Annotated in this window: 41 protein-coding genes, 2 tRNA genes and 1 pseudogene (2 of these 44 cut by a window edge); 33 read left to right on the top strand and 11 right to left on the bottom strand. The window is 58.4% G+C overall.

Annotated features, from left to right (window positions below; all coding sequences use genetic code 11):
• A protein-coding gene (locus AC3RCG_RS06595; protein ID WP_492404479.1) for a TonB-dependent receptor crosses the window boundary here: on the bottom strand, window positions 1–1,706 show its 5' portion. 973 nt of this gene lie to the left of the window's left edge; 1,706 of the gene's 2,679 nt are visible here — the first part of the coding sequence; the start codon lies at window positions 1,704–1,706; its stop codon lies off the left edge, out of view.
• Window positions 1,707–1,885: 179 nt separating this feature from the next.
• A complete protein-coding gene (locus tag AC3RCG_RS06600) occupies window positions 1,886–4,666 on the bottom strand; it encodes a TonB-dependent receptor (protein WP_492404477.1) in 2,781 nt (926 codons plus the stop codon).
• A 624-nt stretch (window positions 4,667–5,290) separates the two neighbouring features.
• On the opposite strand from AC3RCG_RS06600, the gene AC3RCG_RS06605 reads away from it, so the two are divergent.
• The 20 genes from AC3RCG_RS06605 (at window position 5,291) to AC3RCG_RS06700 (ending at window position 31,005) form a co-directional block, all read left to right on the top strand.
• Window positions 5,291–7,129 carry an ABC transporter substrate-binding protein gene (locus tag AC3RCG_RS06605; protein ID WP_492404475.1) on the top strand — a complete coding sequence of 613 codons (1,839 nt, stop codon included), beginning with the start codon at window positions 5,291–5,293 and terminating at the stop codon, window positions 7,127–7,129.
• A gap of 28 nt (window positions 7,130–7,157) precedes the next feature.
• Entirely contained in the window at window positions 7,158–8,096 is a 939-nt protein-coding gene (locus AC3RCG_RS06610; protein WP_070219240.1) for an ABC transporter permease, read from the top strand.
• Between the two features lie 9 nt (window positions 8,097–8,105).
• Entirely contained in the window at window positions 8,106–9,221 is a 1,116-nt protein-coding gene (locus AC3RCG_RS06615) for an ABC transporter permease (RefSeq protein WP_070219239.1), read from the top strand.
• A gap of 9 nt (window positions 9,222–9,230) precedes the next feature.
• Entirely contained in the window at window positions 9,231–10,922 is a 1,692-nt protein-coding gene (locus tag AC3RCG_RS06620) for an ABC transporter ATP-binding protein (protein WP_492404472.1), read from the top strand.
• 27 nt (window positions 10,923–10,949) lie between these two features.
• On the top strand, window positions 10,950–11,912 hold the full coding sequence (locus tag AC3RCG_RS06625; RefSeq protein WP_070291155.1) for a VTT domain-containing protein: 963 nt from the start codon (window positions 10,950–10,952) through the stop codon (window positions 11,910–11,912).
• Window positions 11,913–12,289: 377 nt separating this feature from the next.
• On the top strand, window positions 12,290–13,309 hold the full coding sequence (locus AC3RCG_RS06630) for a glucokinase (RefSeq protein WP_070219236.1): 1,020 nt from the start codon (window positions 12,290–12,292) through the stop codon (window positions 13,307–13,309).
• Between the two features lie 414 nt (window positions 13,310–13,723).
• Window positions 13,724–14,518 carry an SMC-Scp complex subunit ScpB gene (scpB, locus tag AC3RCG_RS06635; RefSeq protein WP_070219235.1) on the top strand — a complete coding sequence of 265 codons (795 nt, stop codon included), beginning with the start codon at window positions 13,724–13,726 and terminating at the stop codon, window positions 14,516–14,518.
• Window positions 14,511–16,583: a 23S rRNA pseudouridine(2605) synthase RluB gene (gene rluB / locus AC3RCG_RS06640; RefSeq protein ID WP_492404470.1), complete on the top strand. Its 2,073-nt coding sequence runs from the start codon at window positions 14,511–14,513 to the stop codon at window positions 16,581–16,583. The genes scpB and rluB overlap by 8 nt, the downstream gene beginning before the upstream one ends.
• A 344-nt stretch (window positions 16,584–16,927) precedes the next feature.
• Window positions 16,928–17,416 (top strand): ribosome maturation factor RimP, encoded by a 489-nt coding sequence (gene rimP / locus AC3RCG_RS06645; RefSeq protein ID WP_035828693.1) that lies wholly within the window; start codon window positions 16,928–16,930, stop codon window positions 17,414–17,416.
• Window positions 17,413–18,978 carry a transcription termination factor NusA gene (gene nusA, locus AC3RCG_RS06650; RefSeq protein WP_070222358.1) on the top strand — a complete coding sequence of 522 codons (1,566 nt, stop codon included), beginning with the start codon at window positions 17,413–17,415 and terminating at the stop codon, window positions 18,976–18,978. The genes rimP and nusA overlap by 4 nt, the downstream gene beginning before the upstream one ends.
• A 46-nt stretch (window positions 18,979–19,024) precedes the next feature.
• The gene (gene infB / locus AC3RCG_RS06655) at window positions 19,025–21,883 is read left to right on the top strand and encodes a translation initiation factor IF-2 (RefSeq protein WP_034760145.1); all 2,859 of its coding nucleotides are present in this window, start codon (window positions 19,025–19,027) and stop codon (window positions 21,881–21,883) included.
• Between the two features lie 120 nt (window positions 21,884–22,003).
• Window positions 22,004–22,420 (top strand): 30S ribosome-binding factor RbfA, encoded by a 417-nt coding sequence (gene rbfA, locus AC3RCG_RS06660; RefSeq protein WP_035825200.1) that lies wholly within the window; start codon window positions 22,004–22,006, stop codon window positions 22,418–22,420.
• A 2-nt stretch (window positions 22,421–22,422) separates the two neighbouring features.
• Window positions 22,423–23,358 (top strand): tRNA pseudouridine(55) synthase TruB, encoded by a 936-nt coding sequence (truB, locus tag AC3RCG_RS06665; protein ID WP_409027124.1) that lies wholly within the window; start codon window positions 22,423–22,425, stop codon window positions 23,356–23,358.
• Between the two features lie 254 nt (window positions 23,359–23,612).
• The gene (typA, locus tag AC3RCG_RS06670) at window positions 23,613–25,445 is read left to right on the top strand and encodes a translational GTPase TypA (protein WP_070223676.1); all 1,833 of its coding nucleotides are present in this window, start codon (window positions 23,613–23,615) and stop codon (window positions 25,443–25,445) included.
• A 177-nt stretch (window positions 25,446–25,622) separates the two neighbouring features.
• Window positions 25,623–26,573, top strand: a complete 951-nt coding sequence (dusA, locus tag AC3RCG_RS06675; protein WP_492404608.1) for a tRNA dihydrouridine(20/20a) synthase DusA — start codon at window positions 25,623–25,625, stop codon at window positions 26,571–26,573.
• On the top strand, window positions 26,573–27,037 hold the full coding sequence (locus AC3RCG_RS06680; RefSeq protein ID WP_492404466.1) for a hypothetical protein: 465 nt from the start codon (window positions 26,573–26,575) through the stop codon (window positions 27,035–27,037). Before dusA ends, AC3RCG_RS06680 begins: the two co-directional genes overlap by 1 nt.
• A 521-nt stretch (window positions 27,038–27,558) precedes the next feature.
• Entirely contained in the window at window positions 27,559–29,322 is a 1,764-nt protein-coding gene (locus tag AC3RCG_RS06685; RefSeq protein ID WP_254679555.1) for a methyl-accepting chemotaxis protein, read from the top strand.
• Window positions 29,323–29,382: 60 nt separating this feature from the next.
• A complete protein-coding gene (locus AC3RCG_RS06690; RefSeq protein WP_070218202.1) occupies window positions 29,383–29,730 on the top strand; it encodes an energy transducer TonB in 348 nt (115 codons plus the stop codon).
• Between the two features lie 168 nt (window positions 29,731–29,898).
• Window positions 29,899–30,471: a hypothetical protein gene (locus tag AC3RCG_RS06695; protein WP_492404463.1), complete on the top strand. Its 573-nt coding sequence runs from the start codon at window positions 29,899–29,901 to the stop codon at window positions 30,469–30,471.
• A 150-nt stretch (window positions 30,472–30,621) separates the two neighbouring features.
• Entirely contained in the window at window positions 30,622–31,005 is a 384-nt protein-coding gene (locus AC3RCG_RS06700; RefSeq protein WP_070218195.1) for a hypothetical protein, read from the top strand.
• A 517-nt stretch (window positions 31,006–31,522) separates the two neighbouring features.
• Here the strand turns inward: AC3RCG_RS06700 and AC3RCG_RS06705 are convergent.
• From AC3RCG_RS06705 to AC3RCG_RS06715, 3 genes are all read right to left on the bottom strand, one after another.
• Window positions 31,523–31,972, bottom strand: a complete 450-nt coding sequence (locus AC3RCG_RS06705) for a hypothetical protein (RefSeq protein ID WP_070218194.1) — start codon at window positions 31,970–31,972, stop codon at window positions 31,523–31,525.
• A 259-nt stretch (window positions 31,973–32,231) separates the two neighbouring features.
• On the bottom strand, window positions 32,232–32,891 hold the full coding sequence (locus tag AC3RCG_RS06710) for an FxDxF family PEP-CTERM protein (RefSeq protein ID WP_070218193.1): 660 nt from the start codon (window positions 32,889–32,891) through the stop codon (window positions 32,232–32,234).
• A 330-nt stretch (window positions 32,892–33,221) separates the two neighbouring features.
• Complete coding sequence (locus tag AC3RCG_RS06715) at window positions 33,222–35,327, bottom strand: TonB-dependent receptor family protein (RefSeq protein WP_492404460.1); 2,106 nt, start codon at window positions 35,325–35,327, stop codon at window positions 33,222–33,224.
• A gap of 287 nt (window positions 35,328–35,614) precedes the next feature.
• Here AC3RCG_RS06715 and AC3RCG_RS06720 point away from each other — a divergent pair, with 287 nt between their 5' ends.
• Window positions 35,615–36,061, top strand: a complete 447-nt coding sequence (locus AC3RCG_RS06720; protein WP_162995554.1) for a response regulator — start codon at window positions 35,615–35,617, stop codon at window positions 36,059–36,061.
• A gap of 83 nt (window positions 36,062–36,144) precedes the next feature.
• Here AC3RCG_RS06720 and AC3RCG_RS06725 read toward each other — a convergent pair.
• A pseudogene (locus AC3RCG_RS06725) lies at window positions 36,145–37,505 on the bottom strand (IS3 family transposase); the annotation flags it as partial.
• Window positions 37,506–37,667: 162 nt separating this feature from the next.
• Between AC3RCG_RS06725 and AC3RCG_RS06730 the strand changes: the two are divergent.
• Both AC3RCG_RS06730 and AC3RCG_RS06735 read left to right on the top strand, forming a co-directional pair.
• The gene (locus AC3RCG_RS06730) at window positions 37,668–38,054 is read left to right on the top strand and encodes a BPSL0067 family protein (protein WP_070218191.1); all 387 of its coding nucleotides are present in this window, start codon (window positions 37,668–37,670) and stop codon (window positions 38,052–38,054) included.
• Window positions 38,055–38,083: 29 nt separating this feature from the next.
• Entirely contained in the window at window positions 38,084–38,518 is a 435-nt protein-coding gene (locus AC3RCG_RS06735; protein ID WP_492490445.1) for an STY0301 family protein, read from the top strand.
• A gap of 82 nt (window positions 38,519–38,600) precedes the next feature.
• Here AC3RCG_RS06735 and AC3RCG_RS06740 read toward each other — a convergent pair.
• The 4 genes from AC3RCG_RS06740 to AC3RCG_RS06755 form a co-directional block, all read right to left on the bottom strand.
• A tRNA-His gene (locus tag AC3RCG_RS06740) sits at window positions 38,601–38,676 on the bottom strand.
• Between the two features lie 133 nt (window positions 38,677–38,809).
• Complete coding sequence (gene murI, locus AC3RCG_RS06745) at window positions 38,810–39,655, bottom strand: glutamate racemase (protein ID WP_492405302.1); 846 nt, start codon at window positions 39,653–39,655, stop codon at window positions 38,810–38,812.
• 66 nt (window positions 39,656–39,721) lie between these two features.
• On the bottom strand, window positions 39,722–41,263 hold the full coding sequence (locus AC3RCG_RS06750; RefSeq protein ID WP_070218188.1) for a fumarate hydratase: 1,542 nt from the start codon (window positions 41,261–41,263) through the stop codon (window positions 39,722–39,724).
• A 174-nt stretch (window positions 41,264–41,437) separates the two neighbouring features.
• Window positions 41,438–42,052, bottom strand: coding sequence for a YqhA family protein (locus AC3RCG_RS06755; protein WP_070291168.1), 615 nt, complete (start codon window positions 42,050–42,052; stop codon window positions 41,438–41,440).
• 294 nt (window positions 42,053–42,346) lie between these two features.
• On the opposite strand from AC3RCG_RS06755, the gene acs reads away from it, so the two are divergent.
• The 4 genes from acs to AC3RCG_RS06775 all read left to right on the top strand — a co-directional run bounded on the left by acs (window position 42,347) and on the right by AC3RCG_RS06775 (window position 46,801).
• Complete coding sequence (gene acs / locus AC3RCG_RS06760; protein WP_121668593.1) at window positions 42,347–44,353, top strand: acetate--CoA ligase; 2,007 nt, start codon at window positions 42,347–42,349, stop codon at window positions 44,351–44,353.
• Between the two features lie 213 nt (window positions 44,354–44,566).
• A tRNA-Ser gene (locus AC3RCG_RS06765) sits at window positions 44,567–44,657 on the top strand.
• Window positions 44,658–44,877: 220 nt separating this feature from the next.
• A complete protein-coding gene (locus AC3RCG_RS06770) occupies window positions 44,878–46,167 on the top strand; it encodes a tyrosine-type recombinase/integrase (protein WP_492405299.1) in 1,290 nt (429 codons plus the stop codon).
• Between the two features lie 10 nt (window positions 46,168–46,177).
• A complete protein-coding gene (locus AC3RCG_RS06775) occupies window positions 46,178–46,801 on the top strand; it encodes a DUF4102 domain-containing protein (protein ID WP_492490416.1) in 624 nt (207 codons plus the stop codon).
• A gap of 48 nt (window positions 46,802–46,849) precedes the next feature.
• Here AC3RCG_RS06775 and AC3RCG_RS06780 read toward each other — a convergent pair whose 3' ends face one another.
• Window positions 46,850–47,158 carry a helix-turn-helix transcriptional regulator gene (locus tag AC3RCG_RS06780; protein ID WP_492405295.1) on the bottom strand — a complete coding sequence of 103 codons (309 nt, stop codon included), beginning with the start codon at window positions 47,156–47,158 and terminating at the stop codon, window positions 46,850–46,852.
• A 2,324-nt stretch (window positions 47,159–49,482) separates the two neighbouring features.
• On the opposite strand from AC3RCG_RS06780, the gene AC3RCG_RS06785 reads away from it, so the two are divergent.
• From AC3RCG_RS06785 to AC3RCG_RS06810, 6 genes are all read left to right on the top strand, one after another.
• Window positions 49,483–50,439 carry a hypothetical protein gene (locus tag AC3RCG_RS06785; protein ID WP_492405293.1) on the top strand — a complete coding sequence of 319 codons (957 nt, stop codon included), beginning with the start codon at window positions 49,483–49,485 and terminating at the stop codon, window positions 50,437–50,439.
• A complete protein-coding gene (locus tag AC3RCG_RS06790) occupies window positions 50,440–53,742 on the top strand; it encodes a DEAD/DEAH box helicase (protein ID WP_492405291.1) in 3,303 nt (1,100 codons plus the stop codon).
• A 1,063-nt stretch (window positions 53,743–54,805) separates the two neighbouring features.
• Window positions 54,806–55,189, top strand: a complete 384-nt coding sequence (locus AC3RCG_RS06795) for a phage integrase N-terminal domain-containing protein (protein ID WP_492405289.1) — start codon at window positions 54,806–54,808, stop codon at window positions 55,187–55,189.
• A 140-nt stretch (window positions 55,190–55,329) separates the two neighbouring features.
• Complete coding sequence (locus tag AC3RCG_RS06800; RefSeq protein ID WP_230503548.1) at window positions 55,330–55,968, top strand: hypothetical protein; 639 nt, start codon at window positions 55,330–55,332, stop codon at window positions 55,966–55,968.
• A gap of 3 nt (window positions 55,969–55,971) precedes the next feature.
• The gene (locus AC3RCG_RS06805; RefSeq protein ID WP_230503550.1) at window positions 55,972–57,087 is read left to right on the top strand and encodes a helix-turn-helix domain-containing protein; all 1,116 of its coding nucleotides are present in this window, start codon (window positions 55,972–55,974) and stop codon (window positions 57,085–57,087) included.
• Window positions 57,088–57,263: 176 nt separating this feature from the next.
• Window positions 57,264–57,671 carry the 5' portion of a DarT ssDNA thymidine ADP-ribosyltransferase family protein gene (locus AC3RCG_RS06810; protein ID WP_492405286.1) on the top strand. The gene runs 231 nt beyond the window's last position, so the window shows 408 of its 639 coding nt (coding positions 1–408); its start codon is at window positions 57,264–57,266; its stop codon lies beyond the right edge, outside the window.

Here is a 57,671-nt window from a genome sequence, read left to right on the forward strand (position 1 = left end):
CTGTAATGGTCGAAGCGGGCGGCCAGCTGTACTTCCAGGTCCTTGATCAGCGGCAAGTTGACTTCGCCGAAGACAGCTTCGATGGTACGCGAACCGCTCTTCGACAGCGAGCCCGACAGACCGGAACTGGCAGCCTGGCCGGCGATGTCGCGGTTGACGTTGAAGTCGGCCTTTTCGCGTCGCGCCTCGCCACCCAGCGCGATTGCCAGCGGGCCGCCGGCCAGCTGCATCAGTTCGCGGCTGCCCTTGATGTCGAAGCCCGTGGTGGTGACCTTGGCGCTTTGCACTTCGCCGCGCAGTGCCGTGCTGGCCAGGTAAGCCTTGCCGGCCGCATCCTGCTCGCCGAAGGGATTGAGGATACCGTTCAGCACGCCGGCGGCAAAACCCGCATCCTGCACATAGCCGTTCGTGAATTTTTCCGACGACTTGCTGATGGCATGGCTCAGGCCCGTCTTGTAGTCCCAGCCGGCCAGCTCGCCTTCGAGGGCCAGCACCAGGCGGTCCGCCTTGCCGTCCGAATCGATCTGCCGCTGGCCCGCCTCGACGGGGCGCCAGTTGACGCTCAGCGGCTGGCCCGACAAGCCCGGCTGGGCCGGTACGCCGCCCGCATTGCCCGGATAATATTTGCTGCTGATGGGCAGAATCAGGCCCGTTTGCGGTGGCGGCGCCGTGCGTGCCTTCACCTTGTTTTCCGAATGCAGGTATTCCACCGTGGCCAGGTGGCCGCCGCCCAGCTTGAAGGCGCCCTTGCCGAAGAAGGCTATTTGCTGCTGTGCGGGCAAGTCGTCGATCTGGCGCGTGTAATCCTGGCGGCAGGTGCCGTTCGCCGGCACGGCCGGCACCGACAGCGGCGGCAGGCAGCCGCTGGCCGCGTAGGGGTTGCCGGCCAGGCCATTGCCGCCGTTGGCCGCCGCATCGAAGTAGTTGCCAGGAAACGTCGTGCCGCTGGTAATGGACAGGCCGCGCGAGGGGACGATGCCGGTGGCTGAAAAAGCACGGTCCTGCGACGTGAGCACGTTTTGCTTGTGGTAGTCGAGCACGCCGAAGATATTGTAGCCGTCCGTGTCGAGCTTGCCGAAACCCGTCGACAGGTTGATGCGGTGCTCGCCGCCGCCCTTGTGTTCGGGGGCGACCACTTCGGCCGTGATGTTCGTGACGTTGACCGAGCGCTTGGTGATGAAGTTGATGACGCCGCCGATGGCGTCCGTGCCATAGATGGCCGAGGCGCCGTCGCGCAGCACTTCGACGCGCTCGAGGGCGGCAATCGGAATGATGTTCAGGTCGACGCTGGCGCCGTCATACGGATGGTTGGCGATGCGCCGGCCGTTGAGCAGCACGAGGGTCTTGTCGCCGCCCAGGCCGCGCAAGTCGGCGCTGGCCTGACCGCCCGTGGGCAAGCCGCTGGTATTGCCGCCGACGGCATTGCCGCTGCCCATGCTGGACGCATTCGAGGGTATCTTGCTGAGCACTTCCTGGGCTGTCGTCAGGCCCTGTTTGGCGAAATCCTCGGCCTTGAAGATGGACAGGGGCGTCGCCGTTTCCGACACGAGGCGCTTGATCGAGGAACCGGTGACTTCGACGCGCTGCATGGCGGCAGGCTCGCCGGCGGCGCCGGTGTCCTGCGCCATGGCCGCATGGCCATACGCGCCGAGCAGGGCTGCGCACAACAGGCGCAAGGTAGGGGAGGGACTGCGGGTTTGCGTCATCTGACACTCCTGTGGCTTGGTCATGGGCCAAGTGGCCTGCAAGGGAGTTTTACAGGCGCACAGCAGGTCAGGTTTGCGCTGGCGCAATAGGCGTGTGGATGAGTGCCTTGCGCCACAGTCGCGGATGAAAAAAAAGGCGGTGATTGCTCACCGCCTTGCGCCAGGATACGGGTGTATGCTTAGAAAAACTTGTAGCTGGCGCCCAGTTTGAAGTAGCGGCCGATGGCGCCGCTGGCATCCATCGGGTTATAGCTCATGCCGCCGTAGGTCAGCGGGTCGAGCGGGGCGATCTTGTCGGTCACGTTGTTGATCGAGGCAAACAGTTGCAACTGTTTGTTGACGTTCCAGCGGCTCGACAGGTCGAGCGTGGTGAACGAGGCGAGCTTGCAACCGTTCGGCGCCGGCGTGCCGTTCGCCAGTTTGGAGGCGCAAGGATCGCCTTCAAACTTGATATTTTTCATATCCGAACGGTAGTTCAGCACGCCGCTGACGTTCCAGTTGCCCAGGTCCCACGAGCCGGTCAGATTGATCTTGTCCTTCGGCGTGCCGGCACAGTTGGAGGTATCGCAATTGCCATGCGTGCCGGCGAACTGGTAGCGCACGGTGGCCGACTCGGCGCGCACCCACGAGGCGATGTGGGTCCAGGTCAGGCCGAACGTGGCGCGGCCGTAGTCGCCCAGGCGCACGCGCTGCTTGACGTCCAGGTCGATACCCTTGATCTCCGTGTAGCTGGAGTTGCGGTACGGTGCCTTGGTGATCAGCAAGGTGCCCGTGTTCGGCACCACCACGCCATTGATGGTCAGGTTATTGTCGGCGCGCACGGCCGTCGGCAGGGCGGCCGCTTCGTTGTACGGCAGCGGGTTGATCTCGTTTTCGCGCTTGATCTTCCAGGCATCGAGCGACAGGCTGGTATCGTTGAACGGATCCCACACCAGGCCCAGGGTGTAGCCCTTGGACTTTTCCGGCTTCAGGCTCGGGTCGCCGATCTTGACGGCCGCCACCTGCAGTTCGCAATCGCTGGCATTGGCGCCCGGCAGGCGGGTGCCGCCCGGGCAGCGCACGGGATCGCTGACGGTCGAGGTGCCCGTCGATTGCGAATTGGCATTGCTTTCCGCCGGGCCTGGCGCGCGGAAGCCTTCCGAATACGTGCCGCGCACGGCGAAGGTTTTCACCGGTGTCCACTTTGCGCCCAGCTTCGGCGTGGTCGACGAGAAACGGTCATATTTGTCGTAACGCAAGGCGCCCGATAGCTCCACCGTCTTGATCACGGGCGCCAGCACTTCGAGGAACACGGCCGAGACCTTGCTGTCGCCCTTGGCCGCCACATAGCTGGAGTTGATGGAACCGTCCTGCGTGCCCGACAGCGAAGGATTGTCGAGCTTGTCGCGGCGGTGTTCCGCGCCCACGGCCAGGCCCAGGGCGCCGCCCGGCAACTGCATCAGCTCGCGCGAGGCCTTGAAGTCGATGATGTCGAGCTTGGTGGTGGAATCGGACGTGGCGTTCGTCACCATGGCCGCGTACAGCGAGGCGGGATTCTTGCCCGCCTGCGCGCCGATGTAGTACGGGAAATATTGGCTGTTCGGATTGCCCAGCGCATCCTTGACGACGGCCATGTTCAGCATATTGCTGTAATCGAGGTGCAGCTTCGATTCCGAGTGCGTATAGCCGGCATCGTAGTCCCAGCCCATGGCGTTGCCCTTGACGCCGAGCACGATGCGGTTGAACTCATTGTTGGCCTGGCGCGTGCTGGCGCCCGCATCGAAAGCCTGGTAACGCACGCGCACCGGCACGCCATACGGATTTTGCGGATGGTTGGCGGCCAGCACAATGGTGGTGCCGGCGCCGGAACCGTAGTTGACGACGCCAGTCGGGCTGGTGGCGTTCGGCGGGAAGGCGATGGTCGGCGTGATCGAGGGCGGGATCAGGGTGAAGGCCGTATCGCGCTTCGAGTAGCCCGCCTCCGCATACACCTGGGTATCGGCATTGACTTGCCAGGTGCCGCGCGTATACAGGTTGATCGATTCGATCTTCGGCTGCATCGAGCGGAACTGGTCGTGGTGCCACAGGCAGCCGCCCTTCGGATCTTGCGGCGAAGACACGGACAAGCTGGAGCAGCCGGGCAGGGACACATAGTTGTTGGTGACGGGGTCGCGGATCAGGCCCGTCGGCGAGGGATTGGCGTCGTTGTTGCCATTGATGTAGCCGCCGGCGAACTGGGTGTTGATCGCATAGCCATACGGACGCAGGTCGGCCTTGCCTATCCATTTGCGGCCGGCGCGGTCATTGTTCATCAGCATGTCCGATTTGCTGTACTCGGCATTGAGGACGAAGTTGAATTTATCCGTATCCAGGTTGCCCTTGCCGAAGGTCAGCGAGGCGCGGTGCTGCTTGGCGTCGCTGTCGCCGGAGATGCCCGTGTCGCCTTTCAGGGTCAGGCCTTCGAAGTCCTTGCGCAGGATGATGTTGACGACGCCGGCGATGGCGTCCGCGCCGTAGGTCGACGAGGCGCCGTCCTTGAGGATTTCGATGCGCTCGACGATCTGCATCGGCACGGTGGACAGGTCGGTAAAGCTCTTCTGGCCGTCATCGGCGCGCGCGAACGGCGCCATGCGGCGGCCATTGAGCAAGACCAGGGTCGAGGTGGCGCCCAGGCCGCGCAGCGAGATGGCCGTGGAGCCGGCGGCAAAGCCGTTGCCGAAGCCCGTCGGCAGGGAGCCGGCGCCATCGGCGGTCAGGGTTTGCAGGTATTCGGCCACGGTGGCCTTGCCCGATTTCATCAAGTCGTCGCGGGTGATGAGCTGTACCGGCGACGCGGTCTCGGCCGTAGCCCGTTTGATGCTCGAACCTGTAATTTCCACACGTTGTACATTGGCGTCTTGCGCCATTGCCGGCGCAGCCATCATGCCCAGGCTGAGCGCTGCTACGCTACCCGAAAAAATCAGGCGTACGGAGCGGGACATCACTGTTTCCATCATCATTCTCAGAACTCCGAAAGTATGCTCGGCCGGCCCTTGTGCGGCACAGCTTTGCCAGGGTGATAAAGATTGCTGCGTCGGCAATCGCTATGGATCAAACGGCATATCGTGTGAGCCGTCGTGATCGATAAGACCATTTGTCGAGAAACCTTGTCAACGCGCACACACCCGCTTTCAGCATGGAAACAACAGTGTTTTTTATAATGTTGACGTGTTTCAATATTTGCAATTATTTCAATGTTGCACTGCGATGCGCATTTTCCGTACTGCGATAAAAACGGCTGTCATTCGAATCCGTAAGGGTTACTGCCAGGCCGGTTTTTCATGGCGGCGACCTGTCTTTGTTGCGCTGCGCAAGATTCTCCCGGCGAGGCAGGTGAGCGTGGCGCCACGCCACGCCAGTGCTGCGGCTTTTCGCCCGGCGAACGGAATATGCGTTATCGTTACGCCTTTTTCCGGCTCGCCTGCTTGCAGGTCCGGCTGGCGATGAACAAGGCATAGATCTTGCGAGGATGGACTGGTTTTGGCGGTGGAATCCTGTATCCCAGGGGGAAGCCAGTACAAGCGCACCAATACGGTGCGACAGATAATCGAGATGAAGGGTATTACATGAAGTCACCATGGATGCGGCGCGTGGCGCTGCTCGCCTGCCTGGCCACCCTGCCGCTGGCGGCCGTGGCCGTTGACGCTGCCCCCGCGGCCGCGCCGGTCAAAACCTTGCGCTATATCCTGCCGGCCGCCGAGACGGGCTTCGATCCGGCCACCGCGCGCGACCTGTATTCGAACCACATCACGCAGGCCGTCTTCGACACCCTGTACACCTATGACTACCTGGCGCGCCCCGTCAAGGTGGTGCCCGGCGCGGCGGCCGCCATGCCGGAAGTGTCGGCCGACGGCAAGACCTATACCATCCGCCTGAAAAAAGGCATCCTGTACACGCCTGACGCCGCGTTCGGCGGCAAGCGCCGCGAACTGACGATGGCCGACTACGTGTATTCGTGGAAGCGCCTGTTCGACCCGCGCCTGGCGTCGCCGCACAGCTGGCTGTTCGAAGGCAAGGTGGTGGGGCTGGACGACCTGGCCAAGGACGCGGCCAAGTCGAACAAGCTCGATTACAGCAAGAAGGTGGCGGGACTGGAAATCCTCGACCCGTACACCCTGCGCATCTCGCTGACCAAGACCGATTTCAATTTCCCCATGATCCTCGCCTACGTGCCGACGGCCGCCGTGGCGCGCGAAGTGGTGGACAAATACGGCGACGTGAAGGGCGAAGTGGGCTCGAATCCCGTCGGCACCGGCTACTACACCTTGGGCGAATGGACGCGCGGCAACCGCATCGTGTTGAACCGCAATCCGCAGCACTTGCCGGAAACGTGGAATTTCATGGCTGGCGACGATCCGGACGACCAGCGCATCGTGCGCCAGATGCAGGGCAAGCGCATTCCCGCCATCGACCGCATCGAAATTTCCGTGATGATCGAAGACCAGTCGCGCTGGCTGTCGTTCCAGAGCGGCGGCACTGACGTGTTCTGGCTCGACGGCCCGCTGGCGCCGAAGGCGTTGCTGAATGGCAAGCTGCGTCCCGAGCTGGCGGAGAAGGGCGTGCAGTTGTCGCGTCTGCTGGACCCGGAAATCAGCTATTACTACTGGAATATGGAAGACCCCACCCTGGGCGGCTTCAGCAAGGAAAAGATCGCCCTGCGCCGCGCGATTGCCATGGCACACAATATCGACGAGGAAATCCGCATCATCTGGAATGGCCAGGCCAAGCGCCTCGACTATCCGATCCCGCCCGGCGTCGTCGGCTACGATCCGCACTATAAATCCCTGCTGCAATACGATCCCGTGTTGGCGAATAAATTGCTGGATAAATTCGGCTACAAGAAGGGCGCCGACGGCTGGCGCACCTTGCCGGATGGCAAACCGCTCTTGATCCGCTATGCTTCGCGCAACGAAGCCAACGGCGTGCTGCAGGCGGAAATGTGGCGCAAGACGTACAACTCGCTGGGCATCCGCATGGAAAACGACCGCATGATCTTTTCCGATATCTTGAAGACGGAAAAGCAGTGCAAGATGCAGACGCGCACGGCGCCGTGGCTGGCCGACTATCCGGACGGCGACAATTTCATGCAGCTGTTCTACGGCCCCAACACGCACCAGAACAACAACGGCTGCTACCAGGACCCCGAGTACGATAAATGGTACGCGGCCAGCCAGGCCATGCCGGCCAGCCCCGAGCGCGACGAGCTGTTCCACAAGATGGCGCGCCGCCTGGAAGTCAATGCGGGCGCCCTGATCGGCTACGCGCGCTACCGCAACATGCTGGCGCAAAAGTCGGTGCAGGGCTACAAGAAGCACCCGATCCTGTTCCAGGAATGGGCGTACATGGATATCGACAGCACGGGCGCGCCAGCGGCGCCAGCCCCTGCGGCCTCGGCCAATAAATAAGCGACGCTTATAACAACAAGGAATCATTATGTTTGCTTATATCCTGCGCCGCTTGTGGCAGATGCTGCCCACCATGCTGGGCGTCGTCCTGCTGGTGTTTATATTGTTTAACTGGGTGGGCGGCGACCCCGCCTACATCCTGGCCGGCAAGATGTCGAGTGCGGAAAGCATCGCCAACATCCGCCGCCAGCTGGGCGTCGACCAGCCGTACTACGTGCAGCTGTGGATCTTCATCAAGCAGATCGTCACGTTTGACTTCGGCCAGAGCTGGGCGACCGGCGAGTCCGTGTCGCACATCATCACCTCGCGCCTGGGCCCGTCGATGATGGTCTTGATCCCGCTGACCGTGCTGGAAACGTTTTTCGGCGTGGCGCTGGCGCTGGCCATCGCGTTCGTGCGCGGTTCGCTGACGGACCGCATGGTGATGATCGCCTGCACGGTGGGCATGTCGATTTCCATTCTCGTCTACATCATCGTCTTCCAGTACGGTTTTGCTTACAAGCTGGGCCTGTTCCCCGTGCAGGGCTGGGGCGACAGCTTCTGGGAAAACCTGCTGCGCTATTCGACCCTGCCCATCCTGATTGGCCTGGCCGTGTCGATCGCGCCGACCCTGCGCCTGTTCCGCACCTTCGTGCTGGACGAGGCCAACCAGGATTACGTGCGCACGGCGCGCGCCAAGGGCCTCAAGGAAGGCCGCATCATGTGGGTCCACGTGCTGCGCAACGCCGGCATTCCCATCATTACCTATGTGATGTCGAACTTGCCGGCCCTGCTGATCGGCGCTTTCCTGCTGGAACGTTTCTTCGGCATTCCCGGCATCGGGCGTGAAGTGATTTTGGCCGTCGAGCGCAGCGACTTTCCGGTGATCAAGGCGATCACCGTGTATGTTGCCGCCGCCACCATGCTCTTCAACCTGCTCACCGACCTGCTGTACCAGGCGGTCGATCCTCGCGTACAACTGAAGTAGAAAGAGACGATGTCGAAACCTCATACATCGCCCGGCCTGTGGGCCCTGGCGTGGCGCCGTTTGCGCGGCGACAAGATTGCAATGGTATCGCTGGCCGTGGTCGGCGCATTTTTCCTGCTGGTGCTGGCGTCTGCCAGCGGCCTGGTGGCGGCGAACTGGGAAGACGAAGTGGCCGTCAGCTATGCGCCGCCCACGTTTGTCGGTGCCGACAAGGATGCGGCCGGCGCCGCCGACGGCGCCATTCCCCTGGCCGATGAGCGCAGCGCGCCCACGCCAGTCAACGTGCTCGACCCGCTGGCCGACGATATCGCCGAACTGCGCGCCCAGATGGGCAGCAATCCATCTGCCGGCGTCGAGATGTACGGCGTCACCGACCCGCTGGCCGACGACTTGACGGCCTTGCGCGCGGGCATGGGCAAGACGAAAAAGCTGATCGCGCACAAGGCGGCGACCTTGCCGTTCGGCGCCGACAAGTGGGGCCACGATATCGTGCAGAAAACCATCAAGGGCGGCGAGACGTCGATCGTCGTGGGCCTGGTGGCGGCCTTGCTGGCCGTGGTGCTGGGCACGATCTTTGGCGCCGTGTCCGGCTACTTCGGCGGCATCGTCGATGATTTCTTCAACTGGTTCTACAGCATCTTCACGTCGATCCCGTCGATTTTGATGATCTTGACGGTGGCGGCCGTGCTGCAGCAGAAGGGCGTGCTGACCATCGTGCTGATTCTCGGTTTGACGGGCTGGACGGGGCCGTACCGCTTGATCCGCGCCGAATACATCAAGCACAAGGCGCGCGAATATGTGATGGCGGCCGACGCCATCGGCGCCTCGCACTGGCGCAAGATGTTCTCGCACATTTTCCCGAACGTGAGTCACGTTGCCTTGGTGCAAATGTCGATTCTCGTCGTGGGCTTCATCAAGGCGGAAGTGATCCTGAGTTTCCTCGGCTTTGGCGTGCCGGTGGGCACCGTCTCGTGGGGCAGCATGCTCAACGAGGCACAAAATGAACTGATCCTGGGCAAATGGTGGCAGCTGACGGCCGCCGCCACGGCGATGGCCGTGCTGGTGACGGCGTTCTCGCTGTTTACCGATGCCTTGCGCGATGCGCTCGACCCCAAAGTGAAATAGGAGTTGCTCATGGACCAGAATAACCTGTTGGAAGTGCGCGACCTGCGCGTCACCTTCCGCCTGGACAAGAAGACCACGTTCGAAGCCGTCAAGGGCATCTCGTTCAACGTGCCGCGCAACAGCACCGTTGCCCTGGTGGGCGAGTCGGGCAGCGGCAAGTCCGTCAGCTCGCTGGCCGTGATGGGCCTGCTGCCGCCTGACAGCACCATCATCGATCCGCAATCGCGCATCCACTTCGGCGGGCGCGATTTGCTGCAACTGTCGATCGCCGAGCGCCGTACCATGTGCGGCAAGGATATCTCGATGATCTTCCAGGAACCGATGTCGTCCTTGAATCCCGTGTTCACGGTCGGCTTCCAGATCGCCGAAGTGCTGCGCCAGCACATGGGCATGAACCGCAAGCAGGCAAGGGCGCGTACGCTGGCGCTGCTCGAAGAAGTGGGCATACCCGACCCGGCCACGAAGATCGACGCCTACCCGAGCCAGATGTCGGGCGGCCAGCAGCAACGCGTGATGATCGCCATGGCGATCGCCTGCGAGCCGAAACTGCTGATCGCGGACGAACCGACGACGGCGCTGGACGTGACGATCCAGAAGCAGATCATGGACCTGATCGCGGCGCTGCAAAAGAAGCACCAGATGTCGGTGCTCTTCATTACCCACGACCTGGGCCTGGTGGGGGAGATCGCCGACCAGGTGATCGTCATGCGCCACGGCGAAGTGCGCGAGACGGGCGAGGTACGGCAAGTGTTCGAAGCGCCGCAAGACAGTTACACGAAAGCGCTGCTGCATTGCCGACCGTCCTTGGACGAGCGCCCGTGGCGCTTGCCCGTCATCGCTGATTATATGGAAGGCAAGGCTGGCCCCGGCGTTGAGGTGAAACAGCGCACGCGCGGCTACACGCCGGGCGACGAACCGGTGCTGGTGGTGAATAACCTCAGTAAAAGCTTTTATACGCGCGAGGGCCTGTTCGGCAAGCGCGAATTCCAGGCCGTCAAGGACGTGTCGTTCACTTTGCCGCGCGGAAAAACCCTGGGCGTGGTGGGCGAATCCGGCTCCGGCAAGACGACGGTGGGCCTGACCCTGCTGCGCCTGCACCAGGCGACGGGCGGCACGGCCATGTTCCACGGCAAGGATCTGATTGCCATGCCGAACAAAGAGTATTTGCCCTATAAACGCCGCATCCAGATCATCTTCCAGAATCCGTACGCGTCCTTGAATCCCCGCTTTACGGTGGGGCAGATTTTGCTGGAACCCATGCGCATCCACAAGATCGGCGTCGATGACAAGGAACGCATCGCCAAGGCCTACTGGCTGCTCGATAAAGTCGGTTTGCCGGAACAGGCTTTCCACCGCTATCCGCACGAGTTCTCGGGCGGCCAACGCCAGCGCATCGCCATTGCCCGTTGCCTGACCATGCAGCCGGAGATTCTGGTGTGCGACGAATCCGTCTCGGCGCTGGACGTGTCCGTGCAGGCGCAGGTGCTCAACCTGCTGCAGGATTTGCAGGATGAATTCGGCCTGTCCTACATCTTCATTTCGCACGATTTGTCCGTCGTCAAATACATCGCCGACCAAGTGATGGTGATGCACAAGGGGCAGGTGGTGGAGCTGGCCGATTCGGACGAGCTGTACCGCAATCCCGTGCATCCGTACACGCGCACCTTATTAAGCGCCATACCGAAGGGCGTGCAGTTGTAGGGGGCTTTTTACGGTAAGATAGCGGCCATGCCCAACCTCATTTATCTGCTCGAACATTACGGTGTCCTGATTGTCTTTGGCATCGTGCTGGTGGAGCAGCTCGGCTTGCCGATTCCCGCCTTTCCCATTCTCGTGGTGGCGGGGGCGCTGGCCGTCGATGGCGACATGAATGGGGGGCTGGTGCTGGCCGCCGCGCTGGGCGCCTGCCTGATCAGCGACTTCACATGGTTCCGCGCGGGCCGCCATTTCGGCAAGCGCATCCTGCGGCTGCTGTGCCGCATCTCGCTATCGCCCGATTACTGCGTCAGCCAGACGGAAGACAAATTCAAGCGTTGGGGCCCGAAAGCCCTGATCGTCTCCAAGTTCGTGCCGGGATTCAATACCGTGGCCGCGCCCATGTCGGGTGCGCTCGGCACGCCGCCGCGCCTGTTCTTCCTGTATGCGGGCCTGGGCGCCTTGCTGTGGAGCGGCACCGGCATCGCCGTCGGCGTGATCTTTCACGCCAGCGTGCAGCAGGTGCTGGACTTGCTCAGCACCATGGGCAGTACGGCCTTGCTGATGCTGGCCGCCTTGCTGGGCTTGTTCCTGCTGTACAAATTCCTCGAACGCCGGCGTTTCCGCCAGGCCTTGCAGATCGAGCGCATCGGCATCGACGAATTGCTTGAACTCATAGAGCAGGGCGAGGAGCCGCTGATGGTCGACGCGCGCAGCGCCACGGCGCAAGCGCTGGAACCGGCCGTGCCGGGCGCCTTGTTCTTCAATGGCAAGGAACCCGTGCCTGCCATGATCGCCATGGACAAGGACCGCCACATCATCGTGTATTGCAGCTGCCCCAATGACGTGACGGCCGCGCAAGTGGCCAAGCTGCTGCACCAGCACGGCTTTCACCGGGCCAAGCCCCTGCATGGCGGCCTCGACGCGTGGAATGCCGCCTACCGCTCGGACCAGCCGACACCCGCCAGCCTGCTGGGCGAAGGCTTGCCCTCCTGATCGGCGCATGCCTGCCGCATCGCCGGCGGACCGTAAAAACCGGTAGTAATAATACGAAAGTGCTGTCGTGGGGCCGCCAGGACGGCAGCGCCGCGCCAGCGCCGCCCCATATAAGCGGCTTTGCGCAAACTGCGGCATACTCTTGTTTTCAGGCGATTCCTGCTGCTATGCAGCATGCTTTTGGTGTATCTGTCGAGTGTAGGTACTTACTATAAATCATTGTTTTCGAGTAACTTTGGCCTTGCCTGTTGCATTTGGAGTGGAACTACCAATAAAGGCTTGTTTTGATGTACTTAAACTACAAACTTTGCTTGCCTCCGGGCGCATTCATCCTTTAAGCTTGGCGTCCCATGCGTCCCACTTCATCATTTAAAATCATGAGCGCTTCGTCTTCTCCCGTACTGCCGACTTCCGCCTTTGCCGATGGACCGCGCCTGCTGGCCGACGTGGGCGGCACCAATGCCCGTTTCGCCCTGGAAGTGGCCGCCGGCCACATCACCCTGGTCGAAGTGCTGCCCTGTGCCGATTACCCGAGCCTGTCCGCCGCCCTGCAAGCCTACCTGGCCCTGCCGCACATCGCTGCCGCAGGCGGGCAAGCCGTGCGCCATGCCGTGATCGCCATTGCCAACCCCGTCGACGGCGACTTCCTCAGCATGACGAACCACCACTGGTCGTTCTCGATCCGCGCCATGCGCGAAGAGTGCGGTTTCACGACCCTGGATGTGGTCAACGATTTCACGGCCCTGGCGCGTTCCTTGCCGCAGCTGTCGAGCGAACAGAAGCACCAGGTGGGCGCGGGCACGGCCCGTCCGAACACGGCCATCGGCCTGATCGGCGCCGGCACGGGCCTGGGCGTGTCGGGCCTGATTCCTTCGCACGGCGGCTGGATCGCCCTGCAAAGCGAAGGCGGCCACGTCAGCTTTGCGCCGTTCAATGAGACGGAAGTGAGCATCCTGCAATTTGCCTGGCGCGAATACGAGCACGTCTCGGCCGAGCGCCTGATTTCCGGCGATGGCCTGGAACTGATCTACCGCGCCCTGGCCGACCGCGCGGGCGTGCCGGCCGAAGCCTTGCCGGCGGCGGAAATCACGCGCCGCGCGCTGGCCGGCGAATCCCAGCTGTGCGACGACGTCATCGAAGCGTTCTGCTGCATGCTCGGCACGGTGGCGGGCAACGTCGCCGTCACCCTGGGCGCGCTGGGCGGCATTTATATCGGCGGCGGCATCGTGCCACGCCTGGGAGCGCGTTTCGACCGTTCCGGTTTCCGCGCCCGCTTCGAGCGCAAGGGCCGCTTCGCCAATTACGTGTCACAAGTGCCGACCTTCGTCATCACGGCGCAGTATCCAGCTTTCCTGGGTGCATCGGCCATTCTTTCGGAGAAACTCGCCTCCCTGTGATGCGCGAGGTACGGGCGATGTGTCGCGCCAAGGCCGGGTAAAACGCGTGTTTTGCCCGGTTTTGCGCTTTTCCGCTTTTTATCAGGTACAATTGGCATCGTTGGATGAAACGACGACTGTCGCTCTCCTGTCTGGCTGGTTCGCCGCCACGGGAAAAGCAGCTGCTCCGGAGATCGCTTCATTGCTGGTTACTTAGTGAAGGTTAATTAAGGCCAGCACCATGGATGGCAGGACTTTCACTGCATCCGCTTTAATCCCGCTTTGCGCGCATCGGCCAAGGCGTCGGAAAAACAGCCTCAACTAGTAACCCAGCACGGCGTCATTATCGATGTCTGCCATCTGTTACGTTGAAATGAACGTTTTTGATTTCTTTCTCTGCATACGAATTGCAACACACATCCGCACAGAATTGCTATGAATACAATTGAGGCTAAAAAAGTCCTCGAAACCGCGTTGCTGTGCGCTCGTGAATCGCTGACGATCCACAGCCTGAAAAAGCTGTTCGTCGATGCGGACGAGAATGGTCGTGTGCGCGGTGTCGGCGTTGGCGCCGACACGATCAAGCAATTGCTGGAAGAGTTGCGCGACGAGTGGGAAGGGCGCGGCATCGAGATCGTCAGTCTGGCTTCGGGCTGGCGCTTTCAAAGCCGCCCGGAAATGAAGATGTATCTCGACCGGTTGACGCCCGAGCGGCCGCCCAAGTATTCGCGGGCGACCCTGGAAACCCTGGCCATCATCGCCTACCGCCAGCCGGTGACGCGCGGCGATATCGAGGAAATTCGCGGCGTTGCCGTCAATTCGCAGACGATCAAGATGCTGGAAGACCGTGGCTGGGTCGATGCCATCGGCTACCGCGACGTGGTGGGACGGCCGGCCTTGCTGGCCACCACCAAGCAGTTTTTGGATGATCTGGGTTTGCAATCGCTGTCCCAGCTGCCGCCTTTGCAGCAAATCAGCGAGATGCAGGGCAATGGGCTTGAAGCCCTGGAAGCGGCCCTGCAGGAAAATTTTGACAAGGCAAGCAATGAGCTTGTCCCCCAGCTTGGTGCAGGTAGCAATACGGCTGTGACAGATGTAGATGTGACAGCAAGCCTTGATGCCGGCCCCGATGCTTCGCCCATGGACGAAGCCTACACTCACGACCCTGCGCCAGAATTAACGGTTGACGCTGCGCCAGGTCAGCACAGCCAAGAAACGAAGAATGAATAATCCGAACACACCCGAGACAGTAACCGCCAGCGACGAAGCCATCGTTGCCAAGCCCAAGCGCCGCACCAAGGCCCAGATCGAAGCTGACGCGGCTGCTGCCGGCACGGCTGGCGACGCTGTCGCCGCCAAGCCGAAGCGCCGCACGAAAGCCGACGTGGCCGCCGATGCGCCCGTCGCTGAAGCTGTCGCTGCCGACGCTGCGCCCGCCGCCAAGAAAACCCGCGCCAAGCCGGCCCTGAAGGCCGTGGCCGACGCCGCGGAAGCCGCAGCCGAGGCGGTTGCCGCCCCGGCGCCGCGTCCGCCGCGCGCCCGCGCCGCCGCCAAGGCAGCTGCCGCCGTCGCTGAAACGGCGCCGGAAGCCGTCGCTGACAAGCTGGCCGAAGCACGCCCGACCCGCGGTCCGCGCCAGATGCGCGGTGTGCAAGCGGAGCGCGCGTTGCGCCAGCCGCCGCGCGCCGAAGCGCCGCAGGCAGCCGATGCCGTTGCCGCAGCACCTGCCGCAGAGCAAGCTGCCGCGCCTGTCGCCGATGTGTTCGATGCCGAAGGCAACCTCGTGTCCGGCCCGCGCCTGCCGCGCGGTCCCCGCAACGACGTGCCGGGCGCCGGCAAGAATGCCGGCAAGAGCCGTAAAAAGGGCAAGGGCCGCCAGGCTGCGCCAGGCAAGCTCAGCGACGCTGATGCCGTCTTCTCGTTCGTTACGTCCGACGCCTTCGACAGCGAAGAAGGCGGCACGGGCCGTGTACAGAAAGCGGCCGTGCGCCGCGACCTGACGTCCGACGACGATGCGCCGAAGCTGCACAAGGTGCTGGCCGAAGCCGGTCTCGGTTCGCGCCGCGACATGGAAGATCTGATCATTTCGGGCCGCGTGTCCGTGAATGGCGAGCCGGCCCACATCGGCCAGCGCATCTTGCCGAGCGATCATGTGCGCATCAACGGCAAGTTGATCCAGCGCCGTGTCAGCAAGAAGCCGCCGCGCGTGCTGGTCTACCACAAGCCGGCCGGCGAAATCGTCAGCCACAACGACCCGGACGGCCGTCCATCCGTCTTCGACCGCCTGCCGACCATGAAGGCGGGCAAGTGGCTGGCCGTTGGCCGCCTCGACTTCAACACGGAAGGCTTGCTGTTGTTTACCACGTCCGGTGACCTGGCCAACCGCCTGATGCACCCGCGCTACGGCATCGACCGCGAGTACGCCGTGCGTACCCTGGGCGAGCTGGAAGAGGGCATGCGCCAGAAGCTGCTGGCCGGCGTCGAACTGGAAGACGGCCTGGCGCAGTTCTCGAAGATCGCCGATGGCGGCGGCGAAGGCATCAACAAGTGGTACCGCGTGGTGATCGGCGAAGGCCGTAACCGCGAAGTGCGCCGCATGTTCGAAGCCATCGGCCTGACCGTTTCGCGCCTGATCCGTACCCGCTACGGCGCCATGACCCTGCCGAGCGGCCTGAAACGCGGCCGCTGGGAAGAGATGGATGAAAACACCGTGCGCGACCTGCTGACCGCCTACGGCATCGAAAAGAAAATGCCGGCATCGGGCGACCCCCGTGCCGCTGGCGCCGCCAAGGGCCGCGAAGCGCGCAAGGCCAGCCGCGATGACGAGCCGAATGGCAACCGCATCGATGTGAGCAACCGCAACGCCGATCCGTTCCCTGTCGCGCCGCGCCGTGGCCAGCCGCAAGGCCAGTTTGCCCGTCCGCAAGGCCAGGGCCGCCCGGGCGGCGCCGGCCGTCCAGGCGAAGCGCGTGGTCCGGGCCGCGGCCAGCCGCAAGGTCCGTTCCAGGGCGGCCAGCCCCGTTCGTCGGCATCGTTCGAAGGTGCGCAAGGCCAAGGCCAGGGCCGTCCGCCGCGTGCGGCAGGCCAGGGCCGTCCGGGTGGCGAAGGCCGCGCGCCGCAGCGCGGTCCGCGCCAGCCCGATCCGCTGCAAACGGCCTTCGGCTTCGCCAACACGGGTCCGCGCCGCAATGCCGGCGGTGGTGCCGGTGGGCAAGCACGTTCCGGCGGCCAGCCGCGCGGCGGCATGGATCGCGGCGGCATGGATGGCATGCCGCGCCGCCGCAGCAAAGGTTAATCGGGAAGAGTTTCTTCTTGCGCGCCCGCCGATCTGCCGCGGGTGCGCGCTCTTGTAACTGTTGTAAGCCGGGCCGCTCCTCGTGTGCGGCATTGCGGCGAAGTTAATAAGAGGTTATAATCTGCAGCCTAATAAAAGTTCTCCGCAGGGTTGTTTGGTGGGGAGTGCTTTCATCTGGTTGGGAAAATACAAGAAGATGGGCAGATGCCCATTTTTTTTTTGTTGAACCGTTTGTAATGGCTCCGCAAGGGGCCATATATGACTTGAATGCGTGTTTTTGCATGTTGTCGGCGCTTATTGCGGCGCTGTCATGCCGAAAACGGGCCTTATTTCTGGAGAATTTCTTGCAGCAGTTGGGATTAATTGAAAAGACAGTTACAGGTCTGGGCTATGAGCTCGTTGATGTCGAACGTGCCGAGCGCGGGCTGCTGCGCGTCTTTATTGATTTCAGCGCCGCCGATGCCGCTGAAAAAGGTCCGATCACGGTCGAAGACTGTGCCACGGTCAGTCACCAGTTATCGCATGTGTTGACGGTAGAGAACGTTCCTTACGAGCGTCTCGAGATTTCTTCCCCGGGTCTCGATCGTCCGGTGCGCAAGCTGGAAGACTTTGTCCGTTTCGCAGGCCAGGAAATCATCGTCAAGCTGATGGTGGCGATGCCGGGTACGAACAACCGGAAATCGTTCCAGGGGATCTTGCAAGAACCCGTGGGCGATAAATTGTCGTTGGAATTTGAAGGTAAGGATGGTCCGGCGATGTTGGAGTTTACGCTCGCCGATGTGGATAAGGCACGCTTGGTGCCGCAGGTGGTTTTTAAGGGACGCAAAGCATGAGCCGCGAAGTTTTATTATTGGTTGACGCGCTGGCGCGCGAAAAAAACGTCGATAAAGATGTCGTCTTCGGCGCCCTCGAATTCGCGTTGGCGCAAGCCACGAAGAAACGGTATGAGGGTGAAGTAGACATCCGCGTTTCGATCGACCGCGAAACGGGCGAATTCGAATCGTTCCGCCGCTGGCACGTCGTGCCCGATGAAGCGGGCCTGCAATTGCCGGATCAGGAGATCCTGCATTTCGAGGCAAAAGAACAGATTCCCGATATCGAAGTCGATGACCATATCGAAGAACCGATCGAATCCGTTGAATTCGGCCGCCGTTTCGCCCAGGATACCAAACAGGTGGTCCTGCAGCGCGTACGTGACGCCGAACGCGAACAGATCCTGGTCGACTTCCTGGAACGCGGCGATTCGCTCGTCACCGGCACCATCAAGCGCATGGAGCGCGGCGACGCCATCGTCGAATCGGGCAAGATCGAAGCACGTCTGCCACGCGACCAGATGATCCCGAAAGAGAATCTGCGTATCGGCGACCGCGTGCGTGCATACATCTTGCGCATCGACCGCAATATGCGCGGCCCGCAAGTGATCCTGTCGCGCACCGCGCCGGAATTCATCATGAAGCTGTTCGAGCTGGAAGTGCCGGAAATCGAGCAAGGCATGCTGGAAATTAAATCCGCAGCCCGCGATGCCGGCGTGCGCGCCAAGATCGCCGTCTACACGGCCGACAAGCGCATCGACCCGATCGGTACCTGCGTCGGCATGCGCGGTTCGCGCGTGCAGGCTGTCACCGGCGAGTTGGGCGGCGAACGTGTCGACATCGTGCTGTGGTCGGAAGATCCGGCGCAGTTCGTCATCGGCGCCCTGGCGCCGGCGAACGTGTCGTCGATCATGGTCGATGAAGAAAAACACGCGATGGATGTCGTCGTGGACGAAGAAAACCTGGCAATCGCGATCGGCCGTTCCGGCCAGAACGTGCGCCTGGCCTCGGACCTGACCGGCTGGAAGATCAACATCATGACGGCCGAAGAATCGGCCGACAAAGCTGCCCAGGAAACGGCTGCCGTGCGCATCCTGTTCATGGAAAAGCTCGATGTCGACCAGGAAGTGGCCGATATTCTGGTGGAAGAAGGTTTCGCCAGTCTGGAAGAAATCGCTTACGTGCCAATTTCCGAAATGCTGGAAATCGAATCGTTTGACGAAGATACCGTCAATGAACTCCGTACCCGTGCGCGTGATGCGCTCGTGACCGAAGCGATCGCTTCGGAAGAGGGTCTGGAAGGCATGGACGAGGCGTTGGTGAATCTGGAAGGCATGGATCGCATCACCGCCGGCAAGCTGGGTCTGGCTGGTATCAAGACCGTAGAAGCATTTGCAGCACTGGCATACGACGAATTTGGCGCAATCCTGGCCTTGTCTGCGGACCGTGCGCGTGAACTGATTACAAGTGAATTTAAAGATGTGACCGACGATGAGATGAAGTTGGTTGACTCGAAATACGACGATCGTGCCAAGGCGTTGCAAGCCAAGGCATGGAGTCTGGCCGAATCCGCAAAGGCTTAATTTGAGTATCTTTATCATCTCCGCGACACATAGAAAAGAGGACTGAATGGCGAGTAACAACGTAGCCCAATTTGCCACCGAACTGAAGATGCCTGCAGATTTGCTGCTGACGCAGCTGCGTTCTGCCGGCGTCGAGAAAAGTTCGACGTCAGATCCATTGTCGAAAGATGATAAGGACAAGCTTTTGGATCATCTGCGCCGCACCCACGGCGCAGCGGCTGACACAGAAAAGAAAAAAATCACCGTGACCCGCAAGGAAACGACTGAGATCAAGCAAGCTGACGCCACCGGCAAATCGCGCACGATCCAGGTGGAAGTGCGCAAGAAACGCACTTTCGTCCAGCGTGACGAAGCTGCGCCGGTCGCGGCAGAACCGGTCGCGCCTGCCGCACCGGTGATCGATCCCGCCGACGTGGCGCGCCGTGAAGAAGAAGCCCGTAAACAGGCTGAACTGATCGCCCGCCAGGAAGCCGATCTGCGCGAAAAGCAAGAACGTCTGGCCAAGCTCGACGCGGAAAAAGAAGCCCAGGCGAAAGCCACGCAACAGGCTGAATTGGCTGCGAAGAAAGAAGCGGAAGCGGAAGCGAAGAAAGCGGCAGCCAAAGCCGCCGCCGCGCCTGCCGCCAGCGCCGCTGCGCCTGTCGTTGACGACGCCGCCGCCGAAGCGAAAAAAGCCGCTGCCGCTGAAGAAGCGAAAAAGAAAGCCGCCGCCGCTGCTGTTGCCGCCAAGGAAGCCGCTGACAAAGCGGAAGCCACCGAGCGTGCACGCAAGGCCGTTGCCGACGAAGTCGCCCAGATCAAGGCCATGATGAACGCGCCACGCCGCGCCATCAAGGCACCGGAACCCGTACCGGTTCCCGTCAAGCCGAAGGCGCCGGAAGGCACGCTGCACAAGCCTGCTGACAAGAAACCTGGCGACAAGCCGGGCGACAAGAAGCCTGCTGTCGCAGACAAGAAATCCATCAAGTCGGCCAATGTGTCGTCCACCTGGTCCGATGACGCGAAAAAACGCGGCACCACCGGTGGTCCCAAGCCACGCGGCAATAGCGGCCCAGGCGGCCGTGACAGCTGGCGCGGTGGCGCGAAGGGCCGTCGCCCGACGCACCATGACGACCGTGAATCGAACTTCCAGGCACCGACGGAAGCCGTCGTCAAGGACGTGCACGTACCGGAAACGATTACCGTGGCCGAACTGGCGCACAAAATGTCCGTCAAGGCATCCGAAGTCATCAAGCATTTGATGAAATTGGGCCAGATGTGCACGATCAACCAGGTGCTGGACCAGGAAACCGCCATGATTCTGGTGGAAGAAATGGGCCACAAGGCGTTCGCCGCCGAACTGGACGATCCGGAAGCGCTGCTGGCCGATGTGGGCGAACACGCGCACTTCGAAACCAAGCCACGCGCACCGGTGGTCACCGTCATGGGTCACGTCGACCACGGCAAGACCTCGCTGCTCGATTACATCCGTCGCGCCAAGGTGGCTTCCGGCGAAGCGGGCGGCATTACGCAGCATATCGGCGCTTACCACGTCGATACGCCACGCGGCATGATCACCTTCCTCGACACCCCGGGCCACGAAGCGTTTACCGCCATGCGTGCCCGTGGCGCCAAGGCAACCGACATCGTCATTCTGGTGGTTGCCGCCGACGATGGCGTGATGCCGCAAACGAAAGAAGCGATTGCCCATGCGAAAGCAGCCGGCGTACCGCTGGTGGTGGCGATCAACAAGGTCGACAAACCAGGCGGCAACGTGGACCGCGTGACGCAGGAACTGGTCGCCGAGCAAGTCGTGCCGGAAGAATACGGTGGCGAATCGCCATTCGTGCCGGTATCGGCCAAAACGGGCCAGGGTATCGACGACCTGCTGGAACAAGTGCTGTTGCAAGCCGAAGTGCTGGAACTGACGGCACCGGTCGATGCGCCAGCGCGCGGCCTGGTAGTCGAGGCGCGTCTGGACAAGGGCCGTGGTCCTGTCGCGACGATCCTGGTGCAGTCCGGTACCCTGAAGCGCGGCGACGTGATTCTGGCGGGCTCTTCGTATGGCCGTGTTCGCGCCATGCTGGACGAGAACGGCAAGTCCATCGCTGAAGCGGGTCCTTCGATTCCGGTCGAAATCCAGGGTCTGACGGAAGTGCCGGTTGCCGGTGAAGAAGTCGTCGTCATGGCTGACGAGCGCAAGGCGCGTGAAATCGGTCTGTTCCGTCAAGGTAAGTTCCGCGACGTGAAACTGGCCAAGCAGCAAGCTGCGAAACTGGAAAACATGTTCGACCAGATGGCCGAAGGCGAAGTGAAAAACTTGCCGTTGATCATCAAAACCGACGTGCAAGGTTCGCAAGAAGCGCTGGTCGGTTCGCTGCAGAAACTGTCGACCTCCGAAGTGCGCGTACAAGTGGTTCACGCGGCAGTCGGCGGCATCACGGAATCGGACGTCAACCTGGCAGTTGCCTCGAAAGCGGTCATCATCGGCTTCAACGCCCGTGCTGATGCCCAGGCACGCAAGCTGGCCGAGTCGAATGGCGTGGACATTCGCTACTACAACATCATTTACGATGCGATCGACGAGATCAAATCGGCGTTGTCGGGCATGTTGGCACCAGAGAAACGCGAAACCGTCATCGGCCAGGTCGAGATCCGCCAGGTTATCCTGGTCTCGAAGGTCGGCGCGATTGCCGGTTGCCTGGTCACCGATGGCGTGGTCAAGCGTGCTTCTTCCGTCCGCCTGTTGCGCAACAACATCGTGGTGTGGAGCGGCGAGATCGACTCCCTGAAACGCTTCAAGGACGATGCGAAAGAAGTTCGCGCCGGTCTGGAGTGCGGCCTGTCGCTGAAGAACTACAACGACATTCAGGTTGGCGACACCCTGGAAGTGTTCGAAGTCCAGGAAATCGCTCGTACCCTGTAATCGCAGCAGCAATGAAAACCGCGCGGACATACCGTTGTCCGCGCAAACACGTGGGGCGCATTGGTCAACGGGCAACCGTTTGACTCATGCGCCCTGCGGCACTTAGGACAGCATAAAATCATGGCTAAACATAGCAAAACCATGCCAGCGCGCGGCTTGCGCGTGGCCGACCAGATCCAGCGCGATCTGGCTGAAATCGTCGCCTACGAATTGAAAGACCCGCGCGTGGGCACGATGATCACCATCACCGAAGTGCAGATCACGCCCGATTACGCGCACGCCAAGGTGTTTTTCACGATGTTGAAAGACAGCAAGGAAGCCATCAAGAACACCACCGAAGGCCTGATGGCCGCGTCGGGCTTCATCCGTGGCTTGCTGGGCAAGCGCCTGCACATCCACACCCTGCCGATGCTGCATTTCGTGCACGACAGCTCGACCTCGCGCGGCATGGAAATGTCGCTCCTGATCGACAAGGCCAATGCCACGCGCGCGGCCGACGCCGAGCCGGATGTCAAACCAGAAGCGGACGAGCAATAACAGTGGCGGGTCCGAAGAAACCACCGGGCATCAAGCGGGTGCGCGACCTGGTCGATGGCGTCTTGCTGCTCGATAAGCCCGTGGGCTGGTCCAGCAACGATGCCCTGATCAAGGCCAAGCGCGTGCTGAACGCGAAAAAAGCGGGCCATACGGGCACCCTGGATCCGTTCGCCACGGGCTTGCTGCCGCTGTGCTTTGGCGAGGCGACCAAGTTCTCGCAGGACTTGCTGGAAGCCGACAAGACCTACGAAACCCTGGTGCACCTGGGGCAGACGACGGATACGGGTGACACGGAAGGCGAAGTGCTGGAAACGCGCGACGTCAACGTCACGCAAGAGCAGATCGAAGCCGTGCTGGCGCGGTTCCGCGGGCCTATCCTGCAGACGCCGCCCATGTACTCGGCCTTGAAAAGGGACGGCAAGCCCCTATATGAGTATGCAAGGGCAGGCATCACCCTGGAGCGCGAGGCGCGCCCGGTGACCATCCACAAGCTCGAGTTCCTCGGCTACGAAGCCCCGTTCCTGAAATTGTCCGTGATGTGCAGCAAGGGCACGTATATCCGCGTGCTGGGCGAAGACATCGGCCACGCGCTCGGTTGCGGCGGTCATCTGAACGCCTTGCGCCGCACGCAGGTGGGCAACCTGACGCTTGACGGCGTCGTCACCCTCGATGAGTTGACGGCGCATGCCGCGCCGCTGAGTCTGCTGGCGCCCGTCGATGCATTATTGTCGAGTTTCCCCGCCGTGCAGCTGACGGAAGAATTGGCCAAGCGTTTCCTGCATGGCCAGCGCATCGCGCTGGGCAAGGAAGACGTTGCCGTACCAAACGAGCCGGGCAGGGTGCGCGTGTATCACGACAGCAAGCTGCTGGGCACGGGACAGTTGCAGGAATACAGCATCCTCGCGCCCGAAAGGCTCATTGCCACGGCACATCAATAAAAGCTGGGGTCAGACCCCCTCGACCGTTGGCGCAAGCCTCTGAGTTGGCGGGATTGAGGGTCTGACCCCGGCATGCACTCTTCAAACAGTGTCGCTTTTTTAAACAATCCGTCCCCGACTGCGGGAGCCGCCAGCATTTTTAGATAGCGTTGCAACGCAACATGCTATACTACGCGGTTCCGGAAATAGATTAGCATTCGGGTATCTCGTACACCTTGTACGCACTCCGCAGTTTTTCAGTAACTACTACGACCATGTCAAATACAAAACGCGCAATTCGTAATATCGCCATTATCGCCCACGTTGACCACGGCAAAACCACGCTGGTGGATCAGCTGCTGCGCCAGTCCGGCACCTTCCGTGAAAACCAAGCGGTCGACACCCGAGTCATGGACTCGAACGACCTGGAAAAGGAGCGCGGCATTACGATTCTGTCGAAGAACTGCGCTGTTGAGTACGAAGGCACCCACATCAATATCGTCGACACCCCAGGCCACGCCGACTTCGGCGGCGAAGTGGAACGTGTTCTGTCGATGGTGGACTCGGTTCTGCTGCTGATCGATGCACAGGAAGGCCCGATGCCGCAAACCCGTTTCGTCACGCGCAAGGCGCTGGCACTGGGTCTGAAGCCTATCGTGATCGTCAACAAGATCGACCGTCCAGGCGCACGTCCTGACTGGGCCATCAACCAGACGTTCGAACTGTTCGACAAGCTGGGCGCAACCGACGAGCAACTGGATTTCCCTATCGTTTACGCTTCCGGCCTGAACGGCTATGCCGGCCTGACCGAAGACGTGCGCGGCGGCGACATGAAGCCGATGTTCGACGCCATCCTGGAACACGTTCCAGTACGTGACGACAATCCGGAAGGCCCGCTGCAAATGCAGATCACCTCGCTGGACTACTCGTCGTACGTCGGCAAGATCGGCATTGGCCGCGTCAACCGCGGTACCGTGAAAGTTGGTCAAGACGTGCTGGTCATCAATGGCCCAGGCGCCACGCCAATCAAAGGCCGCATCAACCAGGTGCTGAACTTCAAGGGCCTGGAGCGCGTGCTGGTGGACGAAGCTGTTGCCGGCGACATTTGCCTGATCAACGGTATCGACGAAATCGGCATCGGTTCGACCCTGTGCGCACTGGACACCCCGGAAGCGCTGCCGATGCTGACCGTCGACGAGCCAACGTTGACCATGAACTTCATGGTCAACAACTCGCCACTGGCTGGCCGCGAAGGCAAGTTCGTGACCTCGCGCCAATTGCGTGACCGTCTGGAAAAAGAATTGAAAGCCAACGTTGCTCTGCGCGTAGCGCCGACCGACGACGACACGATCTTTGAAGTATCGGGCCGCGGCGAGCTGCACCTGACGATTCTGATCGAAAACATGCGTCGCGAAGGCTTCGAGCTGGCCGTATCGCGTCCACGCGTGGTGTTCAAGATGGTCGATGGCGTGCGCCACGAGCCGTTTGAAAACCTGTCGGTCGACGTGGAAGAAGCCAACCAGGGCGGCGTCATGGAAGAACTGGGCCGTCGTCGCGGCGACCTGCAAAACATGGAATCGGATGGCAAGGGCCGCGTGCGTCTCGAGTACCTGATCCCGGCGCGTGGCCTGATCGGCTTCCAGGGCGAATTCATGACCCTGACCCGCGGCACCGGCCTGATGAGCCACGTGTTCCACGAATACGCGCCAGTCGACAACACCCGTGGCGAAATGGCTGGCCGTCGTAACGGCGTGCTGATCTCGCAAGATGACGGCGCCGCCGTTGCCTACGCTATCTGGAAACTGCAAGACCGCGGCCGCATGTTCGTGTCGCACAATGACCCAGTCTACGAAGGCATGGTCATCGGTATCCACTCGCGCGACAACGACCTGGTCGTCAACCCGATCAAGGGCAAGCAGCTGACCAACGTGCGTTCGTCGGGTACCGACGAAGCGGTGCGCCTGGTACCGCCAATTCAGATGTCGCTGGAATACGCAGTCGAATTCATCGAGGACGACGAACTGGTGGAAATCACGCCTAAATCGATCCGTCTGCGCAAGCGCTTCCTGAAAGAGCACGAGCGTAAAAAAGCGTCGCGCGACGCGTAATACCCGCGTGAGCATGGATTGACGTCCATGCCGCTTTCGGCCCGCTGCGCCGCATGACTTTAACCGGTGATGCGCGCAGCGGGTTTGTTGTTTGTAGAAGCTGTTGTGTATTGACCTGTTTTTATTGATCCTATGACTACGTCCTCCCTGCCTTCCCGCCGCCTGTCCGTCGCCCCCATGATGGACTGGACCGACCGCCATTGCCGCAAGTTCCACCGCGAAATCACGCGCCACACCTGGCTCTACACCGAGATGGTGACGACGGGCGCGCTCGTGTACGGCGACGTGGAGCGCCATCTGCGCTTCAACGAGGAAGAGCATCCGGTGGCGCTGCAGCTGGGCGGCAGCGATCCGACAGACCTGGCCACCAGCGCCAGGCTGGGCCAGCAGTGGGGCTATGACGAGGTCAACCTCAATTGCGGCTGCCCGTCCGAGCGCGTGCAAAAAGGGGCGTTTGGCGCCTGCCTGATGGCCGAGCCGCAACTGGTGGCCGACTGCGTGAAAGCCATGCGCGACGTGGTCGACATCGACGTCACGGTCAAGCACCGCATCGGCATCGACGACAGCGAATCGTACGGCTTCGTGCGCGACTTCGTCGGCACCGTGGCCGATGCCGGCTGCAAGACGTTTATCGTGCATGCGCGCAATGCCATCCTGAAAGGCCTGAGCCCGAAGGAAAACCGCGAAGTACCGCCCCTGAAATACGATTACGCCTACCGCCTGAAGCGCGATTTTCCCCAGTTCGAGTTCATCATCAACGGCGGCATCAAGACCCTGGACGAGATCGACCTGCATTTGCAGCACCTTGATGGCGTGATGCTGGGCCGCGAGGCGTACCACAACCCGTACGTGATGGCGCAGTTCGACCAGCGCTACTACGGCGACGACACGCCCGTGAAAACGCGCGAACAGGTGCTCGAGGCGATGATTCCGTACATTAGCGCGCAGCTGGAAAAAGAAGCGGGGCGTTTGAAACTGAACAGCGTCACGCGCCACATGCTGGGCCTGATGCAAAATCTGCCCGGCGCGCGCGGCTTCCGCCAGACCCTGTCGGACTCGAAGAAGCTGGCCTCGGGCGACCCCCGTTTGCTGCTGGAAGCGGCGGCGCGTTTGTCGCTGCCTGCCTGATGAGCGGCGACTGCCACAGCCTTGCGCGCGTGATCGATGGCTACTTGCTGGCCGTCGGCGCCCTGAAGGATGACGGCAGCTTGTTTCTTTGCGAGTACCTGGGACCCGTCGCGCCGCAGGCATCGCTCGACGCGCTGTGCCGCGCGCTGCGGATTGCGCCGGAGGGCTTGTCCTTGCAGCCGCTCGAGAGCGTGGTGTGCAGCGGCATCGCCTGCACGCCGCGCCAGTGGTTGCTGGAGCGTATTCGTCCCATGAGCGAGGCGGACCGCCAGCCGCTCGATGCGCGTTTATATGACGGTTTCGAGCGAGAACTGGTCGAACTGCTGCGCGGCGAGCCGCGCTGGTATCAATTGGTATCATCTGGCCAGATCAGCCTGACCGGGCAATTGGGCGCCATCTGGAGCGTCTTTGTCTTTGGCACAGAGTGCCACGCCTATGTGATGCATTGCAGCTGGGACAGCTGAGCCAACTTGTCTATACCGCTGCTTCTACGCAGTGGTATTGTCCGTACTCCCCCTTCCTCTGAGCACCTCTTCCAAAACGATGCAATATGGCTACGCCATGTGTTGTAAATGCGCCGTTTCGGCGCACGCCCGCACTGCCATGGGGCATTTCTAAGAGGCAAGAATCGGCGTTGTTGCCATTTCCCCGAAGAAAGTTAATCTGCCATTTATTCAGGTACTTATTGCTTGCTTTGAGGCAAAATTTACACCTATAATTGATTATAGACAAATATTTCTCATATGAATGTTTGATGTTGATCTCATATCATCAGTGTCAAAAATTCAGCGTGTGGAGCAAGTTTGCATTCGCAGTCACTGGCTGTTTCAGGGCTGGCGAAGGACCAGGAAGTACCCCAGGCTGCGTGCAGCCGGATACCGCCAGCATACCAATGGGTAAGGGCGGATACCGGTGTACCGCAGCCTTCGTCTTGTCGTGCCGGGCAAAAAATCCTTATCAATAGTTTCATTTACGAAGAGCCGAAATGAATTTAGCAAAAATGAAGGTTGGTACCCGCCTGGGCCTGGGTTTCGCCCTGGTACTGGTTCTGCTGGTGGCCGTGACCGTCCTCGGCATCGCGCGCATGGCGCAAATCCAGGAACGTCTCGATCACGTGATCAATGTCAACAATGTCGTCACCCGCCTGGTGATCGATATGCGTGGCAACGTCAGCGACCGCATCACCTCGCTGCGCATCCTCACCCTGATGACCGACGCGAGCGATATGGAGCCGGAAATGGCGCGTATCAAGACGCAGACGAGCACCTATCAGGAAACGCAGAAGAAGCTCGAGGAGAAATTTGCCATCGAGTCGACTGCCGAAGAAAAGACCCTGCTCGCTTCGATCAAGGAATACGAAGCGGCCGCCATGCCGGCCATCGCCAAGGCATCCGCACTGTGGATGGCCAACGATGCGGAAGGCGCCACGCGCGTGATGATCAAGGAAATCCGCCCGGTACAGAAAAAATGGATGGAAGCGCTGGAGCAGCTGGCCACCCTGGAAGACAAGCTCAATGAACAGATGCAGTCGGATGCCCGCAAGGCCTTCGACAGCGCGCGGCTGTTCATGATCATCCTCGGCGTGCTGGCCGTGGCGATGGGCGTGGCGGCGGCACTGGTGATTACCCGCGGCCTGCTGAAACAGCTGGGCGGCGAGCCTGACTACACGGCATCGATCGCCGGCAGCATCGCCAATGGCGACCTGTCGATCGGCATCCACACCCAGCCATCGGACAATTCCAGCCTGCTGGCGGAAATGAAGGAAATGCGCAACAGCCTGGTGGGCATCGTCGGCCAGGTGCGCGTCGGTACGGAAACCATCGGCACGGCATCGCGCGAGATCGCCGACGGCAATATCGACCTGTCGTCGCGCACGGAAATGCAGGCCAGCGCGCTGGAAAAAACGGCGTCCGCGATGGAAGAGCTGACCTCGACCGTGAAACAGAATGCGGACAATGCACGGGAAGCGAACAAGCTGGCCGCGACCGCGTCGGACGTGGCCCTGAAGGGCGGCTCCGTGGTGTCGCAAGTGGTTGACACAATGAGCTCGATCAACGAGTCGGCGAAGAAGATTGTCGACATCATCGGCGTGATCGACGGCATCGCCTTCCAGACGAATATCCTGGCGCTGAACGCGGCCGTGGAAGCGGCACGTGCCGGCGAGCAAGGCCGCGGCTTTGCCGTGGTGGCGTCCGAAGTGCGCAACCTGGCCCAGCGCTCCGCTGGCGCCGCGAAGGAAATCAAGATCCTCATCGACGATTCGGCCGAGAAGACGGAACGCGGTACGCGTCTGGTCGGCCAGGCTGGTGTGACGATGGGCGAAGTGGTCGACAGCGTGCGCCGCGTGACCGACATCATGAGCGAGATCGCCAGTGCCAGCCAGGAACAAAGCGCCGGCATCGAACAGGTCAACCTGTCGATCATCGAGATGGACGGCATGACGCAGCAAAATGCGGCCCTGGTGGAGCAGGCCGCCGCTGCGGCGCAAAGCCTGCAGGACCAGGCGGCCGAACTGGCCCACGTGGTCAGCATTTTCAAACTGGTCGAAGGCGAACAGAAACCGGCAGCGGCGTCTGTGCCGGCACCCGTGGCTGCCGCACCAGCGGCCGTGCGCAAGCCGGCGCCCGCATTGCGTCCGGTGAAATCGCTGACCCGCAAGACCGAAGCGGCCGCGCCCGTGGCTGCCGCGGCACCACGCAAGGCGGCAGGGGCCGGCAGCACCAGCAATGACGAATGGGAAGAGTTTTAAGCGCGGCCAACAGCGCACAGGAAGTTGTAATTACCGTATCTGATAATCATGGGGAAGCACATGTTTGAGAATAAGCGTTTGATGAGTGTTGCAGCAGCCTTGCTGGTGTCCGTTTCTTCCGCAGCCTTCGCTGCCGAGGTGCCGGCGTCGTTCGATGCCAAGAACTGCAAGGCGGACTATCCGAAAGCCTCGTTGATGAACGAAGAGCAGGGCACCGTGTCGATGTCCTTCCTGGTCAATGCCGATGGCAGCGTTGCCGATTCGAAAGTCGAGAAGAGCAGCGGCTTCAAGAACCTGGACAAGGCCGCCATCAAGGCCCTGTCCGCATGCAAGTTCAAGCCGGGCACCAAGGATGGTTCCCCTGCGCAAACCTGGACCAAGGTCGACTACGCCTGGAAGCTGGACTGATCCAGGCACTGCCGGGAGCGCGTCTCCCGGCATGACCGTATCCGCTACGGGCGGCGCCTGCGAGGGTGCCGCCCGTATTGTTATGTGCGGCAGCCAACGGCGCTGCCGCCCCCGATTCTGTTACCCTCGAAACATACCTTCGGGATATCCCACCACAAGAGGCCTACCATGCAGCGCATCCTGACACTTTCTTCCCTGGCGGCCACCGGCTTGCTGCTTTCCGCCTGCGCTTCCCTGGGCACGCCTGTGGGCTTGCAGGCGGGCCAGACCGTCGCCGTCGTCAACAGCTTGAGCTGGGACAATCCGCTGACGGGCAAGCGCGACGGTGTACGCACCAGCTGGCCCATCAAGGATGGCAAGATTGCCCCTGAATATTTTCCGCTGGCGCAATTGAAGCAATGCGAGGCCGGCGGCAAGGCTTGCAGCTGGGGTGTGATGCGGGCGCAGCGCAGCGCGCCGAAGCTGGCCTATGCGGACGGCGGCGTCGACCTGGCCGTGAACGTTGCGATCGACGTGGCGCGGCGCCAGGATGCGCGCCAGGGCGAGACGCAAACGGCGATGGCGATACCGCAGGACGTGCCAGCCCTGGCGGGCAAGCAGCGTGTGCAGCCCAGCTGGAAATTGAAGTATGGCAAGGTCGAGCAGGTCGAGCTCGATTACGGCGTGCGCTACCAGGTGTGTGTGCAGCGCTACGATGCGGCAGGCAAGGCCATCGACACGTGCGACATTCCATTTATCTGAGGAAACATGGCGCATGGGCCGCTTGTGGCGCCATTGCCACATTTCATGTTGCGGCGTGCGTCGGGGTGTAACAATCGGTAAAAGCACAGCAAAGCACGGCGTAATTTCTTATAGTACTTACTTGAGGTAGTACATATTAGGAGGATTGTGATGAAAACCCTGTTGGCAGTAATTTCGCTGGCCGCATTGGGTGGCTGCGTCGTGGCCCCGCCAGGGCCCGCGTATTACGGTTCGCGCGCGCCACAGGGGGCCTACAATCCCTATGAATGGCATACGGTCTCGTCCGAGCCGGTGCAGTCGGGCCGCGTGATGAGCGCGCCGCGCGTGGAATACACGAATGAGCCCGTCTACGTGCAGCAGTCGCCTGTCTACGTGCAGCAGCCCGTGTATGTGCCGGCGCCCGTGTACGCGCCGCAACCGTATTATTACAATCCGCCCGTATCGATCGGGCTGGATTTCATGTTTGGCTTCGGGCGCTATGGCGGACACCGCGGCGGCTGGGGCGGGCATGGACGTTACCACGGCCGCCGCTAGACGCGGGACGTAGTCCTTCTGGCGTGAGAAAGCGCGCCGTGCTTTACGAAGCACGGCGCGCTTTCTCATTGGCGATGACGAGCAGGGCCGCGAAGCTCAATCAGTGGAAATATACCGAACTCTGGTGCAGCACGTCCGCCGAGCACAGGATATACATCGCCGCCGCTGCCAGACCTATTTGCAAGGCGCCAAAGCTGATCGGGATGAGGCGGGACATGTCGTACTCCTGAATGGTGTGAGGTGGGTTGTCAGGCTTTCATCATAGGTCGAATAAATGCTCTCGGGCATCGGATGAATGTCCGCCACGATGTAGGACAACACCTCGTCGCTGAGGCCCCGCCTCGCTCTCCGGCGGCCTAAGTAACCCCCCAATAAATTATTGCGATTTCTGACTTCTATAATCGGCGCTCTGCGGTGTTGCCCACTGCTAGCAGTGCTCGCACTAAGTCGCAGCGGGCGCCTTGCATAGCATCCGGTTCTATTCGTCATAACTTCACAATAATTTCCTGAGGATTACTTAGCGGTTTTTCCAGCGCAGCACTGGCTCTTCCGGCGCCGTGTCCGGCACGTTCGAAATCGCCAGCCAGTGCGTCAGGCGTTCCGGATGCTTGAGATTGATGCCCATGCCATCGATGATGCCGACCTGTTCCAGCATGCGCGCGTCGATCTTCGCCTTCGACACCGTGGGTGCGCCCATGACCATGCGGTCATATGCCTTGCGCGCCTTGTGTTCCCATTTGTGCAGATTGCTTTCGTCGAAGCGGTTCGCTTCGAAGTACACGGTCAGGGTGCCGTCGAGGTTGCCGAAGCCGACAATGCCCGCGCCCTTGCGGATGGTGGTGGTGTTGTTGATGTCGAATTCCGCCGTGGGCACGAAAATGCCGGCGCGGCCATCGATGTCGGGACGTCCCACGGGTGTTTCCTTGCCGTAGGAACTCGTTTCGGTAATGGTTTTTTCTGCGGACATGGTGCGTGTGTGGTGGCCGTGCCGGGAGCGCAATCGGGTCCGGCAGCGCCAGTCATCCTGTTCAAAAAATGCGTGCTGATGATCAGGGCGGGGTAGGGGCCCTGGCGGAGCGATGCTTGGCATTGCTTGATACCCCGCTATTGTAGCGCCAATTTAATTCTTTTGGACAACATTTAATGCTGCAGTGCACGCTTCTTCGGACGAGAAAAAGCCGCCCGGCCAAACGGCGGGACGGCTGTTGCGTGGCGTCTGTCCGGACTCAGGCGGCTGTCTTGCGGCGTGCCATGAAACCCAGCAAGCCCAGGCCCAGCAGCATCATGGCGTAGGTTTCAGGTTCCGGCACGGCGGCCGTCACCGAGACGTTGTCCAGGTAGGAACCATAGGTCGGTGCGGAGACGGGGCCGATCGATTCGAAACGCAGCAGGCTCGAAGAGCCGAGTGCGGTCACGTTCTGGCTGTAGGTTTGCCACACGCCGCTCGTGTTGCCGATCAATGCCGTTGGCGTCAGCAGGGTCGAACCCCAGTAGACATTCATCAGGCTGTTCGCGCCGCCCGCCGTATCGGGACGGCCCGAGTAGGCAAACGACAGCGCATAGGTGCTGCCGGCCGTGGTGGCGATCGCTTGCGATACCGACGTCAGGCGGTCCGTATTGAGTTCCAGGTATTGCGTGCCGCTGGCGGCGACGGGGTTGAATCCGCCCTGGCCGCCTTGCGTGGCGCCTTTCTGGATTTCAAAGGCCGAATTGCCGCTGGCCGATGAAGTCCAGCCTGTCACGCTGCTGAGCGGAGCCCAGGCTGAGGCGATGACATTGTTTTCGAAACTGCCATTGACCACCAGTTCGGTCGCGGCGTTGGCGGCGCCAGCGGTGACCAGGGTGGCCAGTGCGGCGATCTTCAGGAGGGTGGCTGGCGTTTTCATGGGCTCTCGTCTGATTGATTAAAAGATAATTTGATTTCTTAAATGACATTTAAAGAATATCACCAAAACTCACAAAAAGAACACGTGCTCGCTAAAATTATTTGCAATTGTGAAATCATTTGTATTCATGTGGAAATTAATTTCCTCGATGAATGAATTGCTCTAGCGGTCCAGGGCGAACGCGACGTTGAACTTGCTTGCGTCACGGTATTTTTGTGACATCGGGACGTAAAAAAAACCTGCATCGTAACAACAACGATGCAGGTTTTTTTCAGGTAACTGCCGTGCGCAGCGGCATATCGATTTGATAGGCACCTGCGTGCGCAGGCATCAGAACGCCAGGCGGCCCTGCAGGTAGACCATGCGCGGCGCGCCCACCAGCTTGCCCAGGTTGCCATCCGAGGTGCGCGTGAAGTAGCGCTTGTCGGCGAGGTTGTTGACGCCGGCCACCAGTTCCAGGCCCTTCTGGCCCGGCACTGTCCATTTCACCTGCGTGTTCCAGGTACGGAAGCCGGGAATGACGCCCAGGCTGCCGGCCGTGTTTTCCGCCACGGTATTCGCCTCGTCGGCGAACTGGCGGCTCTGGTGGCTGCTCGACAGGTCGAAGCCCCAAGCGCCCAGCTGATAGTGGGCGCCGACGGTATCCGTGGTGCGCGAATAGAAGGGCACGTCGTTGCCCGCGTTCGCACCATCCTGCAAGGTTGCCTTGGTGTAGGTGTAGGTTGCATAGGCGTTCAAGCCGGCCAGCGGGCCGGACTTGTCGAAGCGGTAGTCGACGGCCGTTTCCAGGCCGCGGTGGTGCGTGGCGCCCACGTTGTAGAAGACGACGTTCTCGCCGCTGCCCACGGACTGGATCTGGTTGTCGAATTTGATGTTGAACAAGGTCGCTTCGGCCGACAGCTGGCCGCTCTTCCAGCGCGCGCCCAGCTCGGCTGTTTTCGCCAGTTCCGGTTGCAGCGGGTTCTTGCTCGACTGCGCATTGAGCTGCGTATTTTGCACGGCGCCAAACGAGCTGTTGTAGTTGCCGAACAGGGTCACGTTGTTATTGAGCAAGTAGGCGACGTTCAGCGAGGGCAGGGCCTTGTTGTTGAGCAGTTCGATCTTCTGGTTGACCGGCAAATGGTTGAAGCGTTCCGTCTTGATGTGCTCGTAGCGTACGCCCGGCGTGATGCGCCAGGCGTCGATGGCGATCTTGTCGTCGATATACACGGCCTGCGCATCGGTGGCATTGTCGGCAAAGCGCGTCGGCGCCTGCCGCACGCCGCTGGCGATGACGACGTTGTAGATGGCCTCGTCGGCGCGCTCGGCCAGGTAGCGGTAGCCGACGGTGACGTCCTGTGTGACCTTGCCGGTGATAAAGCGCTGCGTGTAGCGCGGCTCGATGGCCGTCGTTTCATAGTTGCGCGGCTGGTGGCCCAGGTTTTTTCCGCTGATCAGGGTACTTTCGCGCGAGCTCTTGTTGTAGTAGGCGCGTACCTCGAATTCCTGTGTGCCGGACAGGGCATTCAGGTAGCCGATGTCGAAGGCCTTGCGCTCGCCGCTCCAGAAGTCGGTGGGGCGCGTGTTCTGGAACGGGTCCTGCTTGTATTGTGCCGCGGTCAGGCCGCCCGGCGTGCGCGACGTTACGTCGTAGTAGGACAGCTTGCCGTACACCTCGGCCGTGGGGCTCAGGTCGTAGCGGAACTTCAGGGCGAAGTCGTTGACTTTTTCATCGCTGCCCACGCGCCAGTCGCTGCCGCGGATGCCGGAATACAGCACGGCCAGTCCCAGGCCGCTGTCGAGCTGGGTACCGGCAAACACGCTGGCCTGCGTGTTGTGGCCCACTTCGCTGTACGTGTTGTAGCGCACCGTGGCGTCGCCCGTGATGCCTGGCGTGGTGGGCACGCGGCGCGTCTTGAAGTTGATGATGCCGCCCACGTTTTGCGGGCCGAAGCGCACGGCGCCGCCGCCGCGCACCACGTCGACCGTCTCGACATTGGCCAGGCTGACGGGCGCGAACGACAGTTGCGGCTGGCCATACGGCGCGACCGACATCGGAATGCCGTCAAGTAACACCGTGCTGCGCGGCGAATAGCGCCCGGCCAGTCCGCGCACGCCGATGTTGAGCGAAATGGCACTGCCCGCGCTGCCCGAATTGTCGCTGATCTGCACGCCGGGAATGCGGCGCATCACGTCGCTGAGGCTGGATGCGCCCGAGTTCTCGATGTCGTCCTTTTGCACCACGGTGCGGGCGCCCGCGAAATTCTTCGTGCTGGCGGCCATGCTGGTGCCCAGCAAGTTGCTGCTGACCTGAATCGATTCCAGGATGGGACCGGCATTGTCGGCGCTATTGGCGTCCTGCGCCTGCGCGGCAAGCGGGGCGCCCAGGCAGGCGAGGGCGATGGCCAGCGCGCACGGGCGCAGCGAAAAGGGCAGTGTGACAGGTGTGGCAGCCATGCATGGATCTCCGTAATGACAATGTTTGCGCGGGCAATCGGGCGGCGCGACAACATCGTGGCGTGGACATCCGGCGCAAGGGGATAAGAATGATAATGATTCTCATTTTATCCGTCAATTGCGCAAACTGCGTAGCATGGGCTTTGCCTGGAGAAAGGCGGGAAGTGTTGCTGGCGCGGTACAGGAAGGAGTTTGGATTGCCGCTTGGCACCATTGCTGGGGTGCGGCGGCATTTTGCGTGCTTCTTGTATACTGCCGCTTTTGCAGCCGTCAGACGTGAACGTACAATGAGCCAGACAACTGAAACGACACCAGGCGATTCCTCCGTGGAACGCCGCCAGGGCGACCAGCCGGCAAGTGCTGCGCGCAAATTGAATCTGCTGGTGGTCGACGACAACCAGGAAGTGGGCGAATCGCTGGCCATGCTGCTCGAAGCGCTGGGCCACCATGCGGTGGTGGTGCGCAACTGGCAGATGGCCGTCGAGCAAGTCAAGCTGTGCGTGCCCGATGCCGTCTACCTCGACATCGAAATGCCCGGCATCAGCGGCATCGAAATCGGCCGCCGCCTGCACCACAATCCCGAGACGGCCAACGCCGTGCTGATCGCCGTCACCGGCCACAGCCTGCCCATGTACATGGACGACGCGCTGGCCGTGGGCTTCCGCCACTTCCTCGTCAAGCCCGTGCGCCTGGACGACCTGGCGACGACGGTGCAGTCGGTGCTGGCGGGATAGGTGTCCTGCAGTAAAAGACGAAGAGAGCCGGCTGCATGAACTGACCCCACATAGTTGGACGGTTTAGTTTGCTGGGTTGCCCAGGGCTGAGTTCTGTATTGCACGGGACTCAGCCCTTTTAGCTTGAGCTTGATGCGGTCGTGATTATAGTAGTGGATGTACTTTTTGATGCCGCGTTGTAGTTCATCGACGCTGCCGAACTTGTTCAGATAGAAGAACTCTGTCTTGAGCACAGCGAAGAAGCTTTCCATGGCCGCGTTGTCAAGACAGTTCCCTTTACGCGACATGCTCTGCACCACTTTTTTTTCTTGCAAGGCACGCTGATAAGCCGGCATTCGGTATTGCCAGCCTTGATCCGAATGCACGATGGGCCTCTCATCGTGCTTGAGCTTTTTCAAAGCCTTCCTGAGCATGCTGCCAACCAATGCGAACTCTGGATGCCTTGAGGTCTCAAATGCAATGATTTCGCCGTTGTACAAATCCATGACCGGCGAGAGTTACAGTTTCTCGCCGCGCACCTTGAACTCCGTCACATCGGTCACCCATTTTTGATTGGCGCCATTGGCCTCGAAGCATCGCTTCAGGATATGCGGCGCTGCTTGTCCGACCTCTCCTTTGTACGACCGATACTTTTTGGGCCGCACCAGCGACTTGAGGCCGAGTTTGCGCATCAGGCTTTGAACGGTCTTGTGGTTGACCTTCTCGCCCAATTGTCTGATGGCCAAAGTGATGCGCCGGTAGCCATACCGCCCCTTGTGGCGAGCATAGATGGCAGCGATCTGCTTCTTCAGTCCTGCATATTTGTCACATGCCTGGGCCGCTTTCTGCTGATAATAGAAGGTACTGCGTGGCATGCCAGCGAGCTCAAGCAATGCGCGCAACGGGAAATACTGCCTTAGCTCAGTAACTACTTGCGTTTTTTGCGCATTGTCGTACTCTGCCGCTTCTGCGCTTGAGCTAAGGCTTCTAACTTTTTTAGGTAAGCTACCTCCATGCGCAATTGGTTGACCTCAGCGACCAATTCGTCGTGGGTGCGTTCCGCGGGATCCGGAAGGGATTCGGACGGCTCTGTAGGTGGTGGTAAGGGCATTTGCTTGGGCTTTCCACGTGTGCGTGGCATCAGGGCTTCTAGACCACCGCTATGATAGCAGCGCTCCCAATGACGGATGATGCCGCGATTGCGGATATTGAATACGGCGGCGACCTGCCAGCAAGACAAATCAGCGGACCACATATGCTGCAACACAGAGAGCTTGAACGCTGCACTGTAATGGCTGCACTTTTTTACCAGACCGTCAATGCCATGCGCTGCATGCAATTTAATCCACAATCTCACAGTTGAATGATGAAGATTGTGCTTGTCGGCAATCTGTTTATACCCCGCAGAACCGGACAAATATTGCTCGATAATGCTGAGCTTAAATTGCTCACTGTACTTCGACATGAAAAACCCCAAAAGTTGGTGTCCAACTTTTGGGGTTCAGTTCAGCATGCCGGCTTTTTTGCAAGAATGCGCCTGGGATTGGAAAAACAGTTGTGCTTGCTTAAAAGCGCCGTCCCTGATCCGGCATAGAGTGGCATGACATCTATCTCAAGGAGATGATTCATGCCCTATATTTATTCCAATGTCGCCGAGTTGAAAGGCAGGCCCGTTGTCGGTAGTCGCCACTGCGTCGCTTTGGTGCAGTACTATGCTCGCGCGCCAGTCACGGCAAACTGGCACGAGGGCGAAGCGGTGTTGGGGAACGCCATCATCAAACCGGGAACCGCTATCGCCACATTTGTCAGGGGGCGTTACCCGAACCGACCACATGGCAATCATGCCGCCTTGTTCATCGGCCAGGCGATAGGCGGGATCTATATTGCAGACCAATGGAAAGCCGACGGCAAGACCGAAATTTCGGTGCGGCTGATACGCTCGCAAGGCAAGGACAAGCGCGGTAATTACATCCACGCCAGCGATAACGCCGATGCATTTTCCGTGATTGAATGAGGTTGGTCATGGCATACTCAAAAACGACAATGGCAGCACGAATCTGCTGGCCTGCAATGGCACTGCTGGCCATATCGTGCCTGCAATCGACAGCCAGCGCCGCGCCCGTTGCCTGCCCAGTGTCGATTTCCCAGGGCTCGCTGCAGCTTGCCGATGTACCGCAAGGCTGGACCAGCTATGTCGGTTCGCCACTTTACCTGCATGCGGCGGCGCCGATGAACGGGCCACCGGAGCAGTTGGGCGAGCTGTCGGACTTCCGGCAAAAGCGCTTGAAAAAAGGTTGGGTAGATACTTATCGGCTCGATGGCAAGTTTCCGGAGGGGAAATGGCTGGCCTGTCGTTACGGCGGCACGGGTCAGCTGACTTTGGCGATGCGGCTCGACGACAGTATCGACAGCTGTACTTTTACTTATCGGCAAGGTGAGCATGTCGGTGAGCGCAACATCGCCATCCTGTGCAGATAGTCATGGTGTTTGATTTACGCCATAAAAACCTGCTCTGAAATAGAAAAAGCCCGGTTCGAAAACCGGGCTCTTCTTTATTCTGTGGGGTGGCTGATGGGGCTCGAACCCACGACAACAGGAATCACAATCCTGGACTCTACCAACTGAGCTACAGCCACCACTGTCTTACTTGCCTGTTTAGCTGTTTTGCTGAACAGGTGCCGAATTATACAAAGAACTCGGCAAAGTGGCAAATCTAAATGCAGTCTTTTTTAAAGAATCGAAAGATTGCATGAAAACGCCTGTTTTCGCTCACACGGACAGGTGTTCGACAGGCGGGTGCAAGTCCAGCAAGCCGGCGAAGGCTTGCGCCAGGGATTCGACCTTGGCCGTCGTGTAGCCCTGCAGCTGGGGCGCATCGTTGTTGATGCGGCGTAAGCTTGCCGCGTCGAGCAAGCGGGCCAGCTGGCGCGCCACGGCGTCGCCCGTGTCGACCAGGGTGATCGTTTCCTGCGTATGCGCGCGCACCGTGCGTACGATGGCGTCCTGCACGAAGGGGTAGTGCGTGCAGCCGAGCACCAGGGTGTCGACGCCTTGGTCCAGCATGGGCGCGATGTAGCGTTCCAGCATAGCGCTGGTGGCGTCGAGCGGGTCGTTGCCCAGCTCGCACTGCTCGATGCGGTCGGCCAGGCCGATGCAGGGCTGCAAGATGAACGTGGCGCCCGTGGCTGCGCTCACCTGCTCGCGCAGGGCCAGCAGCTTGTCGCCGCGCAAGGCGCGTTCCGTGGCCAGCACGGCGATCTTGCCGTTACGGCTGATGGCGGCTGCCGGTTTCAAGCCCGGTTCGACGCCGACGATGGGCAAGTCCGGGTAGCGCGCGCGCAGTGCCTTGATGGCAGCGATGGTGGCCGTGTTGCACGCCACCACCAATGCTTTCGCGCCTTGCTGCAACAAGAAGGCGGTGATCGCCAGCGAACGGTCGATCACTTGCTGTTCCGTCTTGTCGCCATACGGCGCGTAGGCGGAATCGGCAAAGTAAATCAAATCTTCCTGCGGCAGCTGCGCGCGGATATGGCGCAGCACGGACAGGCCGCCCACGCCGGAGTCAAAAATGCCGATGGGCGCGTCTGGGCGGGCAGTGCTTGCAATAGAAGTCATATAAAGCCGAAGAAGATAAAAAAACGCCGCGCTGTGTTGCCGCGCGGCGTCTATGGTAGAGCTTGTTTAAGCAACCGTCACGGGAATCTTGCTGACGCTATTGAGTTGCTCGATCTTCGCCTGCCACTCTTTCGGGCCCGTGTTGTGCACCGACGTGCCCTTCGCATCGACGGCCACCGTCACCGGCATGTCGACGACGTCGAATTCGTAGATCGCTTCCATGCCCATGTCGGCAAAGCCCAGCACCTTGGCGTGCTTGATGGCTTTCGACACCAGATAGGCGGCGCCGCCCACGGCCATCAAATAGGCCGACTGATGCTTCTGGATCGATTCGATGGCGACCGGGCCGCGCTCGGCCTTGCCGATCATGGCGATCAGGCCCGTCTTTTCAAGCATCATGTCGGTGAACTTGTCCATGCGCGTGGCCGTCGTCGGACCAGCCGGGCCGACGGCTTCGTCGCGCACCGGATCGACCGGGCCGACGTAGTAGATCACGCGGTTTTTAAAATCGACCGGCAATTCTTCGCCACGGGCCAGCATGTCCTGGATGCGCTTGTGCGCGGCGTCGCGGCCCGTCAGCATCTTGCCGTTCAACAGCAAGGTTTGGCCCGGCGTCCACGAAGCGACTTCTTCCTTCGTCAGGGTGTTCAGGTCGACGCGCTTGGATTTTTCCGTGTCCGGCGTCCAGTGCACTTCCGGCCACGATGACAGCGATGGCGGCGTCATGTAGGCAGGGCCGGAGCCGTCCAGCACGAAGTGGCCGTGGCGCGTGGCGGCGCAGTTCGGGATCATGGCGACCGGCTTCGACGCGGCGTGCGTCGGGTGCATCATGATTTTCACGTCGAGCACGGTCGTCAGGCCGCCCAGGCCTTGCGCGCCGATGCCCAGCGAGTTGATCTTGTCGCACAGCTCGATGCGCAGTTCTTCCAGCTTGTTCTGCGGGCCGCGTTGCTTCAGCTCAAACATGTCGATGTCTTCCATCAACACTTCTTTTGCCATCAGCATGGCTTTTTCGGCCGTGCCGCCGATGCCGATGCCCAGCATGCCGGGCGGGCACCAGCCGGCGCCCATGGTCGGCACGGTCTTCATGACCCAGTCCACCAGCGAATCGGACGGGTTCATCATGATCATCTTCGATTTGTTTTCCGAGCCGCCGCCCTTGGCAGCGACTTTCACGTCGACGGTATTGCCTTCGACCAATTCCATGTGCACGACGGCTGGCGTGTTGTCCTTGGTGTTCTTGCGGTCGAAATGCGGGTCGGCGACGATGGAGGCGCGCAGCTTGTTGTCGTCGAAGTTGTACGCGCGGCGCACGCCTTCGTTGACGGCGTCGGTGACGGTGCCGCTGAAACCTTCGAAGCGCACGCCCATGCCGATTTTCAGGAAGACGTTGACGATACCCGTGTCCTGGCAGATAGGACGCTTGCCTTCCGCGCACATGCGCGAGTTGGTCAGGATTTGCGCGATCGCATCTTTTGCCGCCGGGCTTTGCTCGGCCGCATAGGCGCGCGCCAGGTGCTCGATGTAATCAGCAGGGTGGTAGTAGCTAATGTACTGCAACGCTGCGGCGACGGATTCGATCAGGTCTTCTTGCTTTATGACAGTCATGGTGTTCTCGCGGTGGATAAGAAGGGTAAGACTTTGATGCTGTTTGCTGTTTGCTGTTTGCTAATCAGTATAGGAGCGCCAGAAAAATGTTCAGGGCTAGGCGCCTTGCCGAAGGCAGTACGAATGTACGACTAGGCAAGGCAACAACGCCATGGACTTTTTTATGGATGCTCCTTAGTGGGGTGCTCGGGCTTGGTTCTGTGTCACCGTCATGATGCGGTCCGTGTACGCAATCGCCATCGCCGACAGGATGAAGACCATATGGATCACCGTTTGCGCGATGATCACTTCGATCTTGTACGAGTTGGCATTGATAAACGTCTTCAGCAGGTGGATGGACGAGATGCCGATGATGGCCATCGCCAGCTTCGTCTTCAGCACGGACGCATTCACATGCGACAGCCATTCCGGCTGGTCCGGATGGTCGTCGAGGTGCATGCGCGACACGAACGTTTCGTAGCCGCCGATGATGACCATGATCAACAGATTCGAGATCATGACCACGTCGATCAGGCCCAAGACCACCAGCATGATGGTCGCTTCATTGAGCTTGGTCGGCAGGGCGCCGCCCGGTACGGCCACGGCCGTCAAGACGTGCTGCAGGGCCGCATCATTGCCGAATACGGCGCCGATCAGGTCCGACAGTTCCACCCAGAAATGAAATACGTACACGCATTGGGCAAGGATCAAACCCAGGTACAGCGGCAGCTGCAGCCAGCGCGACATGAAGATGAAGGCGGACAGGGGATGCAGTTTGCTATGTTTGGGCTTTTGTAAGTGGTCGATCATCTGGAGTTTCCTGGGGGTAAATACCAATTTTTGGTATGCCCGACATTTTACACTTGCTGCTGATCACTGCGCATGCCCTCGATTTGGATTCTTGGGCTTGATGAAACACAAAGCGACGCCAACTAATTGACTTGTTATCAGTTTTTCCATCCAGAATGCTGGGCGGCGCGCGCTTGACGCCCGTCGCCGGTGGCGATTATGGTTAGAATGGATCGGGGAAAACGCCGACTGTAAGGCGTCCGTAAGACAGCAGGAATATTGTGTTAATAAACAATTACTACACTGGAGACTAGCATGGCCGCTATAGAGAACCAAGGGCAGGGCACCGAGCAGCAGGGACCGGAAGAGTCGCGCGTATTTGAACCGTCGGCAGCGTTTGCCGCACAGGCAACGATTTCCGGCATGGACGCCTACCGCGCCATGGTGGCCGATGCCGAACGCGATTACGAAGGCTTCTGGGCCAAGCTGGCGCGCGAGAACCTGAGCTGGAAAAAGCCGTTCACCCGCACCCTGAACGAAGACAACGCCCCGTTCTACAAATGGTTCGAAGACGGCCAGCTGAACGTGTCGTACAACTGTCTGGACCGCAACATCGAAAATGGCCTGGGCGACAAGACGGCCATCATCTTTGAAGCGGACGACGGCACCGTTACCAAGGCAACCTATAAAGAACTGCACGAAAAAGTCTGCAAGTTCGCCAACGGCCTGAAATCCAAAGGCATCGCCAAGGGCGACCGCGTCATCATCTATATGTCGATGTCCGTCGAAGGCGTGGCCGCCATGCAAGCCTGCGCGCGCATCGGCGCCACCCATTCCGTCGTGTTCGGCGGCTTCTCGGCCAAGTCCTTGCAGGAACGCATCATCGACGCGGGCGCAGTGGCCGTCATCACGGGCGACGAGCAATTGCGCGGCGGCAAAAAGCTGCCATTGAAATCCATCGTCGACGAAGCGCTGGCGCTGGGCGGCTGCGACTCCGTGAAAAACGTCATCGTGTATCAACGCACGGGCAGCGACTTGCCGATGGTGGCTGGCCGCGACACGTGGCTGCACGACCTGGTCGAAGGCCAGTCGGCACAATGCGAACCGGAATGGGTCGATGCCGAGCATCCATTGTTTATCTTGTACACCTCCGGCTCGACGGGCACGCCGAAGGGCGTGCAGCACTCGAGCGGCGGCTACCTGCTGTGGGCCGCGCTGACGATGAAATGGAGTTTCGACATCAAGCCCAACGACGTGTTCTGGTGCACGGCCGACATCGGCTGGGTGACGGGCCACAGCTACATCGCGTACGGGCCGATGGCCGTGGGCGCCACGCAAGTGGTGTTCGAAGGCATCCCGACCTACCCGAACGCGGGCCGTTTCTGGGAAACCATCAAGAAGCACAACGTCAGCATCTTCTACACGGCGCCAACGGCCATCCGTTCGCTGATCAAGGCGGCCGACGTGGACCCGAAAGTCCATCCAAGCAACTACGACCTGACCAGCCTGCGCCTGCTGGGCACGGTCGGCGAGCCGATCAATCCGGAAGCGTGGATGTGGTACTACAAGCATATCGGCGGCGAGAAATGCCCGATCGTCGATACCTTCTGGCAAACGGAAACGGGTGGCCACATGATCACCCCGCTGCCGGGCGCCACGCCGATGGTGCCCGGTTCCTGCACCCTGCCATTGCCAGGCATCATGGCCGCCATCGTCGACGAAGCAGGCCAGGACGTGCCGAACGGCCAGGGCGGTATCCTGGTCGTAAAACGCCCATGGCCATCGATGATCCGCACGATCTGGAACAACCCCGAGCGTTTCAAGTCCAGCTATTTCCCGGAAGAGCTGGGCGGCAAGATGTACCTGGCAGGCGACGGCGCCATCCGCAACAAGGACACCGGCTACTTCACCATCACCGGCCGCATCGATGACGTCTTGAACGTGTCGGGCCACCGCATGGGCACGATGGAAATCGAATCGGCCCTGGTGGCCAACCCGCTGGTGGCCGAGGCTGCCGTGGTGGGCCGTCCGGACGACACGACAGGCGAATCGATCTGCGCCTTCGTGGTGCTCAAGCAGGCGCGTCCGACAGGCGAGGAAGCCAAGAAGCTGGCCCTGGAGCTGCGCAACTGGGTCGGCAAGGAAATCGGCCCGATTGCGAAACCGAAGGAAATCCGTTTCGGCGACAACCTGCCAAAAACCCGCTCCGGCAAAATCATGCGCCGCCTGCTGCGCGTGCTGGCCAAGGGCGAGACGATCACGCAAGACGTGTCGACGCTGGAAAACCCGGCGATTCTGGAGCAGTTGAAGGAAGCGTCTTAAGAAGGTCAGTCCCTTCTGGATCGGCCTGCGCCCCACTGGGACGCAGGCCCCCTCAGGGGCCGACCCTAGTCCTTCCGGGTTTACTTTCGATGCCTGAATGTTTTACCCCACGGTAAATAACTTTGGCAGTCCGTAGAATCTTTGCTATAATCTGCGGCTTCGCGACAAGCGAGAAATAGTACGCAATGCGAGCAAGTAGACGCATTGCCTGCAGGAGAGGTGGATGAGTGGTTGAAGTCGCACGCCTGGAAAGCGTGTATAGGTTCATAGCCTATCGGGGGTTCGAATCCCCCTCTCTCCGCCAAGGATACAAATTGGCCAGTTCAAGGAAGTCCAAGAACGTCCACAAAAAACCGTTTTAGCCCGTGCTAAAGCGGTTTTTTTGTATTCTGGCGTCCAGTACTGTCCAGCTGCAGCCAGTAAAAATCGGAGCTAGATACAGATCAGCTTACCCCAAGTCTGGCAACCAAGCCCTCATTCGTCGGTCTAAAGTGATTTCTGACGCATATGCTGAGGAGACAGCCATGGCCAAGATCATTCCTCCCCTGACCGAGTTCCAGGTCAAAAATGCCAAGCCCAGGCAAAAGTCATACAAGCTGTTCGATGGCGGCGGCCTGTACGTTGAAGTGATGCCCAGCGGTTCGCGGATCTGGCGGATGAAATTCCGTCAATCGAACGGCAAGGAAAATACGCTGACCTTCGGACCTTATCCGGAAATTTCGATCATGGTGGCGCGTGAAAAGCGCACGGAGGCGCGCCGCTTACAGCTGCAGGGAATCGACCCTGGCAAGCATCGCGACGACGCCAGGCGGCTCGCCGCCGAAAAAGCATCCAATACCTTCGAGAAAATCGCCCGCGAGTGGTACGCGAACAAGGTGCCGACATGGAGCGAGCGTACTGCCAAGAACATGCTGCAGCGCCTGGAAGCCGATATTTTCCCAAGCATCGGCGACCGGCCGATCACGGAAATCCGGCACCGCGAACTGATTGCCACGCTGCGCAAGATCGAGGCGCGCGGCGCGACCGAGATTGCGCATCGCCTGAAAGCCGTCTGCTCGCAGATATTCAGCTACGCCATCCAGTGCGGCCTGGCCGACCGCAACCTGGTGGTGGACATGAAGGACGTTCTGAAGACCAAGCGCGTTTCGCACTTCGCCGCCATCAATGCCGATGAATTGCCCGTTTTCCTGGACACGCTGGCGCGCAACGAGGCGCGCATGTTCGAGCCGACGCGGATCGCGCTGCGCCTGATGCTGCTGATCTTCGTGCGCACCAGCGAACTGATAGAGACGCCATGGAGCGAAGTCGATCTGGAGAAGGGCGAGTGGGTCATTCCCTGGCAGCGCATGAAGCGTGGCAAGCTGACCGTCAACCCCGACACGACCAATCACCACGTCTGCCTTTCGCGCCAGGCGCTGGCCTTGCTGCGCCAGCTGCACACCATCACGGGCCGCGGCACGTACCTGTTTCCAAACCAGCGCGACCACGACAAGCCTCTGAGCAACAACACGCTGCTGGTGGCGCTGGCCCGCATGGGCTACAAAGGTCGCATGACCGGCCACGGCTTCCGTGCGCTGGCCATGAGCACCATCAAGGAGCGCATGGGCTACCGCCATGAAGTGGTGGATCGCCAGCTGGCGCACGCACCCAAGGACAAGGTGGCCAGCGCCTACGACCGCGCCCAGTTCCTGGCGGAGCGCCGCAAGATGATGCAGGAGTGGGCCGACTACCTGGAAGCCGTGGAACGCGGTGATACGCCGCCGCCAGGCCATCATGGAGCGCTGGAACTGGTGTGGCCAGCGCCGCATCGTTAAGGAGACAGCCATGCCAAGACGAATTGAACCCCTGACAGAGCAGCAGCTGATACAGGCCGAGCCTGGAGACAAGCCATTCAAGTTATTCGACGGCTACGGCCTGTATGTTGAAGTCATGCCGACTGGAACAAAGGTCTGGCGCATGAAATTTCGCCAGAAGGACGGCAAGGAAAATGCGCTGACATTCGGCCACTACCCGGAAGTCTCGTCGGCGCTTGCTCGATGCCGCCGCGCAGTCGCCCGCCAAATGCTGCACGAGGGGCTGGACCCGCGCACAGAATTCGACGCGGCCCATATGCGTCCACCGAAGCCCGTCAGGCGGCATTGCCTGCTTCCAGTTGCCATGGACGATAGAAAGGTGGAGCGCTGCGTAAGCCAGGTTGGAAGGCAAGCGCTGGAGCGGTTGCACGGCCTTGTATTCCCTGCGCTGAGCCGCGTCGTGACCGACGAAGGCGTGAGAAGCGACATGCAGATCATACTGGAGAAAATCCAGAAGGAGCGCAGTGCCGAAGTGATTGATTTGCTGTACGACTACTGCGCCGACATCATCTTTGGCTGCCTTGGATTGGGCATTGATGAAGATGATTTGATCGATGCCATGAGGGATGCCAGGGTGGCGCAGCGGCGGAGGTGAGCGTATCTATGCCGCAGGTATCCCGGTACTTTTCCCGCTTCATTTGGCTCAGGCTCCTTTGTTACCGATTGGCCTGGTGCTTGATGAATTGTCGATTATTGAGCATACCGTGTCTGCAGGTCTGCTGGCCTCGATACACGCTTGCATCCAGCGTAGCACCTCGCTCCTGAGCCAGGCGGAGGAACGTCCCTGCAGTTTTACGGGGGCAGGGAAGGTGCCTTCCTTGATGCCTGCATAAACGCTGCTGCGCGACTTGCCGCAGGTTGCCAGCACTTCGCCCAGGCGGATGAAGCGCTCTTCGCCCATGCGAGGTTCCACGCGGCGCTCTTTCAGGAATTCGGCTGTCGCTGCTTTCATGGCGTCCCCCTTCGTGAATCAAAAATGCCAGCGGCAGCACCGGGGCGAATGGCATATGCCGCAGGCCTTGCCCTGCGACCGATTCGTCCTTCATCGAGACCCGCTCGCAATCATTATTCCGAAAACATGGGTCCAGTATCGAATGCCGTAATCGCTGGTGCAACAAGAATCGGCCTGCCATGCCACTTGGATCAAGCCTGCCGCGCACTTTGTGTGAGATCAAGGCTGGACACAGGAGCGGGTTCGTGGAAGCTTTAGCAGCTAAAAAATCGGCAATCGACAGCGCATTCTTCATGCGATAGATGCATTGGCGCGGCCCCGATTTTATTGGTCCTGTTGCTGTATCGCCGCCACATGTGCATGCGACTGCTGGCATCTCACGCCATCAATACCTGTCAGCAATCGTTTTGACCGCCTCCAGGGGGAGCACTTTCTGTCCACGCGGAAAGGCGCAGCCATCGGAGGAGAAGCGCGCTATTGCCGTGTAGAACTCGTAAAGCAGACTATGAAAATTTGTTGCTGACATTGATCAAGGTCGGCCCAGATGCATGTCAAATGTTCCCACTTGGACGCTGCCTATTGCCGCTGATCAACCGTGCTACTTTCGGCATACATTCCTGCTAAATCTGCTCTCGTACCTGCAAAAAAATGGCTCGACCGAGGTATTACCCGGTGATTTAAGGGTTCAGTCGCTGCACGGGGCGGAACTACCGTGCTAGTTTCGGCATACATTCCTGCTAAATTTGCTCTCGTACCTGCAAAAAAATGGTTCGGTCGAAGTTGCGTCCGATGATTTTTGTGGTTTAGTCGCTGCGCGAAGCGGGGCAGGATAGGTGAAGTTAGCTAACCTTCGGTTAGCTAACTTCACTTCCCTTATTCGCACCTGCGGCGCTCAACGGGAACCTGCCCTGCGGGGTCGGGCGGTCCGCGCCGAAGCCGGAACCTGAAACTGCGTAAGGAAATTACGCGCCAGTTGCCGGGTTAGCCGTGAGATTTGGTGCATTTTCCTTCTGAGCAAGATGATATGCTTACCAGACAGGATTCGGACGAAAGCTGACTGCCATGATTTGAAGCTGCCTCGTCCCTCTTTGGTCTTTCATCCAAGCCAGTGATAAAGAATGATATTTTTTAAATTGCAACATGCTATGTTTATGGGAAAAAACTTATTCTTACAAATTCATCTCTGAGTGCAATTTATGCGCGTGGGCAGTTATCTACTGTGTGCCGTTTTTCCACTATTAACCGGGCTTCCAGCCTTCGGCGAAGAAGTTTACTCAATAGTAAAGGATGCGATTCTGATCGAACAGGATAACCAAAACACTCATTTGGGGAAAATATCTAACCCACATGACATCAAATACATATTTAATGAATATGGTGAGTACGGCAGCGAATACAGCACCAAGTTAATTTGGAATCAATATGGAAATTTTGGCGGTAAATGCAGTCCGTATTCGGCAGTCAACAAGTACACGAAAACTCCTCCAATGTTGATTAAAAATGCGAAATAATTGGCTGCCTTACGGTAAATAAATTTTTTAAACCATCGATTTCCCCAAATATTTTGAAAGAATTATATAAGGACGAGTTGTAATATCGGAGTGGTCACGTTTCGGTCAGTTGCAGAGGGGAAGTGAATTGAAACATATGCTGAAACCCGGTCATCTTTCCTCAATAGTGCGCAGCACTTATTTCGGCAGAGGGGGGCAAAACGTCTCAAACATTTGGTATCGCAAGCCGCTGATAGAGAAGTGCTTGGGGGCTGTGTGAAGAATCTGAAGGGTTAGGCCCTTAACAAACCGTAGCGAGCCGGTGAGCGTCGCAGGCCGCGAATACCGACGCGCAGTAGGTTTTGATAGGCGGTCTAGTCTCGCCGACGATTCTGGTGCTCCTGGGTTTCCTACATGGCCGCATCCTGATTATGCGCGGGATTGTGCATTTGGCCCTTGGGTAGGATGTTTGCCAGCGGGGGATTGAGGTCCACGAATTTGTTGGCGCGATTGGTTGCCGGATATGTCGGCACAGGGTGTTTCGATTGCAGCCTTTTCAAAATCCTTGATGCGTGGCGTTTGGATTTCCCCTAGCGAGCTAAAGCTACGCCTGCAGGAAGAACTAGCGAATACGATAGGCTGCTTAGTTGCATGGCCGTCTGCGGCCAATAAGGGACATTGTCGCACGTTCTAAAGCAGGCACCGACCGAAGCGGCAGTTCTCATACTACATGGTAACTGCTGCCACTGACCCTCAGTGTGTGCGGAGTATCCTATTGAACCACCCCGCACATCTCACCAAGGGATGTTTTATCTTTTGCTTAAGTAAGTAAAAATGGTAAAAACATGCGTTGAGGAATTGTTGCTGTATGCTAGTGTAAATTTAATAATTATTTTCCCTATGCCCCTAACGATCCATCAGTCCCAACTTCCTGCACTCTGTCTTCTCTCCAATTGGGTGGTGCGCGACGAGAGTAAGTTTATCCAAGCGATAGCTTGGCTATACCTTCAGAAAGATACCCACGCGGATCGTATCGCGAGAGCTTTACTTCCTCTTAGCTCAACTGGTCTACCTGGCAATCCATTTTTTGGTGCCCTTAAGAAGCTGAAATATAAACATGATGATCTAAAGGCAGACCTTTTAAGTTCGGATGTAAAAGTGAAAAAGAAGGCTCAGAAAGTGCTGGATACTCGGATTTCTCACCGTGACGGGCTTCTTTTTCAACATATTTCATGGCTTGCCGCTGCGATGGAATATCCTGGCTCGCTTAAAGCCGCACCTCATCCTCGCCAAGCCGATAAAGGCTTCGATGGTATCGTTTTGGAAATCGATAGAACGGCATTTGAAATTTCCAGACTGATCGTGTGCGAAGACAAGGCTTCTTCTGATCCGCGAAAGTTAATTACGACTGGTGTTTGGGGTGACTTCAAGCTTATTCTCAGCGGAGAGAGAGACGATGAGCTTAACCCAGAGGTACAGGGTTTATTGAAGACTTTACAGGGCGTTTCTGAAAACGACTTGGAAAAAATTCTAGAAGCTGTTAGTTGGAAGAAGAGACGCCACTTCCGTGTCGCGGTTGCCGCCGGGAAAAACCGAGAAAAGAGCGGCGCGTATGGACATCTATTTGAAGGATTCGACACGACTGTGCCTGATAGCGCCGAGAACGCTAGATTTGCTGCGGTTATGCCGATGAGCGATGTCAGAAATATTCTCAATGAAATCGCTGATAAGGTGTATTTAAAGGTGCAAGAGATGGAAAAAACATACGCTCGACCAGAAGGGGACAGATAGATGTTTGACCCAGTTTCGGAAGCAGTTATTAAGGGTGCGCGGCCCTTGTCTGGGTTAGACCCCAATACTTTATCTAGTGAACTGACAAGAGTCTATATTGAGATAGCTGGTGCTCGGCTGTCATCATCTGCACCGGACGCTATACACAATAGCGACGGGTTGGCTACCTTGGTCGAACGATTATCTAGACTGGCGGCGACCTATGAAGGTCAGATCATTCTCGGCTTGAATAAGAGCTTTACGAGGTCTATGGCTTTTGTTGCCGCTTCTGCTCGACAAGCTATCACACAAGCGGCGTACGCTGCCGGCCAGACTTCGATGCTGATTTTGAACGAACATTCTTTAGGATCTGCTCTCGCATCCTCAATATTGTTTCTAATCGCGGAACGTTCGTCTGACGCCTCAGAAGCTGCGAAGAATGTCGTCTGCGATAGCATCGCGAAACCCTACGCTCGCGCAGTAGCTAAGAGCATCCAGTCATATGCAAGAGGTGAGCTTCAAAGTCTCATCAGCATTGCTAGTTCCTTGGTTGATACGGATCTTCATGAGGTAGATCCAGGTGAATTATTGTTTCGAGAGATATTACAGGGTCTTTTGGTCATGGCCTCAGTCGGGCTCGGTCAAAGTAGCCCATCAGAAATCGAGCATGCTAGGAGGCGGTTTCGTACTGTCGCAGAGTTAGCAGTTCAGACTTCTAGGGTCAATTTGTTTGGCCAGGACGAAATCGCGGCGCACACCATCTTTGGTGCGTCTTATCAAATTGCGTCTCTGTTCCTGATTATCTCCGAAGGATTTTCTGATTCGGCAGTGGTCTTACTGCAACCACCTTTAGGCTCAGATTCCGCACAATGGGAAAGTTGGGTTAGGACTGAAGCGTCCAGAAGTCCATTTTTGTGGGAGACCCATCGCGAAGCGATTGCACTAGGATACTTAGACATTGGTAACTCGTTGGTGATGACGACTCCTACAGGGTCGGGTAAAACTACATTAGCCTGCCTTAAAATTGCGGCTACGCTTACAAGTGGTAAATCGGTGCTTTATCTAGCCCCAACTCATGCTCTAGTTAGTCAGGTTGAGAAGGACTTGACTGAGCGCCTTGGTCAAATTGAGACAGCAAAGAGTATTGAAGATATATCGTTAGATGATGATATCGACGTACTTCCTCCGATTTCGGTAGTGACGCCCGAGAGATGTTTTGCGCTACTGTCATTTGCGCCGGAAATTTTTTCTAATATCGGTTTGCTGGTATTTGATGAGTGCCATTTACTTGGGGCCGGAGCCAAGTCGAACGCCACCTTCAAGGCAGATCGTCGCAGCGTGGACGCTATGCTCTGTTTGTTGACGTTTATTGATGTCAATGGGGGTGCTGACTGCCTGCTACTTTCAGCGATGATTAACAATGGCGAGGAGGTGGCCAGCTGGATACAATCGCTTCTATTGCGACCGGTCTTTTGCTACGCAAGTAAATGGAAGCCAACCCGACAGTTGCGTAGCTGTGTCGTGTATCGATCCGAGGAGCTTCGCGTGCTAGAAAATGGTCTAAGAGCTAAGCCAGTTAGAGGCGAGGCAAAGCCAACTGCTGTCCCGTATGGAATCTTTTCGCTTGAGTCTGGATGGAATCCAGGATCTTTGGAAAAGCTATCCGTCAAACCGCTTACATCCAGAGCAATTCCATTAGGCGTGGGCAAGGGCAAGGTATCAAGATATCTAACCGCAAATCGTAATGACGTTGCAGCTTGTATAGCACTCAGCCTCGCATTACGAGGAATCAAAGTTATCATTTTTTGCGACAGCGTAACGAATTGTGTGAGCATCGCAAACGCCGTTAACAAAGTCATTCCTAAACCTACGCAACGACATAGTCTTGACCGTGATAAGTGGCGCACTAAATCCCTAAGTGAGGTGGGACAGTTGGAAGCGATGTATGACTCGGGATCACTTTGCGCTGCCGTTCATCACGGTGAGCTGTTACCAGAAGAAAGAGCGCTAGTCGAATCGTATTTTAAAGATAGAGAAAGTGGTGTTAATGTTCTTGCAGCTACCTCAACCTTAGCTCAGGGTTTAAATTTACCATGTGAGGTTGTCGTGGTAGCAGGCACGGACCGATTGGATGACTCAGACCCCGAGGAAAAGAAACGGGTTTCGCTAATGCCGCATGAGTTGCTGAATGCTATGGGGCGGGCGGGGCGAGCGGGTCAAGCCGCGCTTGGACTTTCTATCGTTGTTCCTGGTGCGCCGGTAAAGTGTTCTTTTGAAACTATGGATTTTGATAATGAGCGTGATCTTGAAATAATATTTGCACCAGATGATCAGTGCCTACCTTTGAAAGATCCACTGGAAACCTTATTCGATGAGATTGAAGTTTCTAAGCCCGCTACGGTAGAAGCACAGTATTTATTGCGCAGGCTTGCTGTATCACTCAGAGCTGCGGAGGATACTGAGGATAGTTTTGCCTATCTTGCGCGACGTACATTTGGCTTCTACCAAAAGAATAGGAAAAGTTCGGTTGCAGCTGAGGGATGGGTAAAGGATCGCCAGTCGGCGCTTGTTGGAAGACTCAGTTCTATCGAAAGCGTTACTCACGTCGATTGGATTGATCAACTCGCCGCCAAAACTGGAGCTAGCCCTAGCTTTATCAAAGATCTAGCAGAAAATTTTGATAAAGTTCCTATGGCGTCGGTTAGCGCTGAGGTATGGCTGAACTGGTTGCTAGATAGGCTTGACGATGATGGGGATGATTTCGATGTATTCCTGCGGCCAGAAACAATGGTTCGAGTTTTCGGTCGAGCTATAACTTCTACAAACGATGTGAAAATACAGCGGGTTCTAGCGCGAGAGTCGATACGCAATGTTGCTCAGCATTGGTTTAGAGGCAGGACGCTCATTGAAATTGAGAAGATAATCACGGAGTGGATTGCCGCCCTAGAGGTTGACGTGAAGCGCCCCACGACGGTGCATGCCAAAATAAAACGTGCGCGAAGATTCGTATTGAGAGTCGCGCCGGATCTCGCTTTTCTTGCAGGGATTTTGGTACAAGTCGGAAGGAAAATTTGCGAAGAGCGGGCAGTGCATTTTCCGAGGATTCTTCAGCTCCTGCCTCAACTTATCCGTAAGGGTTTAGCCACCCCGTATCATTATGCTATTGCCGAGGGCGGAACCGTAAATCGTGTTCAAGCTTTTCTGGATTATTCATTGATTAGCCAGCACGTAAGTCCTAATGCAGCTGACGACTGGCCGATGATTGCTGAAAAAATTCGCGTCGCGAAAGCTATGGCCGCGTTCGGTGCCGGGCGCGTTATTTAGTGGCAAGTTAGTAAGATTATCGAGAAAGAATCAGGTGCTATCGAATTGAGGCTCGGTAGCATCTTAGTCGCCACGAGTGTGTTAGAAACCCACGAGAAGTTCAAAATGCCAAATCTAGGCGGCTGCCGATTGAGATGATACCCAACCACTACTTTTTTTGGCGCGAGGAAGGTCCGCAACGAGGCGGAGCTGCCTGATCTACTGAATCTCTAATTCGCTCTCTCATTGGACTTTTGAAAACAGCTGATGAGCTGGAGATTGCTCTGGAATTGACGAGGAATTTTGTTTGCGTAGGTTTGGGGTATCGCTTAGGGTACACAATCAGCAGGCATAGGTCATCTCCGCTGAGCCTAAATTTTCCTCGTGAAAATTTGGAAGTGGAAAAGTAGGAACTAAAAATACGGCAATAAGTATAAATAATTGGAAATATCTAATCTGAAGCTAATTTTTGGTTGAGCTCCATTGGTAAAATAAAATTCAGAAATTATTGTGAGCATCTAAACTTTATTTAAATGGAAAGTTTTCGGGGTATAGATTGGGGTATTAAAAAATGATCGTACTGCAGGAAGCTATATTTGGCGGGCTTTCACGAACAATTGGAATCCCCCTCTCGCCACAGATGAAAAAGAAAAAGCTACCCTCGGGTAGCTTTTTTTTCGTCTGTACGCGGAGAGAAGCACGCCCCCTGCGGGGCGTGCGCGGGGGATTCGAAGGGGCGGGCCTACCGGCCCGGCCCTCTCCGAATCTACTGGCTGCTGCCGCTGCGCGGCAGCCCCGCGCGCCTGCGGCGCGCGTTCGTGGTTCTAATTAGGTTGCGACTGAGCCGGCTTCTACGGCGCTCAGCGCATCAGTCCGTGTGCGAATGGCGGACCTGGCCCTGGTACGTGACCATGGTACGGTATGACCCTGCTACGGTACATGCGGCGCGGGCAAGCAGTAAACACACCGCATACACGGGAGTGGTGTCCCGGGGCCTTTACAAACCGTCCTTGCTGCGGCAAGCACGGTGGCCAGAAACACTTACTTGACTCGATCACACCAAGTTTGAATGTAGGAGCATGCGATGCGCGACTTGAACTATCAACTCAAGCAGCTGTGCGACCGCAATCGCGATGGCAGCTATGCCACGCAGTCCGGCCGCGCGCGGATACTCTCGCACCTGGTCAACCAGCTGCATGATCTCGGATATCGCCGTATGAATGCTGACAGTCTGCGTCCCAAGCATGTGGACGCGCTGGTGCAGCAGTGGAAGGCCGATGGCGTCAGCGCCGGCACGATGAAGAACCGTATGAGCGCCATGCGATGGTGGGCGCAGAAGATCGCCAAGGACAACATCATCGCGCGCGACAAAGGCAGCTACGATATCGACAAGCGCACCTTTGTCACCAATATCTCCAAGGCCAAGGTGCTTGATGATGCGCGCTTGGCAAAGATCACGAATGCGTAGCTAGCTAAGAATCGGCACTGCGCGAGGGAAGACTATGTTGGCTGCAGGCAGGTGATTGGCAGGCGGACTTAGGTTGACAAACTTGGAAAAGTGCAGGATGATTCGGTTTACAAAATTCACTTTTTGCAAGGAGCCGCTCTGTGGACTACCCTCATCCGAGTACGTTTCAACCTGATCTTACCGACGAGCGGCTTAGCACTATCGCTGCAAAGATGTTGGATGTTCGCTACTTGACCATCCGGCAGATGGATACAGAATACGACGACAATTACACTCGCGAGTGCCCGGTTTACGGACGCACTAGGAAGATGTTAATCCTTTTGGCCCGCGGCAAAACGTTGCATTGGTTCAACGTCAAATGCATGGGAATGGGTGTTGACATTTTCATTGGAAACGTGACGTGCAAGTTCTTCAGGGATGACTTGGAAAACCCTGAGAAAGCAGGTTTTTTTAAACGTGATGGTTTCCTTTGCTTATTCGAGGAAGACGATAACGTTCCAGTGTTGTGGCGATTTGTAATTGAGCGTGCACTTACTGAGGAAGATGAAGATCAAATTTATTTTGTTGGTTATAATAAATTCAATGAAATGATTTCTAAGTGGCATTATGAAGCAGGGGCGGCTCCGCTGTATGCTGTGGATCAAGTAATTCCGCCAGCAGCAAACATGGGGCCTGCTGAAATTGAAATTCGCGAGGACGGAGATGATGAGGTTTCAAAGCCCGGCGAATCTGATTCCCCTCCAGAAGTTCGCGGAACTGGTACGAATAATTCAAATTAAGTGATGCAAAACCAATTCAATGGGAGCGAGCTTCGGCTCGCTCGAATATTTCATGGCTTCACACTTGATGAAGTCGCTGAGCGAGTGGATAAGACTCGCCAGTATTTACATAAGCTGGAGACCGGGCAAGCAACTCCAACTCCGGCGTTGCTTGAACAGCTTGCCACTGTGTTGGATGTGGCTCCTGATTTCTTACTGTGTGAACACACCCGAATGTTGGAGGAGGACAGCTTTCATTTCCGTAAGCTGTTTACGACTCGGGCAATGATGAAAAATGTAGTAATGGCACGAGGCGAACTTACAGGGAGACTAGTACGTTACTTAGACAAAGAGCTGCGGCTGCCCAAAATCCGTATCCCTGAAGTTGCTGACGTCCAGTCTGTAGAAGACATAGAGCGTGCGGCGGAGCAATGTCGAAGAGAGTGGGAGTTAGGACTTGGGCCAATAGCTAACATGCATATGCTAGCGGAAAATGTTGGGGCAGTAATTACAAGCTTCCAATCGCTCTCTAAGGAAATTGACGCATTGTCAGTTGCTGTCCCTCGCCCTACTATCGTCCGTAACGAAGCTAAAGAAAGTATATGTCGCCAACGCTGGGACGTTGGACATGAGCTCGGTCACTTTGTGCTTCATACGGGAGTTGTCACTGGCGATAGATTGACAGAGGGACAGGCTAATCGATTCTCCGGAGCGTTGTTGATACCTCGCACAATGATGGCAAAGCATTTCCCTCGTCCACGCGGGGCACGCTTGGATTGGCAGGGGCTTTCTGAATTTAAGCTCTCTTGGAAAGTCAGCAAGGCAGCTATTCTCTATAGGGCACGGCAGCTTGAGCTAATTAGTGAGGATCAGTACAAGACAGGTGCTATCACCTTACGCCGAACCGGTGAAGCAACCGGGGAGCGTGAGGACCATTTGGTTCCTTCAGAGGGGCCAGAGCTCGTTGCACGAGCTTTTAGATTGTTGGCTGAGAAAAAATCGATTTACGCGGAAGATATAGCGGCCGCAATGCGAGTTTCTCCTGCACTTCTGAGGAACTTGGTTGGGTTTGATCTGCCTGCTAAGCCACCTGGAAGCAATAAACTAGTGCATCGCCCTGTATTGCAGTTGGTTGGTTAACTGATTAATTAACAGTCTGATTCAATTTGAAAAATTCGCAACTTCCAGTCTTCAGAACTCGCTAGATGCTGGTGCAATGGTAGCCTCGGCTGCTACCCGAGGGGGCTTTTCCCCTCCGGGAAATTTCCTGTATGATTTACCAACATGGTGTCATGTGCGCAAATACAGGACGGGTTATGAATCAAGCCATCAAAGACAGTGTTGATGCATTAAAAATACCATTCTTGGTTCACTTCACTCGGGCGGTCAATATTCCTTCGATCTTGGTGGACGGAATCATTCCCAGGGATCAACTTCACCGTATCAATGTAGAGGCGCAGGTGAATGATGAGAATCGCTACGACAACCGAAGAAATGGAACGTGTCTTTCGATAGCGCACCCCAATGCCTTAATGTTCTACAAATACCGCCAGGAAAATCCAGGAGTGGCTTGGACGGTTCTTGTCCTTTCAAAGTCGCTTCTTTGGGAAAAGCCGTGCGCGTTCTTTAAACACAACGCAGCTACTGCTGAAATGAGGGATACTCCGCTGGCTGCCTTGAGTAATGCAAATGCTCTCAGCGGCATGTATGATGATGCTGAAGGA

The sequence above is a fragment of the Janthinobacterium sp. GW823-FHT01H08 genome, from assembly GCF_058797855.1.

Bases quoted from the DNA above. Each gene is read 5' to 3' on its own strand.
- AC3RCG_RS06600 (WP_492404477.1), bottom strand. From the start codon at position 4,666: ATGTCCCGCTCCGTACGCCTGATTTTTTCGGGTAGCGTAGCAGCGCTC.
- AC3RCG_RS06605 (WP_492404475.1), top strand. From the start codon at position 5,291: ATGAAGTCACCATGGATGCGGCGCGTGGCGCTGCTCGCCTGCCTGGCC.
- AC3RCG_RS06610 (WP_070219240.1), top strand. From the start codon at position 7,158: ATGTTTGCTTATATCCTGCGCCGCTTGTGGCAGATGCTGCCCACCATG.
- AC3RCG_RS06615 (WP_070219239.1), top strand. From the start codon at position 8,106: ATGTCGAAACCTCATACATCGCCCGGCCTGTGGGCCCTGGCGTGGCGC.
- AC3RCG_RS06620 (WP_492404472.1), top strand. From the start codon at position 9,231: ATGGACCAGAATAACCTGTTGGAAGTGCGCGACCTGCGCGTCACCTTC.
- AC3RCG_RS06625 (WP_070291155.1), top strand. From the start codon at position 10,950: ATGCCCAACCTCATTTATCTGCTCGAACATTACGGTGTCCTGATTGTC.
- AC3RCG_RS06630 (WP_070219236.1), top strand. From the start codon at position 12,290: ATGAGCGCTTCGTCTTCTCCCGTACTGCCGACTTCCGCCTTTGCCGAT.
- scpB (WP_070219235.1), top strand. From the start codon at position 13,724: ATGAATACAATTGAGGCTAAAAAAGTCCTCGAAACCGCGTTGCTGTGC.
- rluB (WP_492404470.1), top strand. From the start codon at position 14,511: ATGAATAATCCGAACACACCCGAGACAGTAACCGCCAGCGACGAAGCC.
- nusA (WP_070222358.1), top strand. From the start codon at position 17,413: ATGAGCCGCGAAGTTTTATTATTGGTTGACGCGCTGGCGCGCGAAAAA.
- infB (WP_034760145.1), top strand. From the start codon at position 19,025: ATGGCGAGTAACAACGTAGCCCAATTTGCCACCGAACTGAAGATGCCT.
- rbfA (WP_035825200.1), top strand. From the start codon at position 22,004: ATGGCTAAACATAGCAAAACCATGCCAGCGCGCGGCTTGCGCGTGGCC.
- typA (WP_070223676.1), top strand. From the start codon at position 23,613: ATGTCAAATACAAAACGCGCAATTCGTAATATCGCCATTATCGCCCAC.
- dusA (WP_492404608.1), top strand. From the start codon at position 25,623: ATGATGGACTGGACCGACCGCCATTGCCGCAAGTTCCACCGCGAAATC.
- AC3RCG_RS06680 (WP_492404466.1), top strand. From the start codon at position 26,573: ATGAGCGGCGACTGCCACAGCCTTGCGCGCGTGATCGATGGCTACTTG.
- AC3RCG_RS06685 (WP_254679555.1), top strand. From the start codon at position 27,559: ATGAATTTAGCAAAAATGAAGGTTGGTACCCGCCTGGGCCTGGGTTTC.
- AC3RCG_RS06690 (WP_070218202.1), top strand. From the start codon at position 29,383: ATGTTTGAGAATAAGCGTTTGATGAGTGTTGCAGCAGCCTTGCTGGTG.
- AC3RCG_RS06695 (WP_492404463.1), top strand. From the start codon at position 29,899: ATGCAGCGCATCCTGACACTTTCTTCCCTGGCGGCCACCGGCTTGCTG.
- AC3RCG_RS06700 (WP_070218195.1), top strand. From the start codon at position 30,622: ATGAAAACCCTGTTGGCAGTAATTTCGCTGGCCGCATTGGGTGGCTGC.
- AC3RCG_RS06705 (WP_070218194.1), bottom strand. From the start codon at position 31,972: ATGTCCGCAGAAAAAACCATTACCGAAACGAGTTCCTACGGCAAGGAA.
- AC3RCG_RS06710 (WP_070218193.1), bottom strand. From the start codon at position 32,891: ATGAAAACGCCAGCCACCCTCCTGAAGATCGCCGCACTGGCCACCCTG.
- AC3RCG_RS06715 (WP_492404460.1), bottom strand. From the start codon at position 35,327: ATGGCTGCCACACCTGTCACACTGCCCTTTTCGCTGCGCCCGTGCGCG.
- AC3RCG_RS06720 (WP_162995554.1), top strand. From the start codon at position 35,615: ATGAGCCAGACAACTGAAACGACACCAGGCGATTCCTCCGTGGAACGC.
- AC3RCG_RS06730 (WP_070218191.1), top strand. From the start codon at position 37,668: ATGCCCTATATTTATTCCAATGTCGCCGAGTTGAAAGGCAGGCCCGTT.
- AC3RCG_RS06735 (WP_492490445.1), top strand. From the start codon at position 38,084: ATGGCAGCACGAATCTGCTGGCCTGCAATGGCACTGCTGGCCATATCG.
- murI (WP_492405302.1), bottom strand. From the start codon at position 39,655: ATGACTTCTATTGCAAGCACTGCCCGCCCAGACGCGCCCATCGGCATT.
- AC3RCG_RS06750 (WP_070218188.1), bottom strand. From the start codon at position 41,263: ATGACTGTCATAAAGCAAGAAGACCTGATCGAATCCGTCGCCGCAGCG.
- AC3RCG_RS06755 (WP_070291168.1), bottom strand. From the start codon at position 42,052: ATGATCGACCACTTACAAAAGCCCAAACATAGCAAACTGCATCCCCTG.
- acs (WP_121668593.1), top strand. From the start codon at position 42,347: ATGGCCGCTATAGAGAACCAAGGGCAGGGCACCGAGCAGCAGGGACCG.
- AC3RCG_RS06770 (WP_492405299.1), top strand. From the start codon at position 44,878: ATGGCCAAGATCATTCCTCCCCTGACCGAGTTCCAGGTCAAAAATGCC.
- AC3RCG_RS06775 (WP_492490416.1), top strand. From the start codon at position 46,178: ATGCCAAGACGAATTGAACCCCTGACAGAGCAGCAGCTGATACAGGCC.
- AC3RCG_RS06780 (WP_492405295.1), bottom strand. From the start codon at position 47,158: ATGAAAGCAGCGACAGCCGAATTCCTGAAAGAGCGCCGCGTGGAACCT.
- AC3RCG_RS06785 (WP_492405293.1), top strand. From the start codon at position 49,483: ATGGTAAAAACATGCGTTGAGGAATTGTTGCTGTATGCTAGTGTAAAT.
- AC3RCG_RS06790 (WP_492405291.1), top strand. From the start codon at position 50,440: ATGTTTGACCCAGTTTCGGAAGCAGTTATTAAGGGTGCGCGGCCCTTG.
- AC3RCG_RS06795 (WP_492405289.1), top strand. From the start codon at position 54,806: ATGCGCGACTTGAACTATCAACTCAAGCAGCTGTGCGACCGCAATCGC.
- AC3RCG_RS06805 (WP_230503550.1), top strand. From the start codon at position 55,972: ATGCAAAACCAATTCAATGGGAGCGAGCTTCGGCTCGCTCGAATATTT.